We start from the raw sequence: 55292 nt of genomic DNA, 5'->3' as shown, positions 1-55292 counted from the left end.
GATCCTGGGCGACTCGCTCACCGACGGCCGCGGCTCCACGACCAACGCCAACGACCGCTGGCCCGACCAGCTCTACGACCGCCTCCGGGCCCACTTCGCGACCGCCGCCGTGGCGATCCTGAACCAGGCGGCGGGCGGAAACCGGGTTCTCAACGACGGCCTCGGCCCCAACGTCCTCGCCCGCCTGGACCGGGACGTCCTCTCGCGCAGCGGGGTCACCCGCCTCATCGTCTTCGAGGGCGTCAACGACCTCGGCACCGCGGACGCGACCCCCGCCGCCCAACGCCGTTTGACCGAGGACCTGTTGGCGGCCTACGACCAGATCGTGGTCCGCGCCCATGCCCAGGGCATCCGTGTCTACGGCGCGACCCTGCTCCCCTTCGGCGGCAACAGCTACGACGACCCGGCGGGCGAACGCGAACTCTCCCGCCGGGCCGTCAACACCTGGATCCGGACGGGCGGCCACTTCGACGCGGTCCTCGACTTCGACCGTGCCGTACGTGATCCGGCCGACCCGCGCCGCCTGTTGGAGTCCCTCCAAGTGGGCGACTGGCTGCACCTCAATCCGACGGGATACGGCGTGCTGGCCGCGACGGTCCCCACCGGACTGCTGCGCTAAGCGCTTCGCTGGATGTGCGTTAGAGGTCGGTTTTCGGCCGCAGCGCCGTCGTGGCTGGTCGCGCAGTTCCCCGCGCCCCTTTGGGGCGCTGCCGAACCGCAGTCGACTTCACCAGGTCCGCTTAGACGACAGGCTCCTTCGCGGCGGCAGGGGCCGCGGCCGAACTGCCCTTCACTGGAAGGTGGTTGAAGACCAGGTTCAGCGCGATCGCCGTCAGGCAGCCCGCGCTGATGCCGCTGTTCATCACCGTCTGGAACCAGTCGGGGAACTGCGCGTACACCGTCGGCACACCGACCGGCAGCATGCCCACGGCCACCGAGACGGCGACGACGGTGAGGTTGTGGTTGTCCTTGAAGCCGACCTGGGTCAGGGTGCGGATGCCGCTCGCGGCGACCGTGCCGAACATGACCAGGCCCGCGCCGCCGAGCACCGGCGCCGGTATGGCCGCGACGATCGCGCCCAGCTTGGGCAGCAGACCGAGGACGACGAGGATGCCGCCGGCGACGGCGACGACCCAGCGGCTGCGGACCCGGGTCATGCCGACGAGGCCGACGTTCTGGGCGTACGCCGTGTACGGGAAGGTGTTGAAGACGCCGCCGAGGACGGTGGAGAGACCGTCGGCGCGCAGGCCGTCCGCGAGGGAGCGAGGCTCGATCCTGCGGTCGGTCATCTCGCCCACGGCGATCAGGTCACCGGTCGTCTCGGTCATCGTCACCAGCGCCACCACCAGCATCGACACGATCGCCGAGGCGTGGAAGGCGGGCGTACCGAAGTGGAACGGCGTGCTGATGCCGACCCAGTCGGCGTCCCCGACCCCGCTGAAGTCCGTGAACCCGAACACCACCGCGGCCACCAGCCCCACGGCCATGCCGATCAGCACCGCGATCCGGCTCAGGAACGCGGGCGCGAACCGCTGCACACCCAGCACGACCACGAGGACGAAGGCCGCGAGAGCGAGGTTCTTCGGCTCACCGAAATCCTTCGAACCCTGGCCGCCCGCCGCCCAGTTGCCCGCCGCGGGCAGCAGCGACAGGCCGATGATCAGGATCACCGTGCCGGTCACGAGCGGCGGGAAGAAGCGCAGCAGCTTGCCGAACACCGGCGCCAGGAGCGCGATGGCGAGCCCCGCGACGATCACGGAGCCGTAGATCGCGGGCAGTCCGCCGCCCGTCGTGCCGATCAGCACCATCGGCGACACGGCTGCGAACGTGCAGCCCTGCATGATCGGCAGCCGCACCCCGAACCGCCAGAAGCCGATGCACTGGATGAGCGTCGCGATACCGCACACCAGCAGGTCGGCGGTGATCAGATATGCCAGATCGGCGGCCGACAGCTTCATCGCCCCGCCGACGATCAGCGGAACCGCCACCGCGCCCGCGTACATCGCGAGCACGTGCTGCAGCCCGAAGGCGGCCAACTGCCGTACGGGTGGGACCTCGTCGACGGGATGCACGGGTGTGGTCGTTGCCATGGGCACTCCTGAGCGGCGGAGGAGGAGGGGGATGGGGGATGGGGGGAGAAACATGCGGACAGCACGAGACCGTAAGCGCCTTGAACAGTTTGTTGATTTCTGGGTTGTTGCCGCCGTGTGTCATGCCCATCCGTTATGCGCGCGACGCACGCACCGCCTCCAGAAGGGCGTCCCAGCCAGGCAGTTTGACCACACCGCCCCGTCCGAGCGAGGCTCCCAGCTCGGCCTCGGCCCGCTCGATGGCCTCCCATCCGGCCCACTCGACCGGCCCGATCCCCTCGGCGCGCAGCGCGGCGAGCGGGTCGTCGCGTGCCTCCTGTTGCACGAGCGAGGAGGCGTCCTCCAGAAGCGACGTCACCGTCTCCTTGGCATCCGGGCGGTTTGTGCCGATGACGCCCGTCGGACCCCGCTTGATCCAGCCGGCCACGTACTCGCCTGGTACGGTCCTCCCCTCGCACAGGACGCGGCCCGCCCGGTGCGGCACGACGCCGAGCTCGGCGTCGAACGGCAGCCCGTCCAGCGGCACCCCGCGATAGCCCACCGAGCGCAGCACCAACTGCGCCTCGATGTCCTCCGGTCGACCCGTGCCGCGCACCCCGCCGTGCCCGTCGGGCGCGGTCCGTTCGAAGCGCACCGCGCCCACCCGCCCCGCGTCGGCGAGGAGTTCGACGGGACGGAGGAAGAAGCGGAGGTGGATACGGCGTGCGGCGCCCGAGGGGGGCAGGGTCGCCCAACCGCGCAGTGTCTCCACGTTGCGGCGTTGTGCGGCGGGCAGGGCGGAGGGATCGAGACAGTCCGGGTCGAGCGCCAGCTCGGCCGGATCCACGGTCACTTCGGTGTCCGGCAGACCGCCCAGTTCACGCAGCTCCTTGGAGGTGAAGCGGGCCTGCGAGGGACCGCGCCGGCCCACCATGTGGATGTCCGTCACCCCGCTCGCGGCCAGTGCGGTGAGCGCCGCCTGCGGTATGTCGGTGCGGCTCAGTTCGGCCGCGCCGCGCGCCAGCATCCGCGTGACGTCCACCGCGACATTGCCCACGCCGATGACCACGGCCGAGCGCGCGCCGAGCACGAACCCGTCGCCGGTGGAGTCCGGATGGGCGCTGTACCAGGACACGAACTCGGTCGCCGACCAGCTGCCCGGCAGCTCCTCGCCGGGAATCCCCAGGTGGCGGTCGGTGGCCGCGCCCACGCAGTACACGACCGCGTCGTAGAGCTCCCGCAGCCGCGCGACCGGCAGCCCGCCGGGTCCCACCTGCACCCCGCCGAGGAACCGCACCCGCTCGTGCTCCAGCACCGTACGCAGATTGTTCTGCAACGACTTGATCTTCTCGTGGTCCGGTGCCACGCCGTAGCGCACCAGGCCGTACGGGCACGGGAGCCGGTCCAGGACGTCGACCAGCACCCCGGGCTCCCGCTGGACCAGGCTCTGGGCGGTGTAGACCCCACTCGGCCCGGAACCGACGACGGCGACATGCAGCACGGCGGAACTCCTCACCCGTCAGGCACACAGGAGATCGCTGACTCGCCAGACCGCTGGCAACTCCAGGGTCCCACCACCCGGGCTCCGCTGACAGGGTGCCGTGCGGACCCGTACGCGAGGGGCGCGCGTGTCCGTTCGTATGGAATGTGATCATGCGGTTACGTTGCGTATGTGCTAGAAGCATCCTTTGTTAATCTTTCCGATCGCTGCCCGGAGGACGGCGCGGTGTCCGTGTGGCCCGCGTGGGAAGTGCAGGAGTGCGACGGTGCCACCTCGTGGTTCCACGTCCGGCTGGCCTTCACCGACGGAGCCCGGGTCGACGCGCTCGTCGTGGTCTCCGACCGGTGCGTCTCCGTCGAGGACGTACGGGCCCAACCGGCCCTGTCCCTCGACGACTTGACCGTGCTCGCCGACTGGATCGAGGGGCCGCTCTTCGAGGCGTGCGGCCTGGAGCCGGGGTCCGTGTACGAAGGGGAGGAGGGAGTCGAGTCTGCTGGAGCGCGCCGGGCCCGGCCGCCCTGGCCGCGCGGCATCGAGGGGCGGTGGCTGGTCGCCCAGGAGTACCGCGCCGCACAGGAGGAGGGCGTCGATCCCGTCCTCGCGGTGATGTGCGCGACCGGACACAGCCGACGCCGCTCTCTCCGGCTCATCTCCCAGGCGCGCGACGCGGGTTACCTGACGCCTCGTCATGCGAGGCGCTGAGAAGTCGAGTTGGGCGGGCGGCTTACGTGGCGGAGGGCTCGGCGGGGTGGTCGTCGGCCGGCCGGTCGTCCGTCGCGAAGAACCGTGAGAGGTCCGTGTCGGCTGTCGCGCGCGGTGTGCGGGTGTCGGGCGGGATCCCCAACTCCCAGTCGAGTCCGTACCGTTGGAACAACTCGGTACGCAGCACCGGGATCGGCATCGGCACTCCGGGCACGAGCGCCGCGTAGACCGCGCCCATGAGGAGGGCCCGCAGCATCGGGTAGTCGGACGGGGCGTTCCCCGACCTGTACCGCGCGATCGTCTCCCCGAGCAGTTCGGCCAGCCGCCGCTGCTCCGGGCACTGCACGAAGCCCTCGCCCTGGAGCAGCCCCGCCATGTGCTGGCGCATCAGCACGGGCCGGTCGTGCGCGAGGCCCAGAATCGCGTCGATGGCCCGCGCCATCCGCTCCTGCCCGTCCGTGGTGCGCGGCTCGCGCTCCAGAGCCTCCTCCAGCGTGCGGTGCATCAACCGGTGCACGGCGGACTGCACGAGTTGGCGTTTTCCGGGGAAGTAGTACGACACCAGTCCGCGCGCCGAACCGGCCCGGTCCGCGATGTCGCCCAAGGTCGTGGCCTCGAAGCCGCGCTCACTGACCAGTTCGACCGCCGCCTGCAGGAGCCGCTCCCGGGAACGCCGTCGCAACTCTTCATTGACCGAGGCGCTTCGCGGGGACATGCTGTAACTCCTGCGTTGACTGGCTATCAGCCAACTATACTCAGGACGTACGGGTCCCCGTAGCGAGGGCCCGTCGAATGCTGCCGTCCGTCTGGGGCGACGCGGGGGATCGTCTCAGGCGGGCGGCTCCTTTTCACCCCAATGGTTACCTCGGGCGACCTTTGCTCGGGCGTCCGGCGCCGCCTTCTCGCACATCTGTCGCACGGCACGAGATCCGTCCCTAGAGTGGGCACGGGTGACGAGCCGAGGAGGCGCACGGGCATGGACCAGGACCAGCAGATTTTCGCGCGGATCAACGAGATGGTCGACGACGAGCGCAAGCTCCGGGAGGCCCTCGCCTCCGGCACGATCGACAGCACCACGGAGCACCAGCGCCTCGGCCGACTGGAACGCGAACTCGACCAGTGCTGGGACCTTTTGCGGCAGCGCCGGGCCAAGGTGGAGTTCGGCGAGAACCCGGACGAGGCGCGGGTGCGTCCCGAGTCCGAGGTGGAGGGGTATCAGGGGTGACTCGGCGGGCGGGGTCGGCTCCGGGACTCTCGTAGCCGGTCTCGGCTCAGCCCTGACCGACCAGGTCCAGCACGGGACGCAGGGCGTCCGGCCGTTCGGTCACCGGGCGGTGGTCCACGAAGTGCACCCTGCAGCCCAGGGCCGCCGCCCCGCTGTCCGAGTGCCGCTCGTCGCCGACCATCAGCACGTCCTTGGGGTCGGCCCCGAGCGCCTCGCAGGCGACCGCGAACAGCCGCGGGTCCGGCTTCTGAACGCCGTGTTCGTACGACAGCGCGTACGTGTCCACGTAGATGTCGAGGCCGTACTCGCGGAACACCGGCCGCAGATCCCAGCCGATGTTGCTCACCACGCCCACGGCGATGCCACGCTCGCGCAGGGTCCGCAGCACGAACTCCGCGTCCGGGTACGGCGTCCAGGCGGCCGGCATCATGTGCCGGTCGTACAGTGCGTCGTGCAACGCCGGGTCGGGGAGCGTGACTTGGCGGGAGACGCCGGTGAACGCGGCCCGGTGCCGTTCCGCACTCTGGTCCCGGACCGCCCACATCTCGGCGAACTCTGCCGGCAGCCGCTCCGGCCGCGCCCCACCCGGCATCGCCCCCGCCGACTCCAGCGCCCGCGCCGCCTCGGCCAACTCCGGCTCGGGCAGCGGAATCCCGGTCTCCCGCAGTACGGCACGCAGCCAGGACTCGGTGGACTCGATGCGGAAGAGGGTGCCGGAGAAGTCGAAGAGGACAGCAGTCATGCGGTGATCTTACTCAGCCGCTCACACCCGCCGCCGTTCGTACAGCCCGACGGCCACTGCCACCACGAACGCCCCCAGAACCCAGCCGCCCAACACGTCCGACGGCCAGTGCACGCCCAGCCACACACGGGTCAGTCCCACACCCGCCACGGAGACCACGGCCAGAGCCACGGCCGTACGCCGCACAGCGCGTCCGGCGCCGTAGTGGTGGAGCAGCCACAGGAGAAGGCCACAGACCACGGTGGCGGTCATGGCGTGGCCCGAGGGGAAAGCCGCGTAGTGGGCGGAGTCGACAGGGTCCGGCCACACCGGGCGTGGCCGGTCGACCAGTGCCTTCAGGGCCTGCTGCAGCAGTGTGCCGAGCGCACATGCGGCCGCCAGCCATAGTGCCGTCCACCATGCGGAACGCCGCCACACCAGCCACACCATGGTGGCCGCGCACACAAGGCGCAGGGTGAGGGGGTCCCAGAACCAGTCCGTCAGGATGCGGCACACCTGCGTCGTCCCACGGTCCTCGACCGCCCAACGGTGCGTCGTTGCGGCGATCCGGCCGTCGAGGTCGATCAGCGGACGCCACTCGACGGCGACCAGGGTGAGAAGCAGCGCGGAGCACAGGGCCAGAGTCAGGGCCAGGACGACGATGGTGTGCCGGCGAGCGGGGCGGGACGGACGGTGCATACAACGATCCTCACCGATCTGTTCCACTCCATGCCGCTCTACGTCGACTCAGCCGAGCGCCCGCAGCCCCGGCACGAACGCCACCAGCACCGGAACCACCGGCACCAGCGCCGCCGTGGCGGTCAGCCCCAGGCGGCGCGTCGTCGTGAGCCGGTCCGGGGGCGTGAGCAACCGGTGCACGCGCTGCGGGACATGGGCATGCGGGGTCGGACACGGCCCGAACACCCCACGGTCCTCGTTGAGTTCGACGAGTGCGAGCGCGGTCGTGAGGCGGCCGAAGCGGCGGGATGCCATGTCGTCGGCGGAGAGTTCGACCAGGCGGTGCATCTCGTCCCGGAACGCGGCGAACACCGGAACCTGCGGAAACCCGGTCGCGAGCGCGGCCGAACAGTGCAGCAGCCAGTCGTGCCGGGCCTGCGCGTGCCCCTGCTCGTGGGCGAGCAGGGAGTCCAGCTGTCGCCCCTTGAGCCGGCGCAACGCGGCTGTGGTGATGACCAGTTGAGGCGCGGGACCGGACATCCACCACGCGTCCGGCCGCTCGCCCTCCAGTACGACCAGCGGCTCGGCGCCCGGCTCCTCGCCGGGCAACAACGGTGCGCGCACGAGGAGTTCGGCCCTCCGCCGCCGACGCCGCGACCGGGCCCGCAAGACCTCACGGACCAGCATCGCCACCGTCCACGCGCCGCCGCACGCGAGGGCCACCGCGGTCGCCGCCGCCCAAGGTCCGGTCGTCACAAGGGGGTAGGCGTCCAGAACGGCGTGCGGGGCGTTGGCGAAGACGTGGCCGCGCACCGCCTGCCAAGCGGCGGCGGCGCTGAGTGTCATCGACAGGGCGCAGCACAGGAGGACGGCCGCCACGACGCACTGCCACACCCACAGCGCGAGCACCGGCTCATGGTCCGGCCAGTCGGCCCGGGCGAGCAGTCGTGGGGCGACGACGGCGGCCAGGGCGCCGAGCAGCAACAGTGCCGCGGGGACCATCATGGGAGCACCCTATGAGCGCCGCGGTGATCAGGGGTACGGCTTGTTGCGGCAAAGTGACGCAGACCACGATTTCGTACAGTGCTCGGATCTCCTGAGCCCGGATCCGCAGATCCGCAGATCCTCATAGCGTCAACAACATCGCGACCATGGCGATCCCCATCGACAGCCGGCACGCCCGGGCCAACTCCGGTCGGTCGCCCCAGCCGACGCTTCCGCCGTCGCCGACGGCCGCGCCGGTGGCGGGCACCAGTCGTATCCCCGACAGCAGGACGTATCCCACGAAGTAGAGCAGCAGCACACCTGTGACGAGCGGGACTCCGGAGCCCTCGTGCTCATGGTGGTGACCGGGGGAGGCGCCCATCACGAGCGCCATGTAGACCATGGCGGCGGTGCCCAGCAGATGGTGCACATGGTGCGGGCTCCTGCGCGCGGTCCACAGGGCGCGCAGCGCCGCCGCGCCGAACACCGCCGCGTAGCCGGGCCAGGCCCACGACGGCGGAGCGAACACCGCGGCGGGCACGGCCATCGCGGCCATCCCGAAGCCCATCAGGGCCTCGCCGCCGGCGGCCCGCCGCTGTTCCTCGACGGGGCTGCGCATCCGGAGCAGGCAGTAGGCCCCGGTCGCCGCACACAGCGCGACCAGCAGCCAGCCGGGCGAAGCCGGTCCGTGCACGCGCATCCCCCCGTTCCGCCCCTGTTCTCACTCTTCGTGGACGATCGGTCACAGGTTGCCCGTGCCGCACGGGGCGCAATCGAGCGCAACGGTGTACATGGGGAGCACTCGGCGGAGTGCGGCAGGTCGGAGCCGTGCTCGCGAAAATGATTTATGAGTAAAACACCTGTTAATCTTGCTCTCCATGAGCAGTGCGACCCCCGCCCCCACCTCATGGGCCCCCCGAGTCCGACGGCTTCCCCTCGCCGGTGTCCTGCGCCTCGGCCGGGCCTCCGACATCTGGTTCAAGCCCGCGCTCAGCGTGGTCGCCTCGGTCGCGCCGCCCAACCTGACCCTGCTCGCCCTGGGCCGCCTCGACCTGGCGATGTACACGATGGCCGGCTCCTTGTGCGCGCTCTACGCCCACAACAAGCCCTACGCCGCCCGGGCCCGCGTCCTGCTCCGGGTGGTGCTCGGGATGATCGGCGGTCTGGCCGTCGCACTGGTCACCGCCTCCCTCACCACGAACGCCGTCGTGCTGGTCACGGTCGGCGCCGGCCTGGCCGCCGTACAGAAGGGACTGTGCGACGCGACCCGGATCGGCCCGCCCGGCAACGTCGTCCTCACCTTCATCAGCTCCGCCTCGCTCTTCGCACCGCAGACGCTCGCCCAGATTCCCGGCCACCTCGCGCTCGCCGCCGCGGCGGGCATCTGGGCGTGGCTCGTCGGCATGGCACCCGGCCTGGTCCGGCCGTACGGCCCCGAGCGCCGCGCCACCGCCCAGGCGCTGGACGCCGCCGCTGCGTACGCCGCCGTGTGCGGCGCCGGAGACGGCGATGTGCACGGCCCCGGAGTGGCGCACGGTCACGCACAGGCACGCGCGCGTGCCGCCACGGCGGCAGCCGTTCACGCCGCCTGGCAGACCCTCCTCGCCACCGGCACCCGCACCACCACCCGACGCTCCCTCGAACGGCTCGTCGTCCGTGCCGAGGTCGCCCTCGCCGCGCCCGCCGACACCGACCCGGAGCCGCTGCGCACCTGGGCCCGCGAACTGCGCGGCGGGGGACCGGTGCCACGGGCCGACGACCCGGCCGGCGCCGTAGCCGAACTGCTCGGTGTGGACGCCCAACTCGCCGCCCCCGCCCGCCCGTTGTGGACCAGGCTCGGACCGCTCGCTCCCCTCGTGCTGCGCACGGCGATCGGCTGCGCGCTCGCGGGATACGTCTCCCTCGCCCTCGGAGTCGGCCGCCCCTATTGGGCCCTCGTCACCGCCGCCTCCCTCTACCAGGCCAACATCGCCCTCACCTGGGGCCGGGGAGTGCAGCGCGTCGTCGGCAACCTCGTGGGCGTGCTCGTCTTCGCCGGGGTGGCACCGCTCGCGCACACCCGTCCGGCGGTCCTGGTGCTGTGCTGCCTCGCGTTCAACTTCGGCGCCGAGGCGCTGATCGGCCGCAACTACTGGCTCGGCAGCGTCTGTGTGACCCCGATGGCGCTGCTCATCACCGAGTTCGCCCGGACCCAGCAGGCCGGGGAACTGATCACCGAGCGGGTGGCGGACACCCTGGTCGGAGCACTGGCCGGCCTCGTGGCCGCGGTCGTCGTCACCAACCGCCGCGCGACCGACCGTGTCGAGGAGGCGCTGACCGCGGTCGAACGGGCGTGCGGGCGGGTCGCGCGCCTCCTGACGGAACCCGCTCCCGCCCCCGGAGCCCTGGATTCCGCGCACCGCGCGCTCGCCGCCGCGCTGGTCGAACTGCGCGCCACCGTCGACGCCGCGTCCGGCGAGTGGTGGCAGCGCGCCCTGCCCCAGGAGCGGGTCGTGCTCGCCGAACAGTCCGGACACCGTACGCTCGCCGCGACGGTACGACGCCGGGGGCCGCACCCCCGGCAGGCCGCGGATCGGCGCACGGGCAGGAAGACGGAGGGCGTACGGGGATGACGTCAATGAACGGACGGCCGGCGGACGGAAACGGCGCGACCCGGCCGGCCGCTCCGAGTGCGGCCCATCACGACACCGTCGCCGCCGTCGTCGGGCAGTGGCAGGCCGTGCACCCTGATCTCGACACCGGGCCGATGGAGATCATCGGCCGCATCAACCGGTGCGCCGCCCTGCTTCAGCAGGCCGAGGACGCGCCGTTGCGCCGGGCCGGGCTCAGCCGCCCGGAGTTCGACCTGCTCGGGGCGCTCCGGCGCACCGGGCACGAGCTGACGCCGAGCGAGCTGACCCGGGAGACCTTCTCCTCGGGCGCCGCCGTCACCAAGCGCCTCAAGCAGCTGACCGAACGCGGACTGGTCGAGCGCCGCGGCGACACCCGCGACCGCCGCGTCGCGCACGTCCGCCTGACGGACGCCGGCCGTGACCTCGTCGACGCGATCCTGCCCGAGCAACTGGCCTACGAGACCACCGTGCTCGCCGGTCTCGACACCCCCGGACAGGGCGAACTCGCCACGCTGCTCGGTGAGTTGCTGGTCCAGCTGGAAGGCAGGCTCGGCGTGCTGCGCGTCTGAGCCGCCGTGGGCGGGCGGTGGCGGGACCGTTGACGTGAGGCGCGTGATCTCCCTACGTTCGACCAGGTCGGTTCGGGAAGCCGACTGTCGTACGACATGCCGAACAAGGGATTGATGCCGTGGCAGCCGAAGCCTCCGCCGCCCCCACCTCTGGGGAGCTCACCATCGACCTCGGCACCGACACGGGCCCCTTCCACGGAGGCGCGAGCGGCACGCTCTACGGCCTCTACGGCGACGGTGTCCCCAGCCGCAACGTCGTCGAGGGCATGTACGTCCGCACGGTCTCCACCAAGGCCCAGGACGGCACCCAGCACCCGGGCGCCGACGCCCTGGAGATGCTGCGCCCCTTCGTCGAGGCGGGCGGCAAGGACGTCTACGTCTACCTGACCGACATCTACCGCGGCTTCCCCTACGAATGGCCCGGCGCCACCGGACCCGAGCGCCTCGCCGACTTCACGGCACGCGTCCGCAGGCACGTCGAACAGGTGCTCGCGCTCGGCGCGTACCGGTCCCACGTCGTGTACGTCCCGTTCAACGAGCCCGAGGGCAACATGTTCGGCACGGGGGAGTGGAGCTACGACGGGACCTCCTGGCGTACCGACCCGCGCGCCTACTTCACCGCCTGGCGGGACATCCACCGCCTGATCAAGGGCCTCGACCCCGACGCCCGCATCGCCGGCCCCAACACCTGCGAACTGTACGACGAGATCAAGGGCTTCCTGGAGTTCGCCGAGGCGGAGGGAGTGCTGCCCGACATCATCACCTGGCACGAGCTGTCCTCGCCGGACGAGATCCGGACGAACGTCGCCAAGTACCGCGCCCTGGAACGGGAGTTGGGCATCGGTCCGCTCCCCGTCAACATCAACGAGTACGCCCACAACTACCACTTGTCCGTCCCGGGGCAGATGATCCAGTGGATCGCCGCGATCGAGGAGTCCAAGGTCGACGCCGACATGGCGTACTGGAACATCGGCGGCAATCTCAACGACTCGGCGGTCGAGGCGAACAAGGGCAACGGACAGTGGTGGCTGTTCAATGCGTACGGCCAGTTCACGGGCCACACCGTCCGGGTCGCCGCGCCCCACCCGAACGTGCAGTACACGCTTCAGGGCGTCGCCGCGCTCGACCGGGGCAAGCGGCAGGCGCGGGTGCTCTTCGGCGGTGCGGGCGGTTCGGCGGACGTGGTGTTCGAGCGCGTCGACCCCGAAGTCTTCGGTACGACCGTTCACGTCCGGCTCCTGGAGATCCCCTGGACGGGTCAAGTCGGCGCCTCCGGACCGCCGTTGCGGCTCGCCGACCTCGAACTCCCCGTCGTCGGCGGGAAAGTGACGCTGCGTACGACGGACCTGGAGGAGATGTCCGCGTATCAGGTGATCCTGGCCCCGGGGGGCGAGGGGGCCGTGGCGCTGCCGCCCTCGGCCGGCCGGCGGCGGACGTACCAGGCCGAGGACGCGACCTACCTCGGTGTCGGCCGTTCCCTGAACGGGCCGGAGGGGTCGCCCTCCGACGTCGACAAGTTCGCCACGTCGACCGGTTACCACGTGGGCGGGCTCCGCACCGGCTCCGACGGCGTGCTCGCCTTCCCGGTCGAGGTCCCGCAGGACGGGATGTACGACGTGAGCGTCTTCGCCAACTCCTACAACCTGGCCGACGCGGTTCGCGAGCAGGGGCCCACCAACGTCTTCCTCCGTGTCGACGGCCGCCAACCGCGCGAACTCCGGCTGCCGCTCGGCTACAAGTGGGCGGTGTGGGGCCACACCGACACCCACGTCGAACTGACCGCCGGCGCCCACACCATCACCCTCGCCGCCAAGGACCCCGACCTCGGGGTCACGCGGGGCGACGCGGTCGTCGACAAGCTCGACCTCGCCCTCCGTGACGACCGGGTGACCGGGTCCGCGCTGTACGACGCCGAGTTCGCCGCGCTGGGTGGTGGCGCACGGGCCGACTACACGATCAGGGGAGCCTCCGGCCCGGGTGTCGCCGTACTGCCGCGGGGTGGCAGCGCCACCTTCTGGGTGCACGCGGCGGACGACGGGGAGGCGACAGTGACCGTCGACCGGATCGGTGCCGGGGAGGGTGAGTTGACGATCAACGGCGAGAACGTGGGGATTGTTGAACGATCCTCCATGTCTCTCTTCCTTGCGTCGGGCATCAACAAGGTCACCATCACCGCCACTTCCGACGACCTAGTCCTGGACCGCCTCCGCACAGACCCGTCACGCCGTCTCCTGCCCGCCTCGACGTACCCGGCCGAGGAGGGCGTCACGACCGGCGGTGCCCGCGTCACCGGCGCCCACACGTTCGCCACCGGCGGCAAGGCGGTCGACGGTATCGGCGGCGGCCCGGCGAACGCCCTCGCCCTCACCGTGACGGCGGAGCGGGCCGGCCGGCACGCGCTCACGATCCGCTACTCCAACGGTGAGCAGGCGCCCGCCACCCACTACAACCCGGACCCGGTCTGCTGCCACGCGGACATCGCGGTCAACGCGGCCGCCCCGCAGCGCGTCCTGTTCCCCACGACCTTCCACTTCAACAACTTCCACGACCTGACCGTCACCGTCACCCTCGACGAGGGCACCAACACACTCACCTTCACGGCCGACGAACTCCCGGACCACGACGGCCGGTCCAGGAACCAGTACGGTCAACGCTCCGCGTACGCCCCCGTGATCGACCAGGTGACGGTGACACCGCTGGCCTGACGGCGGGCGGCGGGCGGGCGAACGGGCTCAGCCCTCCCCGCCCGCCGCGTGCACCCCGAACACCGCTCCCTGCGGATCCCGCAGCACCGCGATCCGCCGTACGTCGGCGATGGACTGTGGCTCCATGAGGACCGTGCCGCCCGCCGCGGTCGTCGCGGCGGCGGTCGCGTGGACGTCGGTCACCGCGAAGTACGGCAGCCAGTGCGGAGGCACCTGGGGCGGGAACTTGTCGTCCATCGCCATCATGCCGCCGAAGTCGGCGCCGTCGATGCCCCACTGCGGGTAGTGCGCCGAGGGCCGGACGGTCCAGCCGAACACGCTCGTGTAGAAGGCCTCCGCCCGCTCGGGCGCCCGCGTGAGCAGTTCCACCCAGCCCAGCGCGCCGGGCGAGTTGAACAGCCCGGCACCGGGGAAGGTCCGCGCCTGCCACATCTGGAACGTGGCGCCGCCCGGGTCCAGGGCGACCGCGAAGCGCCCGATGTCGAACACGTCGGTCGGCTCCATCAGCAGTGTCCCGCCCGCCGTGCGCACCCGCTCCGCCGTCGCGTCGGCGTCCGCCACCGCGAACGACACGTTCCATGCCACCGGCTGCGACTCCTGAAACAGCGGCGTCAGCGCGGCGACCGCCGCGTCCCCGACGTGCGCGACCGTGTAGCCGCCCGCCTCCTGCCGGGGATCGGTCTCCGGACGCCAGCCGAACACGTCCGCGTAGAACCGTTTGGACGCGTCGAGGTCACTGGTCCCGAGCTCGACCCAACAGGGCCCGCCGGTCACCGGCCTGTCGAGCTTCATGGCGTTCCTTCCGCAGGAAGTACCCCTCCCAGCACGCTAAGCCCGGGCCCCGACCCCGGCCAACCGACACGGAAGGGCCCCTGCCCGCCGTAGACCTAGATCCCCGGCCGATACCGCAGCGGATGGTCGGCCGGCACCTCCACCAGCACGATCCGTGTCCCGTCCGGATCCACCACCCACATCTCCACCAGCCCCCAGGGCTCCTTCACCGGCGGCCGCAGGATCTCGGCCCCCTTCGCCCGCAACTCCTCGTACGCGGCCTCCGCGTCCGCGACCTGCAGCCACAGCCGCACGGCGGACGAGGGCGGGGTGTCGGAGCGTCCGGAGACCTCCAGGAATCCGCCGCCGAGGAAGTAGACGGTCCCGCGCTCCACCCCCGTGCCGAACTCCCGGTAGACGGGCAGCCCCAGCTGCTCACCGTAGAAGGCGCGGGATCGGTCGGGATCGGTCGGACGCAGCAGGATACGGCTGCTCAGTACGTGCACCATGCGGCCGGAGCCTAGTCTTCGGGCCGCGTTACTCTCGTCACTGCCGAGCCGCGCCTCTGATCGGAGTTGTGCACCATGGACACCGCCGCCACCGGACTGACCTTCCGCGACGCCACCGACGCCGATGTGGACGCCCTCGTCGTGCTGATCGAGTCGGCCTACCGGGGCGACGACAGCCGGGCCGGATGGACCACCGAGGCGGACATCCTCGAAGGGCAGCGGACCGACCCGGAGGGCGTGCTCGTGGTCATCAAGTCACCCGACAGCCGACTGCTCGTCGTCGAACGCGACGGCCGGGTCGTCGCGTGCTGCCAGCTCGAACACCGCGGTGACCACGCCTACTTCGGGATGTTCGCGGTCAGCCCGCAGCTCCAGGGCGGCGGCCTCGGCAAGGTCATCATCGCGGAGGCGGAGCGCGCGGCCGGGGAGACCTGGGGTGTGCGGGAGATGCACATGACGGTGATCTCCGTACGGAACGACCTCATCGCCTGGTACGAGCGCCGCGGCTATCGCCGTACGGGCCGGATGACCCCGTTCCCGTACGGCGACGAGCGGTTCGGCATTCCGCAGCGCGACGACCTGCAGTTCGAGCTGCTTGTCAAGGAACTCGCGCAGTAGCCCTCAGGCGGTGAAGCGGCCCGTACGTTTGATCTCCGGGTAGTCGGTGGTCGCGCCGTCCAGCTCCAGGGCGCGTACGAGCCGCAGCTGGTCCTGGGTGTTGACCACCCAGCCGATGATCCTCAGGTCCGCCTTGCGGGCCGCCTCGACGACCTCCAGGGTCAGCCTGCGGATGTTCAGGCAGACCGTTTCGGCACCGGCCTCGGTGGCGCGCTCCACCACGTCGGGGCCGAAGCGGCTGGCGATCAGCGCGGTGCGTACGCCGGGCACCAGGCGGGCGATCTCGGTGATCGCCTCGTCGTGGAACGAGGACACCTCGACCCGTCCGACCAGGTCCCGCCGGTGCATGACCTCGGCCAGCGCCCGTGCCGCCGCCAGGTCCTTGATCTCGGCCTGGAGCGGTGACCGGACGGCGTCCAGCACCTCCTCGAAGGTGGGTACGCGCTCGCCGCGGCCCGCGTCCAGGGTGCGCAGTTCGTCGAGGGTCCGCTCGGCGATCGGACCGGTCCCGTCGGTCGTACGGTCCACGTCGGCGTCGTGCATGACGACGAGGGCGCCGTCCCTGCTCAGATGCAGATCGAGTTCGATGACATCGAGGCCGGCCTGTTCGGCGGCCACGAAGGAACGGAGAGTGTTCTCGGGTTCGAGACCCATGACTCCGCGGTGACCGATGGTAAGGAAGTTCAAGGTTCAACTCGCTTCCGTCGACGGCGGCTCGGTACGCGCGCGTGGGCGCGGCCGGACACCGGCGTCCACGCGGCAGAGCCGCAGCCTAACGGCCGGACCCGGCGATGGACCCGCGCCTACACGGAGGATCGGGGGGACGTCGGCGGCCGACCTGCACGGCACCGGCCGGAGCGGTCGCCCTGGCGTGGGCGCGTCCCGGGGCGATTGACCGGTGGCCGGTTTCGGCGCCTTGCTCGCCGGGTAGCCGCGTGATGTCCCTTCGGCGGTCATCGCGGTTTCCGGCAGGAAAAAGTTCGGTCACGAGTGGGGTTCGGCAGGATAATTTCCCGATGATCCTCTTGCTGGGAGAAACCACATATGTATACGGTTTCCATACGCTGGATTCTCCCGTGGAGGATGGGACATGACGGAAATTCTTGTGCAGGTGGGTTCGGAGGAGCGGGTTCCTCCCGTGACCAGGGTGGTGGAGCATCCGGCATGGCCCGTGCTCAAGGATGCCGTGGAGCGGATCCGGCCATGGCAGACCAAGGACGGGTCGATCGACTTCGCCGCCGAGGGAGCGCCCGACCGCGCGGAGGCCGAGTACGCCGTGCGCCGGGTGACGGGGGCCGTCGAGGAGCTCGCCCCGCTGCTCCCGCACGATGCCGCCTATCACGCCGCTCTGGTCAGGGACCTGGAGCGCTGGGCCGCCGACGGCTTCCGGGTGCCCGACTTCCTCGACTCGCTGCTGGCCTTCCAGCCCGCCGCGAACCGCCGGGACGGACTCCAGCACCTGGTCGTCTTCCCGATGTACACGCAGAACGGCAACCCGGACCGCAACCTCGAAGCGGTCGTCCTGCGCATGGTCTGGCCCGACTGGCTGGCCGAGCTGGAGGCGACCCGCTACGACAACCCGCTGTTCTGCGGCATCACCTTCGAGGACTTCACGTCCGGCTACGACACCAACTCGGCCGTGCTCTTCCCGGAGACCATCGCCGTACGCCAGGCGCCGGAACGTTTCTCCTGGGGTGGGATCTTCTGCGACCGCGAGGCCGCCCGCTTCCGCCGGGTCACCGAGGCCGCCGTCGACATCCTGGGCATGGAACTGCCCGAGGACATCGCCGCCATGGTCCACGACCAGAAGCGCTGCGAGGAGGCCTTCGTCCTGTGGGACATGGTGCACGACCGCACCCACAGCCACGGCGACCTGCCCTTCGACCCGTTCATGATCAAGCAGCGCCAGCCGTTCTGGATGTACGGCCTGGAGGAGCTGCGCTGCGACCTCACCGCCTTCAAGGAGGCCGTGAAGCTGGAGGACGACGGGATCCCGCAGGCCCGTGACGTGCAGTACGCGGTCCTCTGCGACCGCATGTTCCGCTTCCCGGTCACCGGCGAGCGCGTCCGCAACTACGACGGACTCGGCGGTCAGCTCCTCTTCGCCTATCTGCACAAGCACGACGTCGTCCGCTGGACCGACAACAAGCTGCACATCGACTGGCGGCGCGCCCCCGAGGTCACCAACCAGCTGTGCGCCGAGATCGAGGACCTCTACCGCGCCGGCATCGACCGCCCCAAGCTCGTCCACTGGTTCAAGGCCTACGAGCTGGTCGCCACCTACCTCTCCCCGCACCCGGGCTCCAAGTGGGCCAAGGGCCCCGACGCCCTGGACCTGAGCCAGCCGCCGCGGAAACTCGTGGATGACGTGCTTCCGGACGAGTTTCCGCTGAGCATGTTCTATGAGGCACTCTCCAAGAAGCTGAAGAACGTGATCGCCTCGACCAAGGGCATCACCGCGGAGAGCGCCGAGCGGATCGCCGCGTGAGCGACCGCAGCACCGAAGTGGCTCAGGAGGCGAGGACCATGGGGAACGGGGCGCTCAACGGCGCGGTGATCGCGGTGGCCGGAGCGGGCGGGCCGGCAGGCCGTGCCGTGCTGCTGCGGCTGGCGGAGGCGGGCGCGACCGTCGTCGGCTCCGACGCGCATCCCGAACGTCTGGCGGAGGCAGTGGACGCGGCCCGCTACGCGCACGGCGGCGCCACCGTCGTGGGAGACACCGTCGACCTGCTCGACCCGCAGGCCACCCGCGACTGGGCCGCGCACATCGAGAAGGACTTCGGCCGCGTCGACGGCCTCGTCCACCTCGTCGGCGGCTGGCGCGGCAGCGCCACCTTCGCCGAGACCGACCTCGCCGACTGGGACCTGCTGGAGAAGCTGCTCATCCGCACCGTGCAGCACACCTCCCTGGCCTTCTACGACGGCCTGGCGCGCAGCGACCGCGGGCGTTACCTGCTGATCAGCGCGGCCGGTGCCAGCAAGCCCACGGCGGGCAACGCCGCGTACTCCGCGTCGAAGGCCGCCGCCGAGGCCTGGACCCTCGCGATGGCCGACGGATACCGCAAGGCCGGCGGCGAGGACGGACCCACCTCCGCCGCCGCCGTCATGGTGGTGAAGGCGCTGGTGCACGACGCGATGCGCGCCGAACGCCCCAACGCGAAGTTCGCGGGCTTCACCGACGTCAAGGACCTCGCCGAGGCCATCGCCGGCGTCTGGGACAAGCCCGCCGCCGAAGTGAACGGAAATCGTCTGTGGCTGACCGAGAAGCCGTGAACCCTCCCAAGACCGACGCACGGCGCCACCACGACCCGGAGATCCGCGGCTTCGCCAGCGACAACTACGCCGGCGCCCACCCCGAGGTGCTGGCCGCCCTCGCCCTCGCCAACGGCGGCCACCAGGTCGCCTACGGAGAGGACGACTACACCGAGAACCTCCAGGGCATCGTCCGCAGCCACTTCGGCGCTACGGCCGAGGCCTTCCCGGTCTTCAACGGCACCGGCGCCAACGTCGTCGCGCTCCAGGCGGTCACCGACCGCTGGGGCGCGGTGATCTGCGCCGAGAGCGCCCACATCAACGTCGACGAGGGCGGCGCCCCCGAGCGCATGGGCGGCCTGAAGCTGCTCACGGTGCCCACGCCCGACGGCAAGCTCACGCCCGAACTGATCGACAAGCAGGCCTACGGCTGGGACGACGAGCACCGTGCGATGCCGCAGGTCGTCTCGATCACCCAGAGCACCGAACTCGGCACCCTCTACACGCCCGACGAGATCCGCGCGATCTGCGACCACGCCCACGCCCACGGCATGAAGGTCCACCTCGACGGCTCCCGGATAGCCAACGCGGCGGCCTCCCTGGACGTCCCCATGCGGACGTTCACCAACGCGGTCGGCGTCGACATCCTCTCCCTGGGCGGGACGAAGAACGGCGCGATCTTCGGTGAGGCGGTCGTCGTCATCAACCAGGACGCCGTCAGCCACATGAAGCACCTGCGCAAGCTGTCCATGCAGCTGGCCTCCAAGATGCGCTTCGTCTCTGTGCAGTTGGAGGCGCTGCTCGCCAAGGACCTGTGGCTGCGCAACGCCCGCCACGCGAACGAGATGGCCCAGCGTCTCGCCGAGGGCGTGCGCGCGGTGCACGGTGTGGAGATCCTCCACCCGGTGCAGGCCAACGGCGTCTTCGCCCGCCTCCCGCACGACGTGAGCGAACGCCTTCAGCAGCGTTTCCGGTTCTACTTCTGGGACGAGGCGGCCGGCGACGTCCGCTGGATGTGCGGTTTCGACACGACCGAGGACGACGTGGACGCGTTTGTGGCGGCGCTCAAGGAGGAGATGGCACGGTAGTCAAGCTTGAACGGATAATGCATAGGTATGCGGTCACTCGAAAAGTCATTGACTCTCGGGTGATCGCTTTCCTATGCTCTCCAGCCATGGAGCTGATCCAGAAAACCCCGGACCTGTCCGCCTATTTGGCCGCCGACGAAGCCATCGACCACGGCCATCCCCTCGTGCGCGAGACCGCCGCACGACTAGCCAGGGGCGCGGCGGACTCGTATGGCTATGCACGGTTGGCGTTCGAGTTCGTGCGCGACGCCATCCCGCACTCGCAGGATGTGGACGACCCGCGCGTCACCTGGCGGGCCTCGGACGTCCTGGAGCAGGGCACCGGCATCTGCTACGCCAAGGCGCACGCCCTGGCCGCGCTGCTGCGGGCCGAGGACATCCCGACGGCCCTGTGCTATCAGAAGTTCGACGTGGTGCACGGTCTGGTCGCCGTGCGGTTCAACGGGGCCTGGCACCGGCAGGATCCGCGCGGGAACAAACCCGGCGTGGACGCGCAGTTCTCCCTGGACGGCGAGCGGCTGGCCTTTGTGCCCGACCCGGAGTTCAATGAGCTGGACTATCCGGTCCTGTACGCTGAACCACACCCGGTCGTGCTGAACGCCCTCAAGGCCGCCCCCGACCGGCCGCACCTGTGGAAGACGCTCCCGACCGCACTCTGAGGCAGACCATGACCCTCACCCTTACCGTGTCCGACGAAGTCCGCGCCCTCGCCCCCGGGTTCACCCGTGTCGCGATCGAGGCGACCGGACTGGTCAACGGGCCCAGCACCGAGGCGAGTTCCGCGCTCCTCGACGACGCGGCCCGCCGGCTGGCCGTACGGCTGGACGGTCGCGCCCCGCACGAGGACCCGCACATGGCGGCCTGGCGCGAGGTGTACACGGCGTTCGGATCGAAGCCGTCGCGCAACCGCAACTCGGCGGAGGCGCTGGCCAAGAGGGCACTCACGGACGCAGGTCTGCCCCGGATCAATCTGCTGGTCGACCTCTACAACGCCATCAGCGTCGCGTACTTGATCCCCGTGGGCGGAGAGGATGCCGATCGCATCCAGGGCGGGATGACCCTCCAACGGGCCACCGGGGACGAGGAGTTCGTGACCGTCGCGGGCGGCGAGGAGGTCGTCGAACATCCCGACGCGGGCGAGGTGGTGTGGCGGGACGCGGCCGGAGTCACCTGCCGCCGCTGGAACTGGCGACAGGGACCGCGCACCAGGCTCACGGAGGAATCGACGTCCGCCGTCTTCCTGTTGGAGAGTCTCGCGCCGATGCCCGTCGCCGAGGTCGAGCGTGCGGGTGCCGAACTCGCCGAACTGCTGGAGAAGTTCAGCCCCGGGGCGCGGATCACCGTCCACGCCCCGGTGTGACGGTTCAGCGGGTCTCGGACGACTTGACCTCTTCGGGGGTGGGTGCGGTGCCGCCGAGGTGGGCCGGCATCCACCAGGTGTCGTCCGGGCCCTTGGGGCGTACCGGATAGGCGCGTTGGGCGGCTTCGAGGAGCTCCTGGACGCGCTCGCGCAGACGGCGGGTGATCGCGCCCGCGTACTGGTCCTGGGGGGCCTCCACCGGCTCGCCCACCCGGATGGTGATCGGGGTGTGGCTGCGCTTGAAGTTCTTCGGGTGGCCCTTGGTCCAGAGGCGCTGGGTGCCCCACAGCGCCATCGGGATCAGCGGGACGCCGGCCTCCTGGGCCATGCGTGCCGCACCGGACTTGAAGCTCTTCAGAGTGAAGGACTGGGAGATCGTCGCCTCCGGGAAGACGCCGACGATCTCACCGGACCGCAGCGACTCCAGTGCGTGCTGGTAAGCGGTCTCGCCCTGGTTGCGGTCCACCGGGATGTGCTTCATGCCGCGCATCAGCGGACCGGAGATCTTGTGCCGGAACACCGACTCCTTCGCCATGAAACGCACCAGGCGCTTCTGCGGCAGGGCGGCCAGGCCGTCGAAGATGAAGTCCAGATAGCTGATGTGGTTGCTGACCAGCACGGCGCCGCCCGAGCGCGGAATGTTCTCCGATCCCTTGAGGTCGATCTTGAGGTCCCAGACCTTGAACAACGTTTGGGCGAGACCGACGACGGGGCGGTAGACAAGCTCAGCCATGGACGGGGTGGACCCTTCTCTCTGCCTGGAAGGGGTTCTCCGGGCGGGAAAGCTACGCAGCCGTAGGTTTACGGCATTGCGCAGATCGTGCCCGAAGAACGAACGACTGGCCAGTCCTCGTGCCGTAGAACGGCGAGATCCTCGTCACGTCCATCACTTGATCCACCTCGGACTTTTAAATTTCCTTTACTCTGCGCGAACCGCCACCCGGCGTACGAGCAGGTACATCTCGCACCCTAGGCAGTACCCGAACGCGGCATTGAGGAACGCGGCGGCGAGCGCGGCACCGGTCGCCGTGAGCCCCAGCCAGGTCGGCCCCAGGCCGAAACCGACCAGACCCACCCCGGCGAAGACCAGCCCGACCGCCTGCGCGAACCGCGGCGGCTCCGGCGACTCGAACTCGGTCGGCGGCCCGATCCGCGGCCGTACGGCCTTCCGGAACAGCCAGCCGTACGGCGAACGGCCCACGCCGCCCGCCGCGCCCAGCGCGAACGCCAGGGTCTGCCAGGCCAGCAGCCAGAAGCTGCCGGTGATCAGTACGACCGCCAGTACTACGGTCGTCAGGGCCGCGCCGAAGCGTGGTCCTCGTACGTCGATGTCCATGAATCAAGGATTCCGCAGCGGAAACGATTCTGGGTGCCGGGAATCTTTGCAGTCTCGTGAACGCTGGAAGGGTCGATGAGCGGACTTGTGGTGTGCGTGGTGGTGCTCGCGGCGGCGAGCGCCTACGGAGTGCTGCATCGGCGGCGGAGCGGGAGAGTGCGCGTGCGCGGGCGCGACGGCGGAAAACGGCTCGGCGCCGCCGAGTTGGGCGGCGACCTCGGTGAGAAGGCCACCCTGGTGCAGTTCTCCAGCGCCTTCTGCGCTCCCTGCCGGGCCACGCGCCGGGTACTGGGCGAGGTGGCCGGCATGGTCCCCGGAGTCCATCACATCGAGATCGACGCCGAGGACCATCTGGACCTCGTGCGGGCACTCGACATCCTGAAGACCCCCACCGTGCTGGTGCTCGACGCGGACGGACGGGTGGTGCGGCGCGCCACCGGCCTCCCCCGCAAGGCGGATGTCATCGCGGCCCTGGGGGAGGCGGTTTGACGATTCGGGCGCAGGCGGTGAGTCATCTCCCATATGCCGGAACGTACTTGACTGCGCACACCACCTATCGTCAGCCTGACCGTATGCCTTCGGAACTCCTTCTTTTCGGGCGGGCGCACGTCGATCTCGCACGCACCGCGAGCGCGTGCTGTCCGGGCTGTTGAGCAGCCACGGTTCAGCTCGTCGCCTCCCCAAGAAGGACAGCCCCATGACGGCCACGCCCGATCTCGGCACCTCTCGGCTCGCCTCTCCGGACCTGCTGCGTTCCGTCTTCCGGCAGCACGCCGCCGGTGTGGCGGTGATCACCGCGCGCGGTGGGACCGGTCCGGTCGGCTTCACCGCCACCTCCCTCAGCTCCGTCTCGGCCGAGCCCCCGATGCTGTCCTTCGGGATCAGCACCGGCGCGTCCAGCTGGCCCGCGATATCCGGGGCCGAGCATGTCGGGGTGCACATACTCGGCGAGCACCAGGAGCAGTTGGCCGCCACCTTCGCCCGCAGCGGCGCCGACCGATTTGGGGCGCCCACCGTCTGGCACGAGGGGCCCGAGGGTGTGCCGGTCCTCGACGGTGTGCTCGCCTGGCTGGTGTGCGGGGTCGTCGCGCGCGTGCCCGCCGGGGACCACCGCATCGTGATCGCCGAGGTCGTCCTCGGTGATCACGCGGGCTCCGGCCGACCGCTCCTCTACCACCAGGGCCGCTTCAACGGGTTGCGTGACTGAGACCACTCCCGGTGGGTGACGGGCCACCCTGCGGAAGCGTCGAGTTCCGATTACGCTGCGTTGCACAGGTCACAGTTCAAAGCGCTTGCTTAGCGGGCACCTGCTGAGGGAGCGTAGTGCTGCGTACTGGCGAGTAATATTTCGCTCGGAGCACCGGCCGCCCGCACCGGGAACGGCCGTTCAAGGCGCCTATGCTGCCTGGAAGTAGGCAGCCGAAAAATGACGATGCAGTAGGAGAGCCGGCGTGAGCTTGAGGATCGTTGTCACTGTGAAGTACGTGCCCGACGCCACTGGCGACCGGCACTTCGCCGATGACCTGACCGTCGACCGGGACGACGTGGACGGTCTGCTCTCCGAGCTCGACGAGTACGCGGTCGAACAGGCGCTGCAGATCTCCGAGAACTCGGACGACGACGTGGAGATCACCGTCCTGACGGTGGGCCCGGAGGACGCCAAGGACGCCCTGCGCAAGGCGCTGTCCATGGGTGCCGACAAGGCGATCCACGTGGAGGACGACGATCTGCACGGCACCGACGTCATCGGCACCTCCCTGGTGCTGGCCAAGGCCATCGAGAAGGCCGGCTTCGACCTGGTCGTCTCCGGCATGGCCTCCACGGACGGCACCGCCGGTGTGATCCCCGCCCTGCTGGCCGAGCGCCTGGGGGTCCCGCAGGTCACGCTGCTCTCCGAGGTCTCCGTCGAGGACGGCGTCGTCAAGGGCCGCCGGGACGGTGACACCGCCTCCGAGCAGCTTGAGGCCTCCCTGCCGGCCGTCGTGTCGGTCACCGACCAGTCGGGCGAGGCGCGTTACCCGTCCTTCAAGGGCATCATGGCCGCCAAGAAGAAGCCGGTTCAGGCCTGGGACCTCTCCGACCTGGAGATCGACACCGACGAGGTCGGCCTCGAAGGCGCCTGGACCGCCGTCGACTCCGCGGCCCAGCGCCCCGCGCGCACCGCCGGCACGATCGTCAAGGACGAGGGCGAGGGCGGCAAGCAGCTCGCCGAGTTCCTCGCGGGCCAGAAGTTCATCTAAGGCCCCCAGGGCCAAGGGCCACGGCCCGCCGCAGGCTCCCTCACCGCCCCTCAGACTTCGCACGCACGCAGGAGACCATTCCCATGGCTGAAGTTCTCGTCTACGTCGACCACGTGGACGGTGCCGTCCGCAAGCCCACCCTGGAGCTGCTGACGCTGGCGCGCCGCATCGGCGAGCCCGTCGCGGTCGCCCTCGGTTCCGGTGCCGAGAACACCGCCGCCGCGCTCGCCGAGCACGGCGCGGTGAAGGTGCTCACGCACGACGCCGCCGAGTACGCCGACTACCTCGTCGTACCGAAGGTGGACGCCCTCCAGGCCGCCTACGACGCCGTCTCCCCGGCCGCCGTCCTGGTGCCGTCCTCCGCCGAGGGCAAGGAGATCGCCGCCCGCCTCGCGGTGCGCATCGGCTCCGGCATCATCACCGACGCCACCGACCTGGAGGCCGGTGACGAGGGCCCGGTGGCGACGCAGTCGGTGTTCGCCGCCTCCTTCACCACCAAGACCCGTGTCTCCAAGGGCACGCCGGTCATCACCGTGAAGCCCAACAGCGCCGCCGTGGAGGCCGCTCCGGCCGCCGGTACCGTCGAGGCCCTCGCGGTCACCTTCTCGGACAAGGCCACCGGCACCAAGGTCACCGCGCGCACCCCGCGCGAGTCGACCGGCCGCCCGGAGCTGACCGAGGCCGCGATCGTCGTCTCCGGCGGCCGTGGTGTGAACGGCGCGGACAACTTCTCGATCATCGAGGCTCTCGCCGACTCGCTCGGCGCGGCCGTCGGCGCCTCCCGTGCCGCCGTCGACGCCGGCTGGTACCCGCACTCCAACCAGGTCGGCCAGACCGGCAAGAGCGTCTCCCCGCAGCTCTACATCGCCAACGGCATCTCCGGCGCGATCCAGCACCGCGCGGGCATGCAGACCTCGAAGACGATCGTGGCCGTCAACAAGGACGCCGAGGCCCCGATCTTCGACCTTGTCGACTACGGCGTGGTCGGCGACCTCTTCGACGTCGTCCCGCAGCTCACCGAGGAGATCAACACCCGCAAGGGCTGATCCCCGGCAAGCGCCATCAGGCCCCTGCGACCCGCGCGGTCGCGGGGGCCTCGGCGTGTCCCGGGCCGCTCATCCCAGGCTGATCGTGGACTGCACGGGCAGATGGTCGCTGGGGAACTGGCTGTTGTCGGAGAACGTGTCGATGGCTGTACGGCGCACGGTGACACCTGTGCTGACCAGGATCCAGTCGATGCGGTTCCCGTCCGGGACGAGCGCGCGGTAGCCGTGGAAGGTGCCGTACAGCTGCCCGCGCCCGGCCGCCGCGTCCCAGGTGTCCCTGAGGCCGGCGCCCAGCATCGTGGCGTAGACCGAGGTGGTGTACGCGGCGGTGTTGAAGTCGCCGGTCACCAGGATCGGCAGGGAGTGGTCGAAGCGGGCGAGGCGTTCGGCGATGAGTGCGGCGGCACGCTCGCGTGCGTACTGACTCGCGTTGTCCAGATGGGTGTTGAGGACGTAGAACTGCCGTCCGTCGTCCCCGAGGTCGCGGAAGCGGATCCAGGTGGCGATGCGCGGATGGGCGCCGCCCCAGGTGTTCGATCCGATCACGGAGGGCGTGTCGGAGAGCCAGAACTGGTCGTACTCGACGGGGGCGAGCCGGCGGGTGTCGTAGAAGATGGCCGTCTCCTCGTCGTGGCTGCCCCCTTTGCGGCCGCTGCCGATCCAGTCGTAGTGCGGTGCGAGGTCCTGCTTGATGTCCTGGAGCTGCCCGTAGAGGCCCTCCTGGGTGCCGATGATGTCGGGGGCCGCGCGGAGCAGCAGGTCGCGCATCACCGGGCGGCGGACCTTCCAGCTGTTGGGTTCGGAGCTGCTCGCGTAGCGCAGGTTGAACGTCATGACGTCCAGCAGACGGGTCTCGTGGCGGACGGCGTCGGCGCGTACGGTTCCGATCAGTGGCAGGGCGATGGCGGCCGCCACCAGCGTGGTCAGCCCCGCGCGACGCGTCACCATCCAGGCAGTCGACATGTGCATCCCTCCCCTTGCGAGTCAGGATGAAGGGGCGGGGCGCCGGGCGGAAGAGGGCCTCGGGGCGAGAGTGAACGCCGTGGGTTCACGCCGTGGACAGGGTGTTGACCGACGGGAAGATCCACAGATAACTTCGTTCTACGGATTGTTGATTCCGCAGAGCGGAAACATGGAGGCTGTGGGATGGGTCAGGGCGAGCAGGAGAAGGTGGCGACCAGCCTCGCGGGCGCGGTCGGCGAGGAGATCAGCGCCTCCCTGGCACCGGTCGACGCCGAACTGGAACGCCGCTACCCCGGCGACCCCGGCACCCGCCAGCCCGTCCACACGGTCTACGTCCCCGGTGACGTCTTCGCCGCCGACACGATCCGCACCTGGGGCGACCGGGCCCTCGCCGCCCTCGACGAGCACGCCCCCGACGCCGCCTCCTTCGCCGCCGTCCTCGGCCTCTCCGACGAACTCGCCGAACCCGTCCACGCGCGCGTGCGGGCCAAGTTGGAGCGCGAGCCGATCGAAGACCTGCGCGTCGACTTCGAGGACGGCTACGGCCCCCGCCCCGACGCCGAGGAGGACGAGGCCGCCGCCCGCGCGGCCCGGCTGATCGCCGAGGCGTACGAGAAGGGCACGGCGGCGCCGTACATGGGCATCCGGATGAAGTGCATGGAAGCGCCGGTGCGCGATCGCGGCATCCGCACCCTCGACATCTTCCTGACCGGACTGATGGAGGCCGGCGGACTGCCCGAGGGGCTGGTCCTGACCCTGCCCAAGGTCACCTACGCCGAGCAGGTCACCGCGATGGTGCGTCTCCTGGAGGCCTTCGAGAAGGCGCACGGGCTCGACGCCGGCCGGATCGGCTTCGAGATCCAGATCGAGACCAGCCAGTCCATCCTGGCCACGGACGGGACCGCCACGGTAGCCCGCATGATCCAGGCCGCCGAGGGCCGCGCCACCGGTCTGCACTACGGCACCTTCGACTACAGCGCCTGCCTCGGTGTCTCCGCCGCGTACCAGGCCAGCGACCACCCCGCCGCCGACCACGCGAAGGCCGTCATGCAGGTCGCGGCGGCGGGGACGGGCGTGCGTGTCTCGGACGGTTCGACCAATGTGCTGCCGGTCGGTCCGACGGCCAAGGTCCACGACGCGTGGCGGCTGCACTACGGCCTCACCCGGCGGGCGCTGGCCCGCGCGTACTACCAGGGCTGGGACATGCACCCCGGCCACATCCCCACCCGCTACGCGGCCGTCTTCGCCTTCTACCGCGAGGGCTTCGAACAGGCCGCGACCCGCCTCGCCCGCTACGCCAACCGGGCCGGCGGCGATGTCATGGACGAGCCCGCGACCGCCAAGGCCCTCAGCGGCTATCTGCTGCGCGGCCTGGACTGCGGCGCGCTCGACCTCGCGGAGGTGGCCGGTGCGACCGGGCTGACCCGGACGGACCTGGAGGGCTTCGCGGCACCCCGCCGGGGCGACCTGACGGCGTCCGCGAAGTAGCGGACCTGTCACAGCTGTCGCCGCCCCCGCCTGTTGTCACTGTCGCCCCGTAGGCTGTACGGCGTTCATGGATGTGCCACAGGAACGGAGCGACGGTGTCTTCGGGGGAGAGCGGACGCGTGGACGGAGCCGGCCGACTGCTGGCCGGACGCTATCGCGTCGTGGCCCGGCTCGGGCGAGGCGGCATGGGCGTGGTCTGGCGCGCCGTCGACGAGGTTCTCGGCCGTGAGGTCGCGGTCAAGGAACTGCGCGCCTTCACCGACGACTACGCGCCCGAACTCGCCGACCTGCGGCTGCGGATGCAGCGCGAGGCACGGGCAGCGGCACGGGTCCGCCATCCCGGTGTCGTCGCCGTGCACGACATCGCGGAGGTGGACGGACGCCCGCTGATCGTCATGGAGTTGATCGACGGTCCCTCCCTGGACGACGTGCTGGCGGAGCGCGGCCCCGTCGACCCGCGCGAGGCGGCCGGTATCGGCGCGAAGGTCATGGAGGCGCTGGCCGCCGCCCACACCGTGGGTGTGCTGCACCGTGATGTGAAGCCCGGGAACATCCTCCTGGAGCGCTCGGGCCGGGTCGTCCTGACGGACTTCGGCATAGCGACGATGGACGACCCTGGCGACGGTTCCGCAACTCACCTCACGCGCAGCGGCGAACTCATAGGCTCCTTGGACTACTTGGCCCCCGAGAGGGCGCAGGGCGCGGACCCCGGCCCGGCCTCCGACGTCTGGGCGCTGGGCGCGACGCTGTACGCGGCCGTCGAGGGCGCCTCACCGTTCCGCCGCACCTCGACGTACTCCACCCTCACGGCGATCGTCGACGAGCCCCTGCCGGAACCCCACCGCGCCGGTCCGCTCACCCCTGTCCTGCGCCAGCTCCTCGACAAACGCCCCGAGTCCCGCCCCGGCGCCGACCAGGCGCGCAGACTGCTGGAAGCGGTGGCGCAGGCGCCGGAGACGGATTCGCCGACGACTGTGCTGCGGGGAGCCGGGGGCGGGGGCGCTGTAGGGACGGGGGAGCCAGGAACGGGAGAGTCGCCGCCGAGTGGGAGCGCGGGGGCCGCAGTGGGCCGCCAGGACCCCGGTTCGTCGATACCGCCGACTGGATCGGATGCCCTTCCGACCGGTCCCACGCCTGCTTCCGCTCCTGCTCCCACCTCCACACCCCAGGGCTTCGGCCCGCCCCTCGCCCCGGTGCCCCACCCGTCCCCACCGACCGGGCCCCTCACACGCCCCGCCCACCCCGTCCGCAAGGCACGAGTCCTGATCGCCGCCGCTGCCACAGCGGTCGTCCTCGCCGGCGCCGGGGTGGTCGTCGCCCACTACGTGAACTCCGGTGAGTCATCGGTCACTTCGCAGGGCGGCTCGCCCCCGGCCCAGGACGCCGGCGTCGCCTCCCCCACCGCACGCGCGGACGCCAAGCGCTCGGACTCCGCCAAGCCCACGGGACAGGGCGCCGACGGGACTCGGGCGCCGACGCAGCAGCACACCGGCAAGGGCGGGGACACGACATCCGGGCAATCGCCGATCGCCTCGCCGAGCAGGTCCGAGTCCTCCGGCGGTGGAGGCACTGGCGGCAACAGCACCCCCACCGGCGGAACCAGCCCGAGTTCCAGCCCCGCCCCGGCCTGCCGGTCCATCGGCGGCGGCAAGTACAACTGCCAGGTGTGGCGCAGCGCCAAGTCCTACACCGCGTCCGGTACCGAGGTGGGTGTGCTCGGCGCGGGCACCAACTACTTCTACTGCCAGGTGAACCTGGGCCGCCGCGAGACGTACGGCCAGTGGACCAACGTCTGGTGGGCGAAGACGGACGACGACAGCGGCAACACGAACGTCTATGTCAGCGACGTCTACATCAAGGGCGGGGGCAACGACGAGCCGGTCCCGGGACTACCGGTCTGCTGAGACCCTACGAAGCGTTCGAGACCGGACACCGTCACCAGCCCCTCCACCCGGAACAGCCGCGTACCCCGCTCGCACAACTCCCGGTCCCCGCGCGCCCGTGCGCAGAACTCCTCCGGCGTCCGCCCGAACAGCTTCCTCAACTCCGGTGAGACAGCGAGAAGTTCGGTGAGCAGCAGCCGCTCGCCCGGATGCCGGCGCGGCGCACCCGTGCCGTCACGCAGCACCCCGTACCGGTTGACGTAGACATACGCGCCCCGCAGCGACTCCCCGGACTCCGACGCGAATCGGAACCCGGGCCCCGTCAACCACGCCCGGTCGAACGCGACTTCACTCGCGTCCACCACCGCGAGCTGCCGCGCGTCGAACCACGTCACGAACAACTCCCGCACGACTCCCTGTGAGTTGACCGGCGACGCGGACACATAGCCCACGCGGCTCACATGTGCGGAGACGCCGACGTCGACACCGGTGACCCGGACCTTCACCATCGGGACGGGGGAGTCGATCCCGAACTCCGCCATCTTGTGGCGCAGTTGGGCGGGGCAGGCGTTGGAACCGATGGCGAGGACAGGGGTGCGGTCCTCGTACGTGACGTGTTCGTCCAGGGGCAACAGCCGGTCTCCGACGAGGAGTCCGGACTCGGCGGGCCATGCGCCCGGGTAGGTGAGCGGATCCTCGCGTGGCGCCCGGCCCAGCCCCAGAGCCTCCAGCGTGCCGTCGTTCACGGTTCGGCTCAGTCCGACGGCGGCAGTTCGCCCGAGCCCCGGGTGATCAGCCGGGTCGGCAACTCGATGCGTTCCGGGGCGATGAGCGTGCCGTCCAACTGGCGGAAGAGGCGCTCTGCGGCGGTACGGCCGAGGGCCGCCGCGTCCTGGGCGACGACGGTCACGCCCGGCTGGAGCAGGTCGGCGAGTTCGAAGTCGTCGAAGCCGACGAGGGCGATCCGGCGGGACTGTTCGGCGAGGACCCGGACGACGGTGACCGTCACGCGGTTGTTGCCGGCGAAGATCGCGGTGACGGGGGAGGGGCCGGACAGCATCTCCTCGGCGGCCCGGCGTACCCGGTCGGGGTCGGTCACGCCGAGGGACATCCAGGCGTCCTCGACCGTTATGCCGGCGTCCTCCATGGCGGCCCGGTAGCCGCGCAACCGCTCGGCCGCCGTGTGGATGCGGGGCATGTCGCCGATGAAGCCGATGCGCCGGTGGCCGTGGGAGATGAGGTGGGTGACACCCTCGTGCGAGCCGCCGTAGCTGTCGGACAGGACGACATCGGCGTCGATCCGCCCGGCCGGACGGTCCACGAACACGGTCGCGACGCCCGCCTTGATCTCCGGCTCCAGATACCGGTGGTCGTCCCCGGCCGGGATCACCACCAGACCGTCCACCCGCCGGGCGCACAGCGCGAGCACCAACTCCTGCTCGCGGTCCGGGTCTTCGGCGCTGGAGCCGTTGATCAGGAGGGCGCCGTGGGCCCGGGCCACCTCCTCGACCGCGCGGCTCAGGGGGCCGTAGAACGGGTCGGCGAGGTCCTCCAGGACGAGGCCGATGCTGGCCGTGCGACCCTTGCGCAGGACGCGCGCGCTGTCGTTGCGCCGGAACCCCAGTGCGTCGATGGCCTCCTGGACGCGGCGCTCGGTGTCCGGGGTGACGCCCGGTTCGCCGTTGACCACCCGCGACACCGTTTTCAGGCCGACACCGGCGCGCGCGGCCACGTCCTTCATGGTCGGACGGTTGCCGTAGCGGTTCTCGGGGCGGCGGGCGGTCTCTGGCACGATGCGCTGTCCTGTCCTGTCGTCCACGGGGGATGCATAGGTCCATGGGTTTGTATGAGGATGTGGCGTCGAGCATAGAGCCTGGACAACGTTGTCATGTGCGAGAGAGACTGTCCACCGATATCTCCGGCCTGCGCCCCCACCGCGAGACCGGCCCAACTCACCTTCTGGTGGTTCTCATGTTTGACGGGGAGATCTGACACTGATGCACACCGACCTCGTGGCCGCGCTCGACATCGGCGGCACCAAGATCGCCGGGGCGCTGGTGGACGGCCACGGCAAGATCCTGGTGCGCGCGCAGCGCCCGACGCCCTCGCAGGACGACGGCGACACCGTGATGCGGGCCGTGGAGGAGGTGCTCGCGGAACTCACCGCATCGCCCTCGTGGTCCCGCGCGGGCGCCCTCGGCATCGGCAGCGCGGGTCCCGTGGACGCCTCCGCGGGCACCGTGAGCCCGGTCAACGTGCCCGGCTGGCGCGACTATCCGCTCGTCGAGCGGGTGCGTGCGGCGGCCGGTGACCTGCCCGTGGAGCTGATCGGCGACGGCGTGGCGATCACGGCGGCCGAGCACTGGCAGGGAGCGGCGCGCGGGCATGCCAACGCGCTGTGCATGGTGGTCTCCACGGGAGTGGGGGGCGGTCTCGTCCTCAACGGGCAGCTGCACCCCGGGCCGACGGGCAACGCGGGCCACATCGGCCACATCAGCGTGGACCTGGACGGTGACCCCTGTCCGTGCGGTTCGCGCGGCTGTGTGGAGCGGATCGCCAGCGGCCCCAACATCGCCCGGCGGGCGGTCGAGGGCGGCTGGCGGCCGGGCCCGGACGGCGACGCCTCGGCCGCCGCGGTGGCCACCGCCGCCCGCGCGGGCGACCCGGTCGCCGTCGCCTCCTTCGAGCGGGCCGCGCAGGCCCTCGCGGCCGGTATCGCGGCCACCGCGACCCTCGTCGAGATCGACATCGCCGTGATCGGCGGGGGCGTGGGCAAGGCGGGCGACGTGCTCTTCACGCCGCTGCGCAAGGCGCTGAGCGACTACGCGACGCTGTCCTTCGTACGGCGGCTCACGGTGACGCCGGCTCAGATGGGCACGGACGCCGGGCTGGTGGGAGCGGCCGCGGCCGCGCTCGCCCGTCAGGCGAACAACGCGACCGCGGCCGGGGTGTGAGGCACCGACCGGACGAAACGTTCGGTCAGTGGCCTTCGTCCCTGTTCAGCAAGTGAGTTGAGCGTCCGCCCAGTCCGCGTGGTCCGAGTCGATCCCGTCGCCGCCGTCGGTGACGACGAGTCGGACCACCTGGGCGCCGGTCACGTCCGCCGTGACCGGCTGGGCGGGCATCGCGTTGGTGAGGACGCCGGTCGAGGCGACCTTCGTGCCGTCCGCCCAGATCTCGAAGGCGACGGTTCCGTTGGCCCCCTTCTCGTCGTCCACACCGACGTCCGCGGTCACCTTCTCGCACGCCTTCCCGGTGTAGTAATCCACTTCGCTCTCGGCGTGCACACCGAGCCCCTTGGCGTACACGACCCCGCCGAGAGTGATCGGACGACCGTCTCCCGCCGCGCTCTCCCCGTTGCTGGTGTTGCGTTCAACGGGCCCCCATCCATTGGCCGTCGACATCCAGGGAAGGTCACCGAGGTACGAGGTGCCCGCAGGGGGAGCGACCACCACGGACGCGGTGAACGGCAGGGTGCTGGTGACGTGCGAACCGCTCGGCGAGCGGTAACTCGCCTTCAGCGCAAGGTCGTACGACCCCGTCGGTGTCCCGGCCGGAGCCGTCACCGTCCACTTCGTGCGCAGCGCCCGGCCGGTCCGTAGGGCCTTGGCGGCCGTCGACGACTTGGCCCGCACCTTCCAGCCGGCCGGCCCTGTCAGGCTCACCGAGACGCGCTCGGCGGTCGTACGGCCGAGGTCGGTCACGGTCGTCGTGAGTGGGGTCGGCGTCGCCGCCTGGACCAACGGGGCGCTGTCCAGGCCGAGTTCGACGGCGGGCGGGTTCCTGACCGCGTGCCGGTCGGCGAAGACCCGTACGAGGACCGTGCCGTGGGCGGGGACGGTCGCGGAGATCGTGCCCGCGGTGTTGTAGCTCTTGTGCTGCCACAGGTCGCGCAGGGCGTAGGCGCGGGCGCCCGGAAGGCCGACGGCCGTCGCGGTGGTGGCGATGCGCTGGGCGCTGCCCGACTCGTTGAAGAGCGCGACCGTACGGCTGCCGTCCTTCATCTCCTTGGCGACGACCCAGCGTCCGCCCTCGGACGTGACAACGTTGCCCTGCTTGCCCAGCGGGTCCTGGTCGACCGCGATGACCTCCTTGTTGTCGAGGATGTCGAAGGTCGCGGGGGTCGCCGTGCGCAGGTCGGAGCCGATGAGGAGCGGTGCGGCCATGATCGACCACATCGAGAAGTGCGAGCGGTACTCGGTGTCCGTCATACCGCCGTTGCCGACCTCCAGCATGTCGGGGTCGTTCCAGTGCCCGGGTCCGGCGTACGGCGCGAGCGGCAGGTTCTGCTTGAGGATCGACAGCATCGAGCCCCAGTTGTCGCTGATGTCACCGGTGGTGCGCCACAGGTGCCCGACGTCCGAGGCCCACTCCCAGGGCTTGTTCTCGCCCCACTCGCAGATGCTGAAGACGATGGGGCGGCCGGTCGCCTTCAGGGCGTCGCGCATGGTGGTGTAGCGCAACTTGGCGTCCACGCCCTGGTTGTTGCAGTTGTCGTACTTGAGGTAGTCCACGCCCCAGTCGGCGAACTGCCGCGCGTCGCTGTACTCGTGGCCCAGTCCGCCCGGGAATCCCGCGTCGTTGCAGGTCTTGGTGCCCGCGCTGGTGTAGATGCCGAGCTTGAGCCCCTTGGAGTGCACATAGTCCGCGACGGCCTTGATGCCGTGCGGGAAGCGGACCGGGTCGGGCACGAGTCGGCCGTCGGCGTCACGGGACGGCAGGGCCCAGCAGTCGTCGAGGTTGACGTACTGGTAGCCGGCCGCCTTGAGGCCCTTGTCGACGAAGAGGTCCGCGATTCCCTCGACCATGGACTCGTTGAACTCGGCACGGCAGTTGGTGGAGTTCCAGTTGTTGAAACCCATCGGAGGTGTGAGCGCCTGACCGTCGGCCAGGGCGGGGGAGACGGGCGCCTGTACGGGGACGGCGACCGCGGGTGCGGCCAGGCCCGCCGTGCACAAAAGCCCTGTTGCGAGCGCTCCTACCACTCTTCGACGGGTCGTGCGGGTGTGGGGGTGACGCATGGTGACGTTCCTCCGGACTCGCGAGAGATGGGATCACTTTCTGTGCATGTCATGTGCGCGATTACGTTAGGACGTGTCGAACTCTGTTGGAAGAGTTGCGTATCGATTGTTCGATTTTCCATCGCGCGAGTTTTGAACACGTTCAACTTTCTGCGCTAGGCTCACTCCCGAACAGAAGGGGGAGCCCTGTGAAGATCGTCATTCCCGGTGGTACAGGACAGGTGGGCGCCATCCTCGACCGTGCCCTGACCGAGGCCGGCCATGAGGTCGTCGTCCTGACCAGGCGGCCGAGGCGCGACCGCGAGGTGTGGTGGGACGGCGAGCACCTCGGCTCCTGGGCCCGGGAGATCGACGGCAGCGACGTCGTGATCAACCTGGCGGGCCGCAGCGTCAGCTGCCGCTACACCCCCGCCAACCTGAAGGCCATGATGGACTCGCGCGTGCACTCCACCCGGGCCGTCGGCGAGGCGATCGCGGCCGCCGCGCACCCGCCGCGCGTCTGGCTGCAGATGAGCACCGCCACCGTCTACGCCCATCGCCACGACGCCTCCAACGACGAGGCCACCGGCCTGATCGGCGGCGCCGAACCGGGCGTACCCGGCTACTGGTCGTACAGCGTCGAGATCGCCAGGAACTGGGAGCGCGAGCAGGAACGCGCAGACACCCCGCACACCCGCAAGGTGGCCCTGCGCGCCGCCATGGTGATGAGCCCCGACCGCGGCGGTGTCTTCGACGTGCTGCTCGGGCTGGCCCGGCTCGGGCTCGGCGGTCCGGTCGCGGGCGGCGCCCAGTACGTCTCCTGGATCCACGACCGGGACTTCGTCCGCGCCGTCGAGTTCCTCGTCGCTCGCGACGACATCGCCGGGCCGGTCAACCTCGCCGCCCCGGGCCCGCTCCCGCAACGCGCCTTCATGCGCGTCCTGCGCGCCGCCCGGGGTATCCCTGTGGGCCTGCCCGCCACGAAGTGGATGGCCGAGCTGGGCGCCTTCGTGCTGCGCTCGGACACCGAACTCCTCCTGAAGAGCCGGCGGGTCGTCCCGGGGCGGCTGCTGGCGGAGGGGTTCACCTTCGACCATCCGCAGTGGCCCGAGGCCGCCGTGGACCTCGTTCGACGGGCGCGCGGTGGCGCGGATTCCACCCGGCGGCCCGTCCGGGCGTGACCCTGGCGCGCTTCGTCAGTTGAACGGGGCATGAAGAAGCGCAGCATGCTGGCCATCGCCTCCCTCGCCACGGGTTTCGTCGTCGCCGCGATCACTCCGTCGCACTCCCACGACCACGACGTACTCGGCGATCTCAACGTCAAGGACACCGTGGGTGCCATGGACCACCTCGTCAGCGACGGCAGCCTCGCCGTCGACGAGGGAGCCCTGGGAGAGAACAGTTGATACCGGTCTGAAACGCATGGCGCCGGTGCCCCGTCGGAGGGGGCACCGGCGCCGTCGTATGCGCGCTCTCAACTGGGGCTGGTTTCCGTGGCAGGGTGGAACGGGCAAGCCTCAGGGGGCCAACAGAAGAGGGGGACCTGTGACCGTCGTCTGGATCAACGGCGCGTTCGGTGCAGGCAAGACCGCCACCGCACGGGAACTGATCGACCTGATCCCGAACAGCACGTTCTTCGACCCCGAGATCATTGGCGGGGCACTTCCGAACCTGCTCCCGCCCAAGCACCTCGCGGAGGTCGGCGACTTCCAGGACCTGCAGATCTGGCGACGGCTCGTGATCGACACGGCCGCCGCCATGCTCGCGGAGCTCGGCGGGACCCTCGTGGTCCCGATGACCCTGCTGCGCCAGGAGTACCGCGACGAGATCTTCGGCGGCCTCGCGGCCCGCCGGGTCGCGGTCCGGCATGTTCTCCTGGCACCGGCGGAAACGATCCTGCGCGAGCGAATAGCCGGCCGGGAGATCCCGCCGGACCTCCCCGACGGCGAGCTGCGGATGCAGCAGTGGGCGTACGACCACATCGAGCCGTACCGCGCCGCACTCGCCTCCTGGCTCACCGCCGACGCTCATCTCGTCGACACCAGTGCCCTCACCCCGTACGAGACGGCCTGCCGGATCGCCGAAGCCGTCGGCAGCGGTACCGTCCCGGTCTGCGACATCGTGCAGACCCCCGAGCCCACCTCCGAGACCGTCGCGGCCGGAGTGCTCCTCTTCGACGAACAGGACCGGGTCCTGCTCGTCGACCCCACCTACAAGGCCGGCTGGGAGTTCCCCGGCGGCGTCGTCGAACCCGGCGAGGCACCCGCCCGGGCCGGCATGCGCGAGGTCACCGAGGAGACCGGCCTCGTCCTCGACGACGTACCCCGGCTGCTCGTCGTCGACTGGGAGCCACCCGCTCCGCCCGGCTACGGCGGGCTGCGCCTCCTCTTCGACGGCGGCCGGCTGGGCGCGGCCGAGGCGGACAGACTGCTGCTGCCCGGACCGGAGTTGCGCGGCTGGTGCTTCGCCAGCGAACAGGAGGCCGCGGACCTGTTGCCGCCGGTCCGCTACGAGCGGTTGCGGTGGGCGCTGCGGGCGCGCGAGCGTGGAGCGGCGCTGTATCTGGAGGCGGGCGTACCGGTTGGCTGACGGCATGTCAATTTGCGGTCTGATCAACGACGTTGAAGGGGACTTTGCCTTTTCGGGGACACGACCTGGCGATTTTGCGGGGCATGGGTCATTCCGATAACAAAGCGAGGGTGAATTGTCGCCTTCCCGGTATGAACAAGAACGTGAAGAAGGTACATCGGAGCTCTAACGTCTTTGCGCAGCTCAGTTCTCTCGCGGCCGCCGGCCGCCTCGACGGGACCGGACATTTCGCCGGTCGAAGGAGAGGAACATGCGCGCGCCATCCTCGGCCCTCACCCGGGCCCTCACTCTTGCCGCCGGGCTCACCCTGGTGCTCACCGCCTGCAGCAGCGGCGGTGGGGGCGGCGGCTCCAATAAGGGCAGCTCGGCCGGGCTCACGTCCTGCAACACCGTGGGCAAGGCCAACACCTGCAACTCGGCCGCCACCAAGTCCGGCGGAACGTACACCTATGTGCTGGAGAAGAACATCCAGCAGTGGAACGTCCAGGACGTCAACGGCAACACCTTCGAGAACGGGGAGGCCCTGGAGGTCGTCCTGCCGCAGGTGTTCATACCCCAGCCGGACTTCACCGTCACTCTCGACACCGACCTGGTGACCTCGGCGACGCAGACCAGCACCAGCCCGCAGACCATCGTCTACAAGATCAACCCGAAGGCGGCGTGGAACGACGGGACGCCCATCACCGCCGACGACTTCACCTACTACTGGCGCACCAACAACGGCAAGGACTGCCCGCCGCCGCCCGCCAGCGACTCCAGCCAGACCCATGGCTGTCTGCCGCAGAGCACCGCGGGCTACGACCGGATCAAGTCCCTCACCCCGTCCGACAACGGCAAGACCTTCACGATGGTGATGTCGAAGCCGTACTCGGACTGGAAGTCGCTGTTCGGTGCGGGTTATCCGCTCTATCCGGCGCACACCGCGGAGAAGATCTCAGGTGCCAAGGTCGGTGACGCCGCCGCCATGACGGCCACTCAGATGGCGGAGGCCTGGCAGTACTTCCTGAAGACGCCGCCCACCAAGTACCCGACCGCGGGCGCCTACAAGATGCAGCAGTGGGTCGACAACGACCACGCCACCTATGTGCCCGACCCCAAGTGGTACGGCGCGAAGAAGGCCACTCTGCAGCGGCTGATCTTCAAGGTGATCTCGGACGCCACCCAAGAGCCGACGGCGTTGAAGAACAACGAGGTTCAGGGCATCTACCCGCAGCCCGAGGTCGACCTGGTGAACCAGGTCAAGGACATCCCCGGTGTCACCTACAGCATCGGCAACGGGCTGACCTGGGAGCACTTCGACCTCAACCTGCACAACCCGGTGATCGGCAAGTATCTGGCGCTGCGGCAGGCGATGTTCACGGCGATCAACATCAAGGACATCATCGCCAAGACGGTCGGCCAGTTCGACCCGGCAGTGAAGCCGCTCGGCAGCCACAACTTCGTTCCCGGACAGGCCGGTTACAAGGACGTGGTCAGCGCTTCCGGTCAGGGTTCGGGTGATCTGACGAAGGCGAAGAAGTACCTCACGGACGCCAAGTTCACCGGTGTGGGTACGGCGTTGAAGACTCCCGACGGCAAGGCCGTCGGCCCCTTCGACTGCCGTTACACCACCGGCAACCAGATCCGGCAGAGCGAGTGCCAGATCCTGCAGAGCAACCTGGCGAGCCTCGGCATCAAGATCACCATCAAGCCGATCGGCGCCGCCGACCTCGGCACGGTCCTCGCCGGGCACCAGTACGACATCATCGTCTTCGCCTGGGTCGCAGCCCCGTTCCCGACCAGCAACGCCCAGCAGAACTGGTTCACCGGCGGTGGCGGCAACTACGGCGGCTACAGCAACAAGACGGCCGACTCCCTGATCTCCCAGGCCGTGGGCGAGACGGACGCGACAAAGGCCGCGGCCCTCCTCAACCAGGCCGACCAGCTCATGGTCAACGACGCCTACGTGCTGCCGCTCTACCAGAAGCCGACGTTCTTCGCGTCGCAGACGCGGTTCGTGAACATGCGGAACAACTCCACCAACGTGGGACCGGCCTACAACACCGGCGAGTGGGGCCTGAAGAAGTAGCCCGCCGCCCGAGGGAACAGCTCCATCGGCACGCCCGTCGAGCCCGGCCCCGGTGTCACCGGGGCCGGGCCCCGACCACGGACGGCATCCCCGACCCGCCGGCCTCCGAGAGAAGACCGCATGCTCGCCTACACCGTGCGCCGCATCCTCGTCTCCATACCCGTCCTCATCGCCTCGACGTTCATCGTGTTCCTGGTCGTCATCAACTCCGGCGACCCGGTGGCCAACTTCGCCACCTCACGGCAACCCGCCCCCAGCAAGGCGGCGGTGGCCGCCTTCGCCCGGCACATCCACGCCAACCAGCCGGTGATGGAACGCTATTGGAACTGGATCACCGGCGTCCTGCACGGCGACTTCGGCCCGTCCGTGCAGGTCAACCTGGACATCGGGCACGACCTGTTCACCCGCTTCAGGGTGACCATCACCCTGGTCGCCGCCGCGATGGTCCTCGCGCTGATCATGGCCGTCGTCTTCGGCGTGTTCAGCGCCATCCGCCAGTACTCCGCCGCCGACTACACCATCACCTTCTTCGGCTTCCTCTTCCTCGCCATGCCGGTGTTCTGGTTCGCGGTGCTGCTCAAGCAGGCCGGAATCTGGTTCAACGAGAAGACCGGCAGCCAGTTCCTCGGCACCATCGGCGAGAAGTCGCCGTACCTCGAAGTCGACACCACCTGGAACGAGTTCACCGATCACGTGGGCCACCTCATCCTGCCCACCATCACCCTCGCTCTGGTCTCCTTCGCGTCCTGGACCCGCTACACCCGCGCCTCCATGTTGGAGGTCCTCAACAGCGACTACGTACGGCTCGCCCGCGCCAAGGGCCTCAGGCGCGGCAAGGTGATGACCCGGCACGCGCTGCGCACCGCCCTCATCCCGCTGGCCACCGTCACCGCGCTCGACATCGCGATCATCCTGGGCGGCGCGGTGATCACGGAGACGATCTTCCAGTGGCACGGCATGGGCGAGATGCTGGTCCAGGCGGCGACCACGCTCGACGTCTACCGCACCATGGCCTGGCTGTTGCTCTCCGCCGTCGTCGTCATCGGGTTCAACCTCATCGCCGATCTCCTCTACGCCGTACTCGACCCGAGGATCCGCTATGACTGACATCGAGGCACCGGGGTCCGCGGACACTCAACTGCCGCGCGGCGACCACGAGTTCACCGTACGACAGCGCACCCAGACCCAGCTGGTGCTGCGCCGCTTCGTGCGGCACCGGGCCGCGATGGTCAGCCTGGTCGTGTTCGTGCTGATCCTGCTGTGGGCGTTCATCGGCCCGCACCTGTGGCACTACTCGTACGATAAGTACACTGAGGACAACTCCAAACCGCCGTCCTGGAAGCACCCGTTCGGCACCAACTCCTCGGGATACGACGCCTACGCACAGGTCATGCGCGGTACCCAGACCTCACTGAAGATCGCCCTCATGATCGCGCTCGGTTCCACCCTGGTGGGCGCGATCTGGGGCGCCATCGCGGGCTTCTACCGGGGCGTCGTCGACGCGGTCATGATGCGCGTCGTCGATCTGGTGCTGACGCTGCCCCTGTTCGCGATCGCCCTGGTCATCTCCTCCCGCACCGGCGGCTCCTGGTACTGGATCGCGATCGTGATCGCCGGGCTGACCTGGGCGTACGTCGCCCGGGTCGTGCGCTCCTCGGTGCTGTCGCTGCGCGAGAAGGAGTTCATCGAGGCGGCGCGGGCGCTCGGCGCCTCCGACGTGCGGATCATCTTCCGGCATCTGCTGCCCAACGCCCTCGGCCCGATCATCGTCAACGCGACGATCCTGGTGGCGACCGGCATCCTCACCGAGACCGCGCTCTCCTTCCTGGGCTTCGGCGTCCAACCGCCCGACACCTCCCTGGGGTTGCTGGTGTCCCAGGCCCAGACGGCGGTCGACACCCGGCCCTGGCTCTTCTACATCCCCGGCGCGTTCATCATCGCCATCGCGCTGACCATCAACTTCATCGGCGACGGCCTGCGCGACGCCTTCGACCCCCGGCAGCAAAGGGTGCGACAGTGACGACCACGAGTCATGGAGTGCGCGAGGTCCCCGTGACGTCGGCCGTGCTCGAAGTCGAGGACCTCAGTGTGGAGTTCGGCACGGAGGACGGGACGGTACGGGCCGTACGCGGCGTCGGCTACCGGCTCGACCGCGGTGAATCGCTGGGCATCGTAGGCGAGTCGGGGTCCGGGAAGTCGGTGACCGCCCTCGCCGTGATGGGGCTGCTGCCGACCGGGGCCAAGGTGCGCGGCTCGGTCCGCTTCGAGGGCACCGAACTGCTCGGCCTGTCCGACGCGCGCCTGTCCGACCTGCGCGGCAGCGGCATCGCGATGATCTTCCAGGACCCGATGACCTCGCTCAACCCCGTCTACAACGTGGGCTATCAGATCAGCGAGACCCTGCTGCGCCACAACCCCGACATGAAACGGCGGGACGCCCGCAAACGGGCCGTCGACCTGCTCGGCACGGTCGGCATACCCAGCCCCGAGCGGCGCGTCGACAGCTACCCGCACGAGATGTCCGGCGGTATGCGCCAGCGCGTCGTCATCGCGATCGCCATGGCCAACGACCCGGACGTGATCATCGCCGACGAGCCGACCACCGCCCTGGACGTCACCGTGCAGGCACAGATCCTCGAAGCCCTGGAGACCGCCCGCGCCGAGACCGGAGCGGCGCTCGTCCTCATCACTCACGACCTGGGGGTGGTGGCCGGCCACACCGACCGGGTCGCGGTCATGTACGCCGGCCGGATAGTGGAGACGGGCTCCGTCGAGGACATCTTCTACACCCCGCGCATGCCCTACACCCTGGGCCTGCTCGGCTCCCTGCCCCGCCTCGACCGCGAGGAGGCACGGCTCACCCCCATCACCGGCTCACCGCCGAGCCTGCTCAACCTGCCGCCCGGCTGCCCCTTCTCACCCCGCTGCCCGATGCGCCGGGACGTGTGCGACACCGACGAACCCGCACTGCGCAGGGCCGGCGGAGACCTGCACCTCAGCGCCTGCCACTTCGCCGACGAACTCGTCGACACCGGCGCGGACCAGGTCTTCGACGCGGTCGGCGCGGACACCGAGGCCCTGGCCCGCTTCGCCGACGCGGCGCCCGCCACGAACCCCGAGGAGGACCCCGTATGACCGCGCCCGCGCAGGCCGCCACCCCCCTGCCGCCGCTGCCCGGCCACGGCGGCACCGGTGAACCGGTCCTCCAGGTACGGGACTTGGTCAAGCACTTCCCGGTCATGTCCAAGGGCGTCGTCCGGCGACGCGTCGGCGATGTGCACGCCGTCTGCGGAGTCTCCTTCGACCTCTACGAGAACGAAACCCTGGGCCTGGTGGGGGAGTCTGGCTCCGGCAAGACCACGATCTCGCGCACCGTCCTCGGACTGGAACGGGCGACCGCGGGCCAGGTCCGCTACCAGGGGCATGAGCTCACCGAACTGAGCAGACGTCAGATGCGGCCCCTGCGAGGGGAGTTGCAGATCGTCTTCCAGGACCCGTACGCTTCGCTCGACCCGCGGATGACCGTCCACGAGATCGTCGCCGAACCGCTGCGCATCCACGGCCGGTACGGATCCGCGGCGAGGGGGGAGGTGAGCGAACTCCTGCGGCTGGTCGGACTCAACCCCGAGCACGGCAACCGCTTCGCCCACGAGTTCTCCGGCGGACAGCGCCAACGTATCGGGATCGCGAGGGCGTTGGCACTGCGCCCGAAGGTCGTCATCCTCGACGAACCGGTGTCGGCCCTGGACGTGTCGATCCAGGCGGGCGTCCTCAACCTGCTGATGGACCTGCAGAGCGAACTCGGCCTGTCCTTCCTGTTCGTCGCCCACGACCTGTCGGTGATGCGGCATGTCGCCGGCCGGGTGGCCGTCATGTACCTGGGCCGCCTGGTGGAGATCGCCCCCGCGCGACAGCTGTTCGCCCGCCCGGCACATCCGTACACCCAGGCCCTGGTCTCGGCCATCCCGCTGCCCGACCCGCGCAAGGAACGAGCCCGGAAACGGATCACCATCCAGGGCGACGTCCCCAGCCCGGTGCGCCCGCCCAGTGGGTGCCGGTTCCGCACGCGCTGCCCCAAGTTCGCCAACCAGCTGACCCACAGCGAACGCACGTCGTGCGTGGAGGAGGTGCCGGCGCTCGTGGACCGGGGCGGGGGGAACCCGGTCGCCTGCCACTATGCGGAGAGCGTCGAGCTGCTGTAGTCGAGGCCGAGTTCCTCGGCGGACGGGTACGGAGTCAGCCTGCTCTCCCGCTCCACGCGGAGGTTGAAGTCCCCGACGGTGGTGCCGAGTTGTGCGTACCGGGAGATCAGCTCGGCGACGGCCGACGGGATGCCCTCGGGCCGCCTGCCGCCGTCGGCGCACGCACGGATGAAGTCCTCGCGCTCGACCCTGCCGTAGCCGTACTGGTCCACAACGAGCCAGTGCACCAGGTAGGAGAAGGCGTAGGCGCGGTCGTAGTGAAGGTGGTGGTTGTAGAAGTCGCGTTCGTCCGCCGTGAGTCGGAAGCGCGGGGAGAGTGCGAGGCCGTAGTCGGCGAGGTAGAGCTGCTGCCCGTCGGTGAGGATGTTCCTGAAGTGGACGTCGAAGTGCAGGAGTTGCTGCTCGCGGAGGAAGCCGGTGACGGCTTCGAGACCCTGCTCCACGAGTGCGCAGGCGGCGTCGGCGTCGCCCGTGCGCAGTCGGCCGGGGAGCCAGTCGTGGAGGGTGTGCGGCAGGTGTTCCATGAACAGCGTCAGGCTCGCGGACGCCGTGCGCAGGGCCTCGATGTGCTCGCGTCCGGTGCCCCAGTAGGCCACGGTCCGCTCCACGTCGGCGAGTTCGTCGGGAAGCCACTGCTCCGGGTCGGGCAGCACCCGCCAGTGGTGCAGCAGCGGGAAGCCCGGGAACCGGTCGGACAGCACCCAGTTGGTCGTCATCTCGTGGACGGCCAGCTCGCGCCAGACGCCGAAGCCGGGGCTGGGGAGCGCGCCGATGCCGTAGTGGCAGAAGGAGGGCGCCCCGAACACATTGGCCGTGGACCGCACGTTCTCCGGCCGCCGCTCCACATCCGTCAGCGGCATCCGCTTCACGAACACCCTTCTGCCGTCCACCTCGATCAGCGCCGAGCGCCCGCCGATACCGGACCCCAACGGCGTGCCCGCCTCGACCAGTTCGGCGAGTTCGTGGTCGGAGAGGAGGGCGAGGGACGTGGCGGTGTCGCTGTGGGCGATGAGGCGCTCGGTGCGGGACATGGGTTCATCCTCGGCGCGGGGCGGTGTGCTTGTCCGTCGATCTCCGAAGTGCCGCCCCGGCTCCACCGATCACCGGATCACCGTGACCGAAACAGGCCACATCCGGATCGAGAGCCGCCGGCCGGTGGAAGGAGGCGATGGCCTGCGCCCTGTCGACGTTGAACACGCCGAGCGTCACCTCGCCGTCGATCGGTGACGAGGCGACGGCGTCTCCGGTGAACAGCACGCCGTGCTCCGGCAGATGGAGCGCGATGCTGCCGTCCGTATGGCCTGGAGAGTGGACGACATGAGCGCCACCTCCGAAGTCCAGGATGTTCCCGTCGTCCAATTCCGTTACGAGGCCCGGGTGTTGGACGTCCCCCGGTGGCAGACGCCCGACCGCCTCCGCGTGGATCGGCCGCTCCCAGTCCTCGAACACCGGTGGCGGGCCCGGTACTTCACCCCGTACGACCGGAGCGGCCAGTCGATGCGTCAGCACCTCCGCTCCACCCAGCGTGGCGAACTCGGCCGCCCCGCCCATGTGATCCTCGTGGAATTGAGTGAGCACGATCCGCCCCGCGGCCCCCGGATCCCGCCCCAGTGAGGTGATCCCCGCCGCGATGGATGCCCCCGAGCCCACCGGACCCGCGTCGATCAGCGTCAACTCCCGGTCGTCGTACCAGGGACAGGCCTGACCGACCGGGAAGCGCAGGAGATGGAGGCGGGGAAGGATCTCGACGACGTCCATGAAAGGACCGTGGAGAAGGCCGCCGCCCGACGGCGAGAGCCCTCTGCTGTGGGCAGAGCGGCTCAGCCGGCCGCGTAGTTCTGCAGGAACAACGCCTCCGTCACCGACAGGCGCTCCAACTCCTCCGGTGACACGCTCTCGTTGACCGCGTGGATCTGGGCCTCCGGCTCGCTGAGGCCGATGAGGAGGATCTCGGCCTGCGGGTACAGGGCGGCGAGGGTGTTGCACAGGGGGATGGAACCGCCCTGGCCGGCGTACTGCATCTCCTGGCCGGGGTAGGCGACCGCCATCGCGTCGGCCATCGCCGTGTACGCCGGGCTGGTGGTGTCGGCGCTGAAGGGCTGGCCCTGGCCGATCTGTTCGGTGCGGACGCGGGCGCCCCACGGGGTGTGGGCCTCCAGGTGGGCCTGGAGCAGCTTGGTGGCCTCGCCCGCGTCGACGCCCGGCGGGACGCGCAGGCTGACCAGTGCGCGGGCGCCGGCCTGCACGGACGGGGTGGCGCCGACGACCGGGGGGCAGTCGATGCCGAGGACCGTGACGGCCGGGCGTGCCCAGATGCGGTCGGCGACCGTGTCGGAACCGATCAGCTCGACGCCGTCCAGCACCTTGGCGTCCTGGCGGAACTGCTCCTCGTCGTACGACAGTCCGTCCCAGGTCGCGTGGGCGGCGAGTCCGTCGACGGTCGTCGAGCCGTCCTTGGCGCGCAGCGAGTCCAGGACGCGGATCAGCGCGGCGAGTGCGTCGGGCGCGGCGCCGCCGAACTGGCCCGAGTGCAGGTTGCCTTCGAGGGTGTCGATCTGGATCCGCACCAGGGTCATGCCGCGCAGGGTCGAGGTGACCGTGGGCAGGCCGACGCGGAAGTTTCCTGTGTCGCCGATCACGATCGTGTCGGCGGCGAGGAGTTCGGGGTGCTCCTCGGCGTACCGCTCAAGGCCGCCGGTGCCCTGCTCCTCCGAGCCCTCGGCGATCACCTTGACGTGCACCGGGATGCCGCCGTTGGCCTTGAGGGCGCGCAGCGCGAGCAGGTGCATGATCACGCCGCCCTTGCAGTCGGCGGCGCCGCGCCCGTACCACCGGCCGTCGCGCTCGGTCAGCTCGAAGGGAGGGGTCGTCCAGGCGGCCTCGTCGAGCGGCGGCTGCACGTCGTAGTGGGCGTACAGGAGCACGGTCTTCGCGCCCTCGGGGCCCGGCAGGTAGCCGTAGACCGACTGCGTGCCGTCCGGGGTGTCGAGCAGGGCCACGTCCTGGAAACCCTCGGTGCGCAGCGCGTCGGCGACCCAGTTCGCGGCGCCCTCGCTCTCGCTCTTCGGGAACTGGTCGAAGTCCGCCACCGACTTGAAGGCCACCAGCTCGCCGAGCTCAGTTCTTGCCCTGGGCATCAGCGAGGCGACGGTCTCGGCGACCGGATTCGACGACATGGGCACGCTCCTTGTGGGTGCGACGTTGTACGAATGATGCCGTCGATCCTCCCACAACGGCCTGTGGCGATGTCCGCCGTAGGATGCGGGGGACAGGTGCGGCAGCGGCTTGATCGGGAGCAGTAGACCATCGTGAGCAGCGAGAACTCTTCGGCGGACGACGTGCAGCGGGTGTGGGACGTCGTCGTGGTGGGCGCGGGACCCGCGGGGGCCTCGGCCGCCTATGCGGCGGCCGTCGCGGGACGGCGCGTGCTGTTGCTGGAGAAAGCCGAGTTGCCGCGCTACAAGACGTGCGGCGGCGGCATCATCGGACCCTCGCGGGACTCTCTGCCACCCGGCTTCGACCTGCCCCTGAAGGACCGGGTGCACGCCATAACGTTCTCGAACAACGGGCGTTTCACGCGCACCCGCCGGTCCCGGCAGATGCTGTTCGGGCTGATCAACCGGCCCGAGTTCGACCACCAGCTCGTCGAGCACGCGCAGAAGGCGGGCGCCGAGCTGCGCACCGGCGTCACAGTGACACGAGTCGAGCAGCACGGCGCCGCGGTGCCGGACCGCCGTACGGTCGCCGTGGTGCTGGGCGGCGGCGAGACGGTCCTCGCGCGGGCCGTCGTCGGCGCCGACGGCAGTGCCAGCCGTATAGGGGCGCATGTCGGGGTCAAGACCGACCAGGTGGACCTGGGCCTGGAGGCGGAGATCCCGGTGCCGGACACCGTCGCCGAGGACTGGAAGGGGCGGGTGCTCATCGACTGGGGCCCGATGCCCGGGAGTTACGGCTGGGTCTTCCCCAAGGGCGACACGCTCACGGTCGGCGTGATCTCCGCGCGCGGTGAAGGCGCCGCCACCAAGCGGTACTTGGAGGACTTCATCGCCCGGCTCGGCCTCGCCGGCTTCGAACCCAGCATCTCCTCGGGGCACTTGACCCGATGCCGGGCGGACGACTCGCCGCTCTCGCGCGGGCGGGTGCTGGTGTGCGGGGACGCGGCGGGGCTGCTGGAGCCGTGGACCCGGGAGGGCATCTCGTTCGCGCTGCGCTCGGGACGGCTCGCGGGGGAGTGGGCGGTGCGGATCGCCGAGGCACACGACGCGGTGGACACCCGCCGGCAGGCGCTGAACTACGCGTTCGCGATCAAGGCGGGGCTCGGCGTGGAGATGAGCGTCGGCAAGACCATGCTGGCGGTCTTCGAGCGGCGCCCCGGACTGTTCCACGCCGCCCTCACCGGCTTCCGGCCGGCCTGGAAGGCCTTCATGGACATCACCCGGGGCTCGACCACACTGGGTGAGCTGGTGCGCAGCCATCCCGTGGCGCAGCGCGCGCTGACCGCGTTCGACCGCAGGACCGCGGAACCCGTTGAGGCGGTGGAGTCGCCGGAGGGCGGGGTCAGCTCCTGACCGTGACGTGGAAGACGGGGTGGTCGTCCGCGATCCGCCGCAGTTCGTCGTCGGAGGAGTCGGGGCCGACTCCTCCGAAGAACACGCCGACCTCGGCCTTCCAGCGCTTGAGGTAGGCGCGCAGCAGCGGCACCTTCTCGTCGCCGGTGACCTCGGTCGCGGTGAACACGTCCACCTTCTTGCCGAGCCGCAGCTCGCCGCCGCCCGCCGCGCGCATGTTGTGCGTCCACTGGACGTGCCCGCGCGGGGCGACGAGGTACTGCTGTCCGTCCACCGTCAGCAGGTTCACCGGGGTGGTCCGCCACTCGCCGCTCTTACGGCCGCGGACCGCCAGCACCCGTGAACCCCAGACGCTGAGACCGCGGCGGGTGAACCAGGCGACGGCGCGGTTGAAGACGTTGACCGTGAACCAGCCGGGCTTCTGGACGTGCGTGCTCATGACGACTCCTGGGTTTTGGAGAGCGCGGCTCCCTTTTGTGAGCGCTGCTCTCGCTCTCGGGATCAGTCTGCATCGGGTTGGCGGTCCAATGCAAGAGCGGTGCTCTCTTTTTTATGCACTGCTCTCGTTTGTGTGCGCTGCTCTGAATCCATGCCACACTGGCTCGTATGAGCACCACACAAGGCGCCCGCGCCCGAGCCAGGATCGAGGTCACCGCGGCCATCAAGGACGAGGCACGCAGACAGCTCGCCGCCGAGGGCGCCGCGAAACTCTCGCTGCGCGCCGTGGCCCGTGAGCTGGGCATGGTCTCCTCCGCCCTGTACCGGTACTTCCCCAGCCGCGACGACCTGCTGACCGCTCTCATCATCGACGCATACGACTCCGTCGGGGAGACCGCGGAAACGGCGCACGCCGAGGTCGTGGACGCGGGCCCGCTGCGGCGCTGGATCTCCGTGTGCGAGGCGGTGCGCACCTGGGCACTGGCGCACCCGCACGAGTACGCCCTGATCTACGGTTCACCGGTCCCCGGGTATGTCGCCCCCGAGACCACCGTGCCGGCTGCCGCCCGTGTCGCCCTCCTGCTCATCGGTATCGCGCGCGACGCCCACCAGGCCGGCACCCTGACCGAGCCTCCGTTGCCGACCGACCTCCACCCCGAGGCAGCGCGTATGGTCGCGGACTTCGCGGGAGACCTTCCGCCTGCGGTGGCCGTCGCCCTGGTCGCCGCGTGGGCCGAGTTGTACGGGCTGGTCAGCTTCGAGCTTTTCGGTCAGTTCCGCCGGGTGGTGGAGGACCGCGAGCTCTTCTTCCGTCATGCGGTACGACGGCTTGCGCTTGGGGTGGGGCTCGCTGACGGGTGAGTGCTCTGCCGGGTGCGTGGTTCTTCGTCTGCGGGCCCGGTGGGGACTGGTCGCGCAGTTCCCCGTGCCCCTTGCGGGGCGCTGTAGTGGGCCGGAGTTCATGGGGCGCGGTTGGGACGTACTCCCCGGGAAGTACTCGTGATCACCCCGCCGGGGTGACGCCCCCGACGCCGCCCGGCGTCTAGCGTGACGTGCATGGACGAGCAGCGGGTAAGCGGCGGGGGACCGCCCCAGTGGTGGCGCCACGGACCGCCGTGGGGCGGGGCGGCGGCCCCGACGCGGTGGCCGTGGCGCTCCACGCTGCTGGTCACCGTGCTCGTGCTGGGCGGCAGCAACTTCGCCTCGCACAGCCAGCCCGACCGCGTCCAACTCGACCTCTGTGCGCGCGGCCTGCTCATCGCCGGATCGGCGCTGCTCCTGTGGCGCCACCGTTACCCCGTAGGGGTGGCCTTCGGGACCGTGCTCGCCGCCGTGCTCTACTTCGGCGCCGGATATCCGTACGGTCCCGTCTTCCTGCCCGTCGCGCTCGGCTGCTTCAGCGCGGTCGTGGCCGGGCGCCGGTGGGCGGCCTGGACCGCGCTCGGCGCGCTCTGGGCGTCGCACCTCCTGATCGCGCACTGGCTCTGCAGATGGCTGCCCCCGCAGCACGACCACGCGGTGCCCTGGGGCCGTGAACTGGCCGTCGCCACCTGGCTGGTGGCCGTCGCCGCGATCTCCGAACTGGCCCGCACCCGCCGCGACCAGTGGGTCCGCGACCGCGCCGAGCGTGCCCAGGCGGCCCGCCGCCGCGCCGACGAGGAACGGCTGCGGATGGCCCGCGAACTGCACGACGTCCTCGCGCACAGCATCTCCGTCATCAACGTCCAGGCGGGCGTCGGCCTCGCGCTCCTCGACTCCGACCCCGAGCAGGCCCGTACCGCGCTCACCACCATCAAGGCCGCCAGCAAGGAGGCGCTCGGCGAGGTCCGCCAGGTCCTCGACACCCTGCGCACCCCGGGCGACGCGCCGCGCGCCCCGGCCCCCGGTCTCGACCGCCTGCCCGAACTGGTGCAGCAGGCGGCGAGCGCGGGCCTCACGGTCGAGGTCGAGGGAACCCCGCCCCGCCTCCCGCCCGGCACCGACCTCGCCGCCTTCCGCGTCGTCCAGGAGGCCCTCACCAACGTCGTGCGGCACTCGGGTTCGCGGCACGCGCGCGTGCACGTCGAGCACGATCCCCGGGAGCTGCGGCTGTGCGTCGACGACGACGGGCCCGCGACCGGCGCGGAGGCCGGGGGCAGCGGCAACGGGCTGGCCGGGATGCGGGAGCGGGCCGCGGCGCTCGGTGGCACCATCGAGGCGGGCCCGCGCCCGGACGGCGGCTTCCGGGTGCTCGCCGCACTGCCGTTGAAGGCCACACCGAAGGAGGACGACCGGTGATCCGGGTACTGATCGCCGACGACCAGTCGCTGGTCCGCGCCGGGTTCAAGGCGCTGCTGGACGCGCAGCCGGACATCGAGGTCGCGGGCGAGGCCTCCGACGGCGAGGAGGCCGTGCGCAAGGTGGGCGAACTGCGCCCCGACATCGTCCTGATGGACATCCGCATGCCGCTGCTCGACGGCCTCGCGGCGACCCGACGCATCACCGGGAACGGCGATCTGGAAGACGTGAAGGTCGTCATGCTGACCACCTTCGAACTCGACGAGTACGTCTTCGAGGCGATCCGCTCCGGTGCCTCCGGCTTCCTGGTCAAGGACACCGAACCGGAGGAACTCCTGCGCGCGGTAAGGGCGGTGGTCGAAGGCGACGCGCTGCTCTCGCCCGGGGTGACCCGCCGTCTCATCGCCGAGTTCGCGGCCCGCTCCAAGGAACCGGCGACGGCCGACGCCCTCACCCAACTCACCGAACGGGAACGGGAGGTGATGGCTCTGGTCGGTATCGGCCTCTCGAACGAGGAGATCGCCCGCCGTCTGGTCGTCAGCCCGCTCACCGCGAAGACCCATGTCAGCCGCACGATGGTGAAGCTGGGCGCCCGGGACCGGGCCCAACTGGTCGTGCTGGCCTACGAGTCGGGGTTGGTCCGCCCCGGCTGGCTGGGCTGACCCGCGCCCTGCCGGTACCGGTACAGCACGGTCGCCACGCGCAGGAAGAACACGACGGGCAGGAGCACGAGCCCCGCTCGCGTCAGTACCGTCTCGACCGTGCCCGGCAGTTCGAACAGCCATGCCGGACCGGCGACCGCCCCGAAGACGACGGCAGCCGCGAACACCGCGCTGACCAGCGCGTACCCGATCTCGACGGTCGTCGCGTCCCGCTCGGCCTGTGTGCGCCGTCCCCCAGTCATGCTCATCCCGCGAGTCTCACACGTGTGCGCCCGGCGGAGCAATCGGTCCCGCCGGGCGCACACTCGGGGAGGCGTCCCGCTAGTCGCGGACCGCCACGCGCTCCGCTTCCGCCTCCTTCACAGTGGACTTGGCGACCACGAGGGTCTGCTGGTCGCGACGGCGGCGCAGCCCCGGCAGGGTGATCAGCAGACCGGCGAGCGCGATGAACGTCACCACGACGAGCCCGGGCCGGTAACTGTCCAGTACCGCCTGCGGGGTGGCGTGTGCGGGGGCGTGGGCGGTCACCACGGCCGTCACGACGGCCAGGAAGATCGCACCGCCGACCTGCACCGAGGTGTTCAACAGCCCCGAGACCATGCCCTGTTCGTGGTCCTCGACCCCGTTGGTGGCCTGGATGTTCAGCGAGGGGAAGACCAGCGCGCAGGCCGCGCCGATCAGCAGCATCGACGGCAGGATCACCGCCGCGTACACGGGATCGAGGCTGACCCGCAGGAACAGCGCGTATCCGACGACCATCAGCGCGAAGCCCGTCGCGATCAGCCGCTGGGTGCCGAACCGGTCGACGATCGAGCCCATCTTCGTGGAGGACACCGCCACCAGCGCACCGGCCGGCAGGAAGGCGAGCGCGGTGTGCAGCGCGGACCAGCCGAGCAGCGACTGCATGTACAGCGTGACGAGGAACTGGAATCCGACGTACGACCCGAAGAACGCCATCGCGCCGAGCTGGGCGCGGATCTGGTTGCCGGAGCGCAGCGCCCCGAGCCGGATCAACGGCCCGGCGGAGCGTTGCTCGACGTACACGAAGACGGTCAGCAGGACGGCAACGGCCAGGAAGGACAGGAGAGTTCGGGCCGAGGCCCATCCGGCCTCGGGAGCCTGTACGACGGTGAAGACCAGCAGCAGCATCGACGCGGTGCCGAGGACGGCGCCGGGGATGTCGTAGCCGTTGTGGTCCTTCTCGCGTTCGCTGCGAGGCAGCAGCTTCAGGCCGGCGAGCAGGGCGAGCAGCGCGATGGGCGCGGGAAGCAGCATGGTGAGCCGCCAACTGGCCTCCGTGAGCAGGCCGGAGAGCACCAGGCCCATCGAGAAGCCCGTGGCCGCGCAGGTGGTGTAGATGGACAGGGCGCGGTTGCGCAGCGGGCCCTCGGCAAAGGTCGTCGTGATGATCGACAGGCCGGCCGGTGCGGTGAAGGCCGCGCTGAGGCCCTTGATGAAGCGGCTGGCGATCAGCAGCGGACCCGAGTCGACGAGCCCGCCGAGCAGCGAGGCCACCGCGAAGACTCCCAGGGCGACGAGGAAGACCTGGCGTCGGCCCAGCAGGTCGGCGGTCCGGCCGCCGAGGAGGAGCAGTCCGCCGTATCCCAGGATGTAGCCGCTGACGATCCATTGGAGCGTCGAGGTGGAGAGGTCGAGTTCGGAGCCGATGGAGGGCAGGGCGACGCCGACCATCGACACGTCCAGCGCGTCCAGGAACATCGCGGCGCAGAGCACGAGCAGGGTGCCCCACAGCCGTGGGGTCCAGCGAACCGCCGACGACGGGGCCGCGGGAGGGGAGAGCGGAGAGGTCATGCCGCAGAGACTACATGCGTATGCATCGAATGCAAGCGCATTTAATTACGGTGCAATAAATCTGCTTCTCTGCTACGGTGCGCTGTCATGGCGGCGAAGAAGGCCGAGCAGGCGCTCGTGGACCAGTGGCGGGAGATGCTGGCGCTGCACGCCCGCACGCAGTGCGAACTCGACCGCACCCTGCACCAACACGGCCTGTGCGGCAGTGACTTCGAGGTGCTGGACGTGCTGGCCGGCGACGCGTGCGCCTATCGCGTCCAGGAGATCTCCGAACGCGTCCACCTCAGCCAGAGCGCCCTGTCCCGGCTGATCGCCCGGCTGGAGAAGGATGGTCTCGTCGAGCGCGGCATGTGCGCGGAGGACCGCCGGGGCGTGCGTGTGACCCTCACGGACAAGGGGCGTGACCTGCACCGCGAGGTACTCCCGCTGCAGCGCGCGGTGTTGACGAGGATGCTGTCTGACTGACGGACCGTCAACTCCAGGTGATCGCCGACTTCTTCCGCCACGGCGCGGTGAGCGACGCGTCCCCGGTCCCGCCCGGGAACGGCGCCCGGTTCGACAACGCAAGGCACAACTGCCCGGCGGGACCGGCCAGTTCGCAGTCGGCGTCCCCGGTGCCGCCCCGCTCGGCGGTGGGCGGCCCCTGGGACAGTCGTATGGTCCACACCGTGTCGTCCATGTCCGTGGCGCGCACCCGCAGCACCCGGGGCTCCGCGCTGCGCACCCGGCTGCGGCTGCGGGAGTGGAAGCCGCGCAGCAACTCGTCGATCCCGTCGGCCGCGAAGGCCGGGGCGATGGCGGCGGGTGCGGGTGTACCGCCGCGCGCCTACACCGCGTCCAGCCGGTGCGCGGTCCTCTCGTGCGTCTGGCCCGGCGGAGCCGGCAGGAAGAACCAGCACGCGGGGCGGCGGCGAGGGTGTCCACGAGACGGCGGTGCCCCTGCCGGAACCAGGCCGCCGACTCCGCGCCGTCCAGATCCGGCAGACCGGTGTCGGGGTGGTGCGCGGTGTGCCCCTCGGCGACGAACGCGGTCGCCCGGCGATGCACCGTCCCCGTGTGCCGCTCCCGCACCCGCCACTCCGGACAGGTCGGCACCTCGGCGTCGGCGCCCGCCTCCTCGGCGGCCGGGGCCGGCAAGCCGCCCTCCCGGTCCGGGGTCCCCGCGAACGCATCGATGTCGATGCGGCCGGTGTGCTGTATGAAGCGCGGTCGAGGGCAAGGGCGGCCCGGCGGGCCGTGGGTCAGCCGGAGGCCAGCGCCTTGCGCAGCACGTCGACGGCCAGCCTGATGGCGGCTTCGGCGGCGTGGGTCTCGCGCAGGGCGTTGAGCATCACGAAGTCGTGGATGATGCCCTGG

The 55292-nt window shown here is 70.3% G+C and carries 54 protein-coding genes and 2 pseudogenes (1 of these 56 running past the window's edge); 32 read left to right on the top strand and 24 right to left on the bottom strand.

What is annotated here, in order from left to right:
- Nucleotides 1-619: the 3' end of an SGNH/GDSL hydrolase family protein gene (locus AB0I51_RS19420; protein WP_362976637.1), read on the top strand. It extends 671 nt beyond the left edge of the window; the window shows 619 of its 1290 coding nt (coding positions 672-1290); its start codon lies beyond the left edge, outside the window; its stop codon occupies nucleotides 617-619.
- A gap of 121 nt (nucleotides 620-740) precedes the next feature.
- On the opposite strand, the gene AB0I51_RS19415 is transcribed toward AB0I51_RS19420, so the two are convergent.
- Both AB0I51_RS19415 and AB0I51_RS19410 read right to left on the bottom strand, forming a co-directional pair.
- Nucleotides 741-2090 carry a nucleobase:cation symporter-2 family protein gene (locus tag AB0I51_RS19415; RefSeq protein WP_362976635.1) on the bottom strand — a complete coding sequence of 450 codons (1350 nt, stop codon included), beginning with the start codon at nucleotides 2088-2090 and terminating at the stop codon, nucleotides 741-743.
- A gap of 133 nt (nucleotides 2091-2223) precedes the next feature.
- Nucleotides 2224-3570 (bottom strand): FAD-dependent oxidoreductase, encoded by a 1347-nt coding sequence (locus AB0I51_RS19410; protein ID WP_362976633.1) that lies wholly within the window; start codon nucleotides 3568-3570, stop codon nucleotides 2224-2226.
- A 225-nt stretch (nucleotides 3571-3795) separates the two neighbouring features.
- Here AB0I51_RS19410 and AB0I51_RS19405 point away from each other — a divergent pair, with 225 nt between their 5' ends.
- Complete coding sequence (locus AB0I51_RS19405) at nucleotides 3796-4272, top strand: DUF6214 family protein (protein WP_362976631.1); 477 nt, start codon at nucleotides 3796-3798, stop codon at nucleotides 4270-4272.
- A gap of 22 nt (nucleotides 4273-4294) precedes the next feature.
- Here AB0I51_RS19405 and AB0I51_RS19400 read toward each other — a convergent pair whose 3' ends face one another.
- A complete protein-coding gene (locus AB0I51_RS19400) occupies nucleotides 4295-4987 on the bottom strand; it encodes a helix-turn-helix domain-containing protein (RefSeq protein WP_362976629.1) in 693 nt (230 codons plus the stop codon).
- 261 nt (nucleotides 4988-5248) lie between these two features.
- On the opposite strand from AB0I51_RS19400, the gene AB0I51_RS19395 reads away from it, so the two are divergent.
- Nucleotides 5249-5497: a DUF2630 family protein gene (locus AB0I51_RS19395; RefSeq protein WP_362976627.1), complete on the top strand. Its 249-nt coding sequence runs from the start codon at nucleotides 5249-5251 to the stop codon at nucleotides 5495-5497.
- 46 nt (nucleotides 5498-5543) lie between these two features.
- Here the strand turns inward: AB0I51_RS19395 and AB0I51_RS19390 are convergent, their stop codons facing one another.
- From AB0I51_RS19390 to AB0I51_RS19375, 4 genes are all read right to left on the bottom strand, one after another.
- Nucleotides 5544-6239, bottom strand: coding sequence for an HAD-IA family hydrolase (locus AB0I51_RS19390; protein ID WP_362976625.1), 696 nt, complete (start codon nucleotides 6237-6239; stop codon nucleotides 5544-5546).
- 21 nt (nucleotides 6240-6260) lie between these two features.
- Nucleotides 6261-6917: a phosphatase PAP2 family protein gene (locus AB0I51_RS19385; protein ID WP_362976623.1), complete on the bottom strand. Its 657-nt coding sequence runs from the start codon at nucleotides 6915-6917 to the stop codon at nucleotides 6261-6263.
- Nucleotides 6918-6965: 48 nt separating this feature from the next.
- Nucleotides 6966-7901 carry a M56 family metallopeptidase gene (locus tag AB0I51_RS19380; protein WP_362976621.1) on the bottom strand — a complete coding sequence of 312 codons (936 nt, stop codon included), beginning with the start codon at nucleotides 7899-7901 and terminating at the stop codon, nucleotides 6966-6968.
- A gap of 121 nt (nucleotides 7902-8022) precedes the next feature.
- Complete coding sequence (locus AB0I51_RS19375) at nucleotides 8023-8574, bottom strand: DUF5134 domain-containing protein (RefSeq protein ID WP_362976919.1); 552 nt, start codon at nucleotides 8572-8574, stop codon at nucleotides 8023-8025.
- Nucleotides 8575-8758: 184 nt separating this feature from the next.
- Between AB0I51_RS19375 and AB0I51_RS19370 the strand changes: the two genes are divergently transcribed.
- The 3 genes from AB0I51_RS19370 to AB0I51_RS19360 all read left to right on the top strand — a co-directional run bounded on the left by AB0I51_RS19370 (nucleotide 8759) and on the right by AB0I51_RS19360 (nucleotide 13766).
- Nucleotides 8759-10492, top strand: a complete 1734-nt coding sequence (locus AB0I51_RS19370; RefSeq protein WP_362976619.1) for an FUSC family protein — start codon at nucleotides 8759-8761, stop codon at nucleotides 10490-10492.
- Nucleotides 10489-11061 carry a MarR family transcriptional regulator gene (locus tag AB0I51_RS19365; RefSeq protein ID WP_362976617.1) on the top strand — a complete coding sequence of 191 codons (573 nt, stop codon included), beginning with the start codon at nucleotides 10489-10491 and terminating at the stop codon, nucleotides 11059-11061. The genes AB0I51_RS19370 and AB0I51_RS19365 overlap by 4 nt, the downstream gene beginning before the upstream one ends.
- A 119-nt stretch (nucleotides 11062-11180) precedes the next feature.
- Nucleotides 11181-13766, top strand: coding sequence for a cellulosome protein (locus AB0I51_RS19360; RefSeq protein ID WP_362976615.1), 2586 nt, complete (start codon nucleotides 11181-11183; stop codon nucleotides 13764-13766).
- A gap of 27 nt (nucleotides 13767-13793) precedes the next feature.
- Here the strand turns inward: AB0I51_RS19360 and AB0I51_RS19355 are convergent, their stop codons facing one another.
- Both AB0I51_RS19355 and AB0I51_RS19350 read right to left on the bottom strand, forming a co-directional pair.
- The gene (locus AB0I51_RS19355; protein ID WP_362976613.1) at nucleotides 13794-14558 is read right to left on the bottom strand and encodes a VOC family protein; all 765 of its coding nucleotides are present in this window, start codon (nucleotides 14556-14558) and stop codon (nucleotides 13794-13796) included.
- A gap of 95 nt (nucleotides 14559-14653) precedes the next feature.
- Nucleotides 14654-15046 carry a glyoxalase superfamily protein gene (locus AB0I51_RS19350; protein ID WP_362976612.1) on the bottom strand — a complete coding sequence of 131 codons (393 nt, stop codon included), beginning with the start codon at nucleotides 15044-15046 and terminating at the stop codon, nucleotides 14654-14656.
- 75 nt (nucleotides 15047-15121) lie between these two features.
- Here AB0I51_RS19350 and AB0I51_RS19345 point away from each other — a divergent pair, with 75 nt between their 5' ends.
- Nucleotides 15122-15664 (top strand): GNAT family N-acetyltransferase, encoded by a 543-nt coding sequence (locus AB0I51_RS19345; RefSeq protein WP_362976611.1) that lies wholly within the window; start codon nucleotides 15122-15124, stop codon nucleotides 15662-15664.
- 3 nt (nucleotides 15665-15667) lie between these two features.
- On the opposite strand, the gene AB0I51_RS19340 is transcribed toward AB0I51_RS19345, so the two are convergent.
- Nucleotides 15668-16351, bottom strand: coding sequence for a glycerophosphodiester phosphodiesterase family protein (locus tag AB0I51_RS19340; RefSeq protein ID WP_362976609.1), 684 nt, complete (start codon nucleotides 16349-16351; stop codon nucleotides 15668-15670).
- Between the two features lie 403 nt (nucleotides 16352-16754).
- Here AB0I51_RS19340 and AB0I51_RS19335 point away from each other — a divergent pair, with 403 nt between their 5' ends.
- The 5 genes from AB0I51_RS19335 (at nucleotide 16755) to AB0I51_RS19315 (ending at nucleotide 21364) form a co-directional block, all read left to right on the top strand.
- Nucleotides 16755-18152, top strand: a complete 1398-nt coding sequence (locus AB0I51_RS19335; protein ID WP_362976607.1) for a DUF6421 family protein — start codon at nucleotides 16755-16757, stop codon at nucleotides 18150-18152.
- A gap of 38 nt (nucleotides 18153-18190) precedes the next feature.
- The gene (locus AB0I51_RS19330) at nucleotides 18191-18937 is read left to right on the top strand and encodes an SDR family NAD(P)-dependent oxidoreductase (protein ID WP_362976917.1); all 747 of its coding nucleotides are present in this window, start codon (nucleotides 18191-18193) and stop codon (nucleotides 18935-18937) included.
- Nucleotides 18934-20004, top strand: coding sequence for a low specificity L-threonine aldolase (locus AB0I51_RS19325; RefSeq protein ID WP_362976605.1), 1071 nt, complete (start codon nucleotides 18934-18936; stop codon nucleotides 20002-20004). The genes AB0I51_RS19330 and AB0I51_RS19325 overlap by 4 nt, the downstream gene beginning before the upstream one ends.
- An 86-nt stretch (nucleotides 20005-20090) precedes the next feature.
- Nucleotides 20091-20663, top strand: a complete 573-nt coding sequence (locus tag AB0I51_RS19320; protein ID WP_362976603.1) for a transglutaminase domain-containing protein — start codon at nucleotides 20091-20093, stop codon at nucleotides 20661-20663.
- Nucleotides 20664-20671: 8 nt separating this feature from the next.
- Nucleotides 20672-21364 carry a phenylalanine--tRNA ligase beta subunit-related protein gene (locus tag AB0I51_RS19315; protein ID WP_362976601.1) on the top strand — a complete coding sequence of 231 codons (693 nt, stop codon included), beginning with the start codon at nucleotides 20672-20674 and terminating at the stop codon, nucleotides 21362-21364.
- A 4-nt stretch (nucleotides 21365-21368) separates the two neighbouring features.
- Here AB0I51_RS19315 and AB0I51_RS19310 read toward each other — a convergent pair whose 3' ends face one another.
- Together AB0I51_RS19310 and AB0I51_RS19305 are read right to left on the bottom strand one after the other, a co-directional pair.
- Nucleotides 21369-22097 (bottom strand): lysophospholipid acyltransferase family protein, encoded by a 729-nt coding sequence (locus tag AB0I51_RS19310; protein ID WP_362976599.1) that lies wholly within the window; start codon nucleotides 22095-22097, stop codon nucleotides 21369-21371.
- 186 nt (nucleotides 22098-22283) lie between these two features.
- On the bottom strand, nucleotides 22284-22700 hold the full coding sequence (locus tag AB0I51_RS19305) for a DUF4395 domain-containing protein (protein ID WP_362976597.1): 417 nt from the start codon (nucleotides 22698-22700) through the stop codon (nucleotides 22284-22286).
- A gap of 75 nt (nucleotides 22701-22775) precedes the next feature.
- Here AB0I51_RS19305 and AB0I51_RS19300 point away from each other — a divergent pair, with 75 nt between their 5' ends.
- The 4 genes from AB0I51_RS19300 to AB0I51_RS19285 all read left to right on the top strand — a co-directional run bounded on the left by AB0I51_RS19300 (nucleotide 22776) and on the right by AB0I51_RS19285 (nucleotide 25986).
- Complete coding sequence (locus AB0I51_RS19300; protein ID WP_362976595.1) at nucleotides 22776-23189, top strand: thioredoxin family protein; 414 nt, start codon at nucleotides 22776-22778, stop codon at nucleotides 23187-23189.
- Nucleotides 23190-23397: 208 nt separating this feature from the next.
- Nucleotides 23398-23907 (top strand): flavin reductase family protein, encoded by a 510-nt coding sequence (locus tag AB0I51_RS19295; RefSeq protein ID WP_362976593.1) that lies wholly within the window; start codon nucleotides 23398-23400, stop codon nucleotides 23905-23907.
- A 244-nt stretch (nucleotides 23908-24151) separates the two neighbouring features.
- Nucleotides 24152-24940, top strand: coding sequence for an electron transfer flavoprotein subunit beta/FixA family protein (locus AB0I51_RS19290; RefSeq protein WP_026178662.1), 789 nt, complete (start codon nucleotides 24152-24154; stop codon nucleotides 24938-24940).
- An 83-nt stretch (nucleotides 24941-25023) separates the two neighbouring features.
- Complete coding sequence (locus AB0I51_RS19285) at nucleotides 25024-25986, top strand: electron transfer flavoprotein subunit alpha/FixB family protein (protein ID WP_362976591.1); 963 nt, start codon at nucleotides 25024-25026, stop codon at nucleotides 25984-25986.
- A 69-nt stretch (nucleotides 25987-26055) separates the two neighbouring features.
- Here AB0I51_RS19285 and AB0I51_RS19280 read toward each other — a convergent pair whose 3' ends face one another.
- Complete coding sequence (locus AB0I51_RS19280) at nucleotides 26056-26949, bottom strand: endonuclease/exonuclease/phosphatase family protein (RefSeq protein ID WP_362976589.1); 894 nt, start codon at nucleotides 26947-26949, stop codon at nucleotides 26056-26058.
- Nucleotides 26950-27132: 183 nt separating this feature from the next.
- On the opposite strand from AB0I51_RS19280, the gene AB0I51_RS19275 reads away from it, so the two are divergent.
- Complete coding sequence (locus AB0I51_RS19275; RefSeq protein WP_362976587.1) at nucleotides 27133-28437, top strand: aldolase/citrate lyase family protein; 1305 nt, start codon at nucleotides 27133-27135, stop codon at nucleotides 28435-28437.
- A gap of 95 nt (nucleotides 28438-28532) precedes the next feature.
- Nucleotides 28533-30341: a protein kinase gene (locus AB0I51_RS19270; protein WP_362976585.1), complete on the top strand. Its 1809-nt coding sequence runs from the start codon at nucleotides 28533-28535 to the stop codon at nucleotides 30339-30341.
- Here the strand turns inward: AB0I51_RS19270 and AB0I51_RS19265 are convergent.
- Together AB0I51_RS19265 and AB0I51_RS19260 are read right to left on the bottom strand one after the other, a co-directional pair.
- Nucleotides 30287-31066: a hypothetical protein gene (locus tag AB0I51_RS19265; RefSeq protein ID WP_362976583.1), complete on the bottom strand. Its 780-nt coding sequence runs from the start codon at nucleotides 31064-31066 to the stop codon at nucleotides 30287-30289. The genes AB0I51_RS19270 and AB0I51_RS19265 overlap by 55 nt on opposite strands.
- Nucleotides 31067-31074: 8 nt before the next feature.
- Nucleotides 31075-32112: a LacI family DNA-binding transcriptional regulator gene (locus AB0I51_RS19260; protein ID WP_362976581.1), complete on the bottom strand. Its 1038-nt coding sequence runs from the start codon at nucleotides 32110-32112 to the stop codon at nucleotides 31075-31077.
- Between the two features lie 205 nt (nucleotides 32113-32317).
- On the opposite strand from AB0I51_RS19260, the gene AB0I51_RS19255 reads away from it, so the two are divergent.
- On the top strand, nucleotides 32318-33274 hold the full coding sequence (locus AB0I51_RS19255) for an ROK family protein (RefSeq protein WP_362976579.1): 957 nt from the start codon (nucleotides 32318-32320) through the stop codon (nucleotides 33272-33274).
- 45 nt (nucleotides 33275-33319) lie between these two features.
- Here AB0I51_RS19255 and AB0I51_RS19250 read toward each other — a convergent pair whose 3' ends face one another.
- Nucleotides 33320-35341, bottom strand: a complete 2022-nt coding sequence (locus AB0I51_RS19250) for an NPCBM/NEW2 domain-containing protein (RefSeq protein ID WP_362976577.1) — start codon at nucleotides 35339-35341, stop codon at nucleotides 33320-33322.
- A gap of 188 nt (nucleotides 35342-35529) precedes the next feature.
- Here AB0I51_RS19250 and AB0I51_RS19245 point away from each other — a divergent pair, with 188 nt between their 5' ends.
- The 8 genes from AB0I51_RS19245 to AB0I51_RS19210 all read left to right on the top strand — a co-directional run bounded on the left by AB0I51_RS19245 (nucleotide 35530) and on the right by AB0I51_RS19210 (nucleotide 44179).
- Complete coding sequence (locus AB0I51_RS19245) at nucleotides 35530-36501, top strand: TIGR01777 family oxidoreductase (protein ID WP_362976575.1); 972 nt, start codon at nucleotides 35530-35532, stop codon at nucleotides 36499-36501.
- Between the two features lie 30 nt (nucleotides 36502-36531).
- Nucleotides 36532-36726: a hypothetical protein gene (locus AB0I51_RS19240; RefSeq protein WP_362976573.1), complete on the top strand. Its 195-nt coding sequence runs from the start codon at nucleotides 36532-36534 to the stop codon at nucleotides 36724-36726.
- Between the two features lie 139 nt (nucleotides 36727-36865).
- On the top strand, nucleotides 36866-37909 hold the full coding sequence (locus AB0I51_RS19235; RefSeq protein WP_362976571.1) for an NUDIX domain-containing protein: 1044 nt from the start codon (nucleotides 36866-36868) through the stop codon (nucleotides 37907-37909).
- A gap of 250 nt (nucleotides 37910-38159) precedes the next feature.
- Nucleotides 38160-39977 carry an ABC transporter family substrate-binding protein gene (locus AB0I51_RS19230; protein ID WP_362976569.1) on the top strand — a complete coding sequence of 606 codons (1818 nt, stop codon included), beginning with the start codon at nucleotides 38160-38162 and terminating at the stop codon, nucleotides 39975-39977.
- 120 nt (nucleotides 39978-40097) lie between these two features.
- Nucleotides 40098-41084, top strand: coding sequence for an ABC transporter permease (locus tag AB0I51_RS19225; protein WP_362976567.1), 987 nt, complete (start codon nucleotides 40098-40100; stop codon nucleotides 41082-41084).
- Nucleotides 41077-41997, top strand: a complete 921-nt coding sequence (locus AB0I51_RS19220; protein ID WP_362976565.1) for an ABC transporter permease — start codon at nucleotides 41077-41079, stop codon at nucleotides 41995-41997. Before AB0I51_RS19225 ends, AB0I51_RS19220 begins: the two co-directional genes overlap by 8 nt.
- Nucleotides 41994-43112: an ABC transporter ATP-binding protein gene (locus AB0I51_RS19215; RefSeq protein WP_362976563.1), complete on the top strand. Its 1119-nt coding sequence runs from the start codon at nucleotides 41994-41996 to the stop codon at nucleotides 43110-43112. Before AB0I51_RS19220 ends, AB0I51_RS19215 begins: the two co-directional genes overlap by 4 nt.
- Complete coding sequence (locus tag AB0I51_RS19210; RefSeq protein ID WP_362976561.1) at nucleotides 43109-44179, top strand: oligopeptide/dipeptide ABC transporter ATP-binding protein; 1071 nt, start codon at nucleotides 43109-43111, stop codon at nucleotides 44177-44179. Before AB0I51_RS19215 ends, AB0I51_RS19210 begins: the two co-directional genes overlap by 4 nt.
- Here the strand turns inward: AB0I51_RS19210 and AB0I51_RS19205 are convergent.
- The 3 genes from AB0I51_RS19205 to AB0I51_RS19195 all read right to left on the bottom strand — a co-directional run bounded on the left by AB0I51_RS19205 (nucleotide 44152) and on the right by AB0I51_RS19195 (nucleotide 47355).
- Nucleotides 44152-45210: a protein kinase family protein gene (locus AB0I51_RS19205; RefSeq protein WP_362976559.1), complete on the bottom strand. Its 1059-nt coding sequence runs from the start codon at nucleotides 45208-45210 to the stop codon at nucleotides 44152-44154. The two genes, AB0I51_RS19210 and AB0I51_RS19205, sit on opposite strands and share 28 nt — an antisense overlap.
- 4 nt (nucleotides 45211-45214) lie before the next feature.
- On the bottom strand, nucleotides 45215-45937 hold the full coding sequence (locus AB0I51_RS19200; protein ID WP_362976557.1) for an MBL fold metallo-hydrolase: 723 nt from the start codon (nucleotides 45935-45937) through the stop codon (nucleotides 45215-45217).
- Nucleotides 45938-45999: 62 nt separating this feature from the next.
- Nucleotides 46000-47355: a dipeptidase gene (locus AB0I51_RS19195; protein ID WP_362976555.1), complete on the bottom strand. Its 1356-nt coding sequence runs from the start codon at nucleotides 47353-47355 to the stop codon at nucleotides 46000-46002.
- A gap of 132 nt (nucleotides 47356-47487) precedes the next feature.
- Here AB0I51_RS19195 and AB0I51_RS19190 point away from each other — a divergent pair, with 132 nt between their 5' ends.
- Nucleotides 47488-48747, top strand: a complete 1260-nt coding sequence (locus AB0I51_RS19190; RefSeq protein WP_362976553.1) for a geranylgeranyl reductase family protein — start codon at nucleotides 47488-47490, stop codon at nucleotides 48745-48747.
- Here the strand turns inward: AB0I51_RS19190 and AB0I51_RS19185 are convergent.
- Nucleotides 48737-49186 (bottom strand): nitroreductase family deazaflavin-dependent oxidoreductase, encoded by a 450-nt coding sequence (locus tag AB0I51_RS19185; RefSeq protein WP_362976551.1) that lies wholly within the window; start codon nucleotides 49184-49186, stop codon nucleotides 48737-48739. The genes AB0I51_RS19190 and AB0I51_RS19185 overlap by 11 nt on opposite strands.
- A 167-nt stretch (nucleotides 49187-49353) precedes the next feature.
- On the opposite strand from AB0I51_RS19185, the gene AB0I51_RS19180 reads away from it, so the two are divergent.
- The 3 genes from AB0I51_RS19180 (at nucleotide 49354) to AB0I51_RS19170 (ending at nucleotide 52124) form a co-directional block, all read left to right on the top strand.
- Entirely contained in the window at nucleotides 49354-50046 is a 693-nt protein-coding gene (locus tag AB0I51_RS19180) for a TetR/AcrR family transcriptional regulator (RefSeq protein WP_362976549.1), read from the top strand.
- 195 nt (nucleotides 50047-50241) lie between these two features.
- The gene (locus tag AB0I51_RS19175; RefSeq protein WP_362976547.1) at nucleotides 50242-51462 is read left to right on the top strand and encodes a sensor histidine kinase; all 1221 of its coding nucleotides are present in this window, start codon (nucleotides 50242-50244) and stop codon (nucleotides 51460-51462) included.
- Entirely contained in the window at nucleotides 51459-52124 is a 666-nt protein-coding gene (locus AB0I51_RS19170) for a response regulator transcription factor (protein WP_362976545.1), read from the top strand. The genes AB0I51_RS19175 and AB0I51_RS19170 overlap by 4 nt, the downstream gene beginning before the upstream one ends.
- Here AB0I51_RS19170 and AB0I51_RS19165 read toward each other — a convergent pair.
- Entirely contained in the window at nucleotides 52085-52372 is a 288-nt protein-coding gene (locus tag AB0I51_RS19165; protein ID WP_362976543.1) for a DUF6332 family protein, read from the bottom strand. The two genes, AB0I51_RS19170 and AB0I51_RS19165, sit on opposite strands and share 40 nt — an antisense overlap.
- A gap of 73 nt (nucleotides 52373-52445) precedes the next feature.
- Entirely contained in the window at nucleotides 52446-53936 is a 1491-nt protein-coding gene (locus AB0I51_RS19160) for an MFS transporter (RefSeq protein ID WP_362976541.1), read from the bottom strand.
- 87 nt (nucleotides 53937-54023) lie between these two features.
- Here AB0I51_RS19160 and AB0I51_RS19155 point away from each other — a divergent pair, with 87 nt between their 5' ends.
- The gene (locus AB0I51_RS19155; protein WP_362976539.1) at nucleotides 54024-54401 is read left to right on the top strand and encodes a MarR family transcriptional regulator; all 378 of its coding nucleotides are present in this window, start codon (nucleotides 54024-54026) and stop codon (nucleotides 54399-54401) included.
- A 7-nt stretch (nucleotides 54402-54408) separates the two neighbouring features.
- On the opposite strand, the pseudogene AB0I51_RS19150 reads toward AB0I51_RS19155, so the two are convergent.
- Both AB0I51_RS19150 and AB0I51_RS19145 read right to left on the bottom strand, forming a co-directional pair.
- Nucleotides 54409-55118: pseudogene (locus AB0I51_RS19150) on the bottom strand (hypothetical protein).
- 59 nt (nucleotides 55119-55177) lie between these two features.
- A pseudogene (locus tag AB0I51_RS19145) lies at nucleotides 55178-55292 on the bottom strand (esterase); the annotation flags it as partial.

It is taken from the genome of Streptomyces sp. NPDC050549, from assembly GCF_040655035.1.
Taxonomy (GTDB): Bacteria; Actinomycetota; Actinomycetes; order Streptomycetales; family Streptomycetaceae; genus Streptomyces.
Note: the sequence above shows the minus strand (reverse complement) of the source record. Positions and strands in the feature narration are given on the sequence as shown.

Excerpts from the sequence above, each read along its gene's own strand:
- AB0I51_RS19305 (WP_362976597.1), bottom strand. The coding sequence starts at position 22,700 with ATGGACATCGACGTACGAGGACCACGCTTCGGCGCGGCCCTGACGACC.
- AB0I51_RS19180 (WP_362976549.1), top strand. The coding sequence starts at position 49,354 with ATGAGCACCACACAAGGCGCCCGCGCCCGAGCCAGGATCGAGGTCACC.
- AB0I51_RS19365 (WP_362976617.1), top strand. The coding sequence starts at position 10,489 with ATGACGTCAATGAACGGACGGCCGGCGGACGGAAACGGCGCGACCCGG.
- AB0I51_RS19310 (WP_362976599.1), bottom strand. The coding sequence starts at position 22,097 with ATGGCTGAGCTTGTCTACCGCCCCGTCGTCGGTCTCGCCCAAACGTTG.
- AB0I51_RS19225 (WP_362976567.1), top strand. The coding sequence starts at position 40,098 with ATGCTCGCCTACACCGTGCGCCGCATCCTCGTCTCCATACCCGTCCTC.
- AB0I51_RS19210 (WP_362976561.1), top strand. The coding sequence starts at position 43,109 with ATGACCGCGCCCGCGCAGGCCGCCACCCCCCTGCCGCCGCTGCCCGGC.
- AB0I51_RS19395 (WP_362976627.1), top strand. The coding sequence starts at position 5,249 with ATGGACCAGGACCAGCAGATTTTCGCGCGGATCAACGAGATGGTCGAC.
- AB0I51_RS19255 (WP_362976579.1), top strand. The coding sequence starts at position 32,318 with ATGCACACCGACCTCGTGGCCGCGCTCGACATCGGCGGCACCAAGATC.
- AB0I51_RS19380 (WP_362976621.1), bottom strand. The coding sequence starts at position 7,901 with ATGATGGTCCCCGCGGCACTGTTGCTGCTCGGCGCCCTGGCCGCCGTC.
- AB0I51_RS19220 (WP_362976565.1), top strand. The coding sequence starts at position 41,077 with ATGACTGACATCGAGGCACCGGGGTCCGCGGACACTCAACTGCCGCGC.
- AB0I51_RS19250 (WP_362976577.1), bottom strand. The coding sequence starts at position 35,341 with ATGCGTCACCCCCACACCCGCACGACCCGTCGAAGAGTGGTAGGAGCG.
- AB0I51_RS19390 (WP_362976625.1), bottom strand. The coding sequence starts at position 6,239 with ATGACTGCTGTCCTCTTCGACTTCTCCGGCACCCTCTTCCGCATCGAG.
- AB0I51_RS19355 (WP_362976613.1), bottom strand. The coding sequence starts at position 14,558 with ATGAAGCTCGACAGGCCGGTGACCGGCGGGCCCTGTTGGGTCGAGCTC.
- AB0I51_RS19370 (WP_362976619.1), top strand. The coding sequence starts at position 8,759 with ATGAGCAGTGCGACCCCCGCCCCCACCTCATGGGCCCCCCGAGTCCGA.
- AB0I51_RS19345 (WP_362976611.1), top strand. The coding sequence starts at position 15,122 with ATGGACACCGCCGCCACCGGACTGACCTTCCGCGACGCCACCGACGCC.
- AB0I51_RS19320 (WP_362976603.1), top strand. The coding sequence starts at position 20,091 with ATGGAGCTGATCCAGAAAACCCCGGACCTGTCCGCCTATTTGGCCGCC.
- AB0I51_RS19195 (WP_362976555.1), bottom strand. The coding sequence starts at position 47,355 with ATGTCGTCGAATCCGGTCGCCGAGACCGTCGCCTCGCTGATGCCCAGG.
- AB0I51_RS19165 (WP_362976543.1), bottom strand. The coding sequence starts at position 52,372 with ATGAGCATGACTGGGGGACGGCGCACACAGGCCGAGCGGGACGCGACG.
- AB0I51_RS19275 (WP_362976587.1), top strand. The coding sequence starts at position 27,133 with ATGGGTCAGGGCGAGCAGGAGAAGGTGGCGACCAGCCTCGCGGGCGCG.
- AB0I51_RS19400 (WP_362976629.1), bottom strand. The coding sequence starts at position 4,987 with ATGTCCCCGCGAAGCGCCTCGGTCAATGAAGAGTTGCGACGGCGTTCC.
- AB0I51_RS19315 (WP_362976601.1), top strand. The coding sequence starts at position 20,672 with ATGACCCTCACCCTTACCGTGTCCGACGAAGTCCGCGCCCTCGCCCCC.
- AB0I51_RS19200 (WP_362976557.1), bottom strand. The coding sequence starts at position 45,937 with ATGGACGTCGTCGAGATCCTTCCCCGCCTCCATCTCCTGCGCTTCCCG.
- AB0I51_RS19330 (WP_362976917.1), top strand. The coding sequence starts at position 18,191 with ATGGGGAACGGGGCGCTCAACGGCGCGGTGATCGCGGTGGCCGGAGCG.
- AB0I51_RS19295 (WP_362976593.1), top strand. The coding sequence starts at position 23,398 with ATGACGGCCACGCCCGATCTCGGCACCTCTCGGCTCGCCTCTCCGGAC.
- AB0I51_RS19230 (WP_362976569.1), top strand. The coding sequence starts at position 38,160 with ATGCGCGCGCCATCCTCGGCCCTCACCCGGGCCCTCACTCTTGCCGCC.
- AB0I51_RS19285 (WP_362976591.1), top strand. The coding sequence starts at position 25,024 with ATGGCTGAAGTTCTCGTCTACGTCGACCACGTGGACGGTGCCGTCCGC.
- AB0I51_RS19300 (WP_362976595.1), top strand. The coding sequence starts at position 22,776 with ATGAGCGGACTTGTGGTGTGCGTGGTGGTGCTCGCGGCGGCGAGCGCC.
- AB0I51_RS19185 (WP_362976551.1), bottom strand. The coding sequence starts at position 49,186 with ATGAGCACGCACGTCCAGAAGCCCGGCTGGTTCACGGTCAACGTCTTC.
- AB0I51_RS19415 (WP_362976635.1), bottom strand. The coding sequence starts at position 2,090 with ATGGCAACGACCACACCCGTGCATCCCGTCGACGAGGTCCCACCCGTA.
- AB0I51_RS19350 (WP_362976612.1), bottom strand. The coding sequence starts at position 15,046 with ATGGTGCACGTACTGAGCAGCCGTATCCTGCTGCGTCCGACCGATCCC.
- AB0I51_RS19335 (WP_362976607.1), top strand. The coding sequence starts at position 16,755 with ATGACGGAAATTCTTGTGCAGGTGGGTTCGGAGGAGCGGGTTCCTCCC.
- AB0I51_RS19160 (WP_362976541.1), bottom strand. The coding sequence starts at position 53,936 with ATGACCTCTCCGCTCTCCCCTCCCGCGGCCCCGTCGTCGGCGGTTCGC.
- AB0I51_RS19205 (WP_362976559.1), bottom strand. The coding sequence starts at position 45,210 with ATGTCCCGCACCGAGCGCCTCATCGCCCACAGCGACACCGCCACGTCC.
- AB0I51_RS19280 (WP_362976589.1), bottom strand. The coding sequence starts at position 26,949 with ATGTCGACTGCCTGGATGGTGACGCGTCGCGCGGGGCTGACCACGCTG.
- AB0I51_RS19240 (WP_362976573.1), top strand. The coding sequence starts at position 36,532 with ATGAAGAAGCGCAGCATGCTGGCCATCGCCTCCCTCGCCACGGGTTTC.
- AB0I51_RS19155 (WP_362976539.1), top strand. The coding sequence starts at position 54,024 with ATGGCGGCGAAGAAGGCCGAGCAGGCGCTCGTGGACCAGTGGCGGGAG.
- AB0I51_RS19175 (WP_362976547.1), top strand. The coding sequence starts at position 50,242 with ATGGACGAGCAGCGGGTAAGCGGCGGGGGACCGCCCCAGTGGTGGCGC.
- AB0I51_RS19385 (WP_362976623.1), bottom strand. The coding sequence starts at position 6,917 with ATGCACCGTCCGTCCCGCCCCGCTCGCCGGCACACCATCGTCGTCCTG.